General features: G+C 38.5%; 56 protein-coding genes (1 of these 56 running past the window's edge). 27 read left to right on the top strand and 29 right to left on the bottom strand.

Annotation, left to right across the window (positions count from 1 at the left end; all coding sequences use genetic code 11):
• On the top strand, positions 1-856 hold the 3' portion of the coding sequence (gene pdxA, locus ME1_RS06650) for a 4-hydroxythreonine-4-phosphate dehydrogenase PdxA (RefSeq protein ID WP_004864828.1). 158 nt of this gene lie to the left of the window's left edge; only the last 856 of its 1,014 coding nucleotides appear in the window; its start codon lies beyond the left edge, outside the window; its stop codon occupies positions 854-856.
• Positions 847-1,677, top strand: coding sequence for a 16S rRNA (adenine(1518)-N(6)/adenine(1519)-N(6))-dimethyltransferase RsmA (rsmA, locus tag ME1_RS06645; RefSeq protein ID WP_004864827.1), 831 nt, complete (start codon positions 847-849; stop codon positions 1,675-1,677). Before pdxA ends, rsmA begins: the two co-directional genes overlap by 10 nt.
• 43 nt (positions 1,678-1,720) lie before the next feature.
• Here the strand turns inward: rsmA and gmk are convergent, their stop codons facing one another.
• The 7 genes from gmk to ME1_RS06610 form a co-directional block, all read right to left on the bottom strand.
• Entirely contained in the window at positions 1,721-2,389 is a 669-nt protein-coding gene (gene gmk, locus ME1_RS06640; protein WP_004864825.1) for a guanylate kinase, read from the bottom strand.
• A 66-nt stretch (positions 2,390-2,455) separates the two neighbouring features.
• Positions 2,456-3,562 (bottom strand): endolytic transglycosylase MltG, encoded by a 1,107-nt coding sequence (mltG, locus tag ME1_RS06635; protein WP_004864823.1) that lies wholly within the window; start codon positions 3,560-3,562, stop codon positions 2,456-2,458.
• A gap of 111 nt (positions 3,563-3,673) precedes the next feature.
• Complete coding sequence (fabF, locus tag ME1_RS06630) at positions 3,674-4,936, bottom strand: beta-ketoacyl-ACP synthase II (RefSeq protein ID WP_004864821.1); 1,263 nt, start codon at positions 4,934-4,936, stop codon at positions 3,674-3,676.
• A 101-nt stretch (positions 4,937-5,037) separates the two neighbouring features.
• Entirely contained in the window at positions 5,038-5,274 is a 237-nt protein-coding gene (locus tag ME1_RS06625; RefSeq protein ID WP_004864818.1) for an acyl carrier protein, read from the bottom strand.
• 258 nt (positions 5,275-5,532) lie between these two features.
• Complete coding sequence (gene fabG / locus ME1_RS06620; protein ID WP_004864816.1) at positions 5,533-6,270, bottom strand: 3-oxoacyl-[acyl-carrier-protein] reductase; 738 nt, start codon at positions 6,268-6,270, stop codon at positions 5,533-5,535.
• Between the two features lie 18 nt (positions 6,271-6,288).
• Entirely contained in the window at positions 6,289-7,233 is a 945-nt protein-coding gene (gene fabD / locus ME1_RS06615) for an ACP S-malonyltransferase (protein WP_004864814.1), read from the bottom strand.
• Positions 7,234-7,309: 76 nt separating this feature from the next.
• Complete coding sequence (locus ME1_RS06610) at positions 7,310-7,897, bottom strand: undecaprenyl-diphosphatase (RefSeq protein WP_035008889.1); 588 nt, start codon at positions 7,895-7,897, stop codon at positions 7,310-7,312.
• 355 nt (positions 7,898-8,252) lie between these two features.
• Here ME1_RS06610 and rpsF point away from each other — a divergent pair, with 355 nt between their 5' ends.
• The 9 genes from rpsF to ME1_RS06565 all read left to right on the top strand — a co-directional run bounded on the left by rpsF (position 8,253) and on the right by ME1_RS06565 (position 17,204).
• The gene (gene rpsF, locus ME1_RS06605) at positions 8,253-8,651 is read left to right on the top strand and encodes a 30S ribosomal protein S6 (RefSeq protein WP_004864810.1); all 399 of its coding nucleotides are present in this window, start codon (positions 8,253-8,255) and stop codon (positions 8,649-8,651) included.
• On the top strand, positions 8,651-8,899 hold the full coding sequence (gene rpsR / locus ME1_RS06600) for a 30S ribosomal protein S18 (protein WP_004864808.1): 249 nt from the start codon (positions 8,651-8,653) through the stop codon (positions 8,897-8,899). The genes rpsF and rpsR overlap by 1 nt, the downstream gene beginning before the upstream one ends.
• 149 nt (positions 8,900-9,048) lie before the next feature.
• Entirely contained in the window at positions 9,049-10,029 is a 981-nt protein-coding gene (locus ME1_RS06595; RefSeq protein ID WP_004864806.1) for a hypothetical protein, read from the top strand.
• Positions 10,030-10,054: 25 nt separating this feature from the next.
• On the top strand, positions 10,055-10,651 hold the full coding sequence (gene rplI / locus ME1_RS06590) for a 50S ribosomal protein L9 (protein ID WP_004864805.1): 597 nt from the start codon (positions 10,055-10,057) through the stop codon (positions 10,649-10,651).
• A 639-nt stretch (positions 10,652-11,290) separates the two neighbouring features.
• On the top strand, positions 11,291-12,781 hold the full coding sequence (locus tag ME1_RS06585) for a replicative DNA helicase (protein ID WP_035008932.1): 1,491 nt from the start codon (positions 11,291-11,293) through the stop codon (positions 12,779-12,781).
• Between the two features lie 5 nt (positions 12,782-12,786).
• Positions 12,787-14,181 (top strand): DNA repair protein RadA, encoded by a 1,395-nt coding sequence (radA, locus tag ME1_RS06580; RefSeq protein WP_004864802.1) that lies wholly within the window; start codon positions 12,787-12,789, stop codon positions 14,179-14,181.
• A 122-nt stretch (positions 14,182-14,303) separates the two neighbouring features.
• A complete protein-coding gene (locus ME1_RS06575; RefSeq protein WP_004864800.1) occupies positions 14,304-14,873 on the top strand; it encodes a CvpA family protein in 570 nt (189 codons plus the stop codon).
• 85 nt (positions 14,874-14,958) lie between these two features.
• Positions 14,959-16,452: an amidophosphoribosyltransferase gene (purF, locus tag ME1_RS06570; protein ID WP_004864798.1), complete on the top strand. Its 1,494-nt coding sequence runs from the start codon at positions 14,959-14,961 to the stop codon at positions 16,450-16,452.
• A gap of 2 nt (positions 16,453-16,454) precedes the next feature.
• A complete protein-coding gene (locus ME1_RS06565) occupies positions 16,455-17,204 on the top strand; it encodes an SDR family NAD(P)-dependent oxidoreductase (protein WP_004864797.1) in 750 nt (249 codons plus the stop codon).
• An 82-nt stretch (positions 17,205-17,286) separates the two neighbouring features.
• Here ME1_RS06565 and pssA read toward each other — a convergent pair whose 3' ends face one another.
• The 5 genes from pssA to cysS all read right to left on the bottom strand — a co-directional run bounded on the left by pssA (position 17,287) and on the right by cysS (position 23,175).
• Positions 17,287-18,126, bottom strand: a complete 840-nt coding sequence (gene pssA / locus ME1_RS06560) for a CDP-diacylglycerol--serine O-phosphatidyltransferase (protein WP_004864794.1) — start codon at positions 18,124-18,126, stop codon at positions 17,287-17,289.
• 8 nt (positions 18,127-18,134) lie between these two features.
• Entirely contained in the window at positions 18,135-18,833 is a 699-nt protein-coding gene (locus ME1_RS06555) for a phosphatidylserine decarboxylase (protein ID WP_004864793.1), read from the bottom strand.
• Between the two features lie 115 nt (positions 18,834-18,948).
• On the bottom strand, positions 18,949-20,832 hold the full coding sequence (locus tag ME1_RS06550) for an ABCB family ABC transporter ATP-binding protein/permease (protein WP_004864790.1): 1,884 nt from the start codon (positions 20,830-20,832) through the stop codon (positions 18,949-18,951).
• A 120-nt stretch (positions 20,833-20,952) separates the two neighbouring features.
• The gene (locus tag ME1_RS06545; protein WP_004864788.1) at positions 20,953-21,624 is read right to left on the bottom strand and encodes a DUF421 domain-containing protein; all 672 of its coding nucleotides are present in this window, start codon (positions 21,622-21,624) and stop codon (positions 20,953-20,955) included.
• 42 nt (positions 21,625-21,666) lie between these two features.
• A complete protein-coding gene (gene cysS, locus ME1_RS06540; RefSeq protein WP_004864787.1) occupies positions 21,667-23,175 on the bottom strand; it encodes a cysteine--tRNA ligase in 1,509 nt (502 codons plus the stop codon).
• Positions 23,176-23,649: 474 nt separating this feature from the next.
• Between cysS and ME1_RS06535 the strand changes: the two genes are divergently transcribed.
• Positions 23,650-24,021 (top strand): TIGR02301 family protein, encoded by a 372-nt coding sequence (locus ME1_RS06535; protein ID WP_004864785.1) that lies wholly within the window; start codon positions 23,650-23,652, stop codon positions 24,019-24,021.
• Between the two features lie 207 nt (positions 24,022-24,228).
• Here the strand turns inward: ME1_RS06535 and ME1_RS06530 are convergent, their stop codons facing one another.
• Positions 24,229-25,557 (bottom strand): dihydroorotase, encoded by a 1,329-nt coding sequence (locus ME1_RS06530; RefSeq protein ID WP_004864784.1) that lies wholly within the window; start codon positions 25,555-25,557, stop codon positions 24,229-24,231.
• 65 nt (positions 25,558-25,622) lie between these two features.
• Between ME1_RS06530 and ygfZ the strand changes: the two genes are divergently transcribed.
• Positions 25,623-26,486 (top strand): CAF17-like 4Fe-4S cluster assembly/insertion protein YgfZ, encoded by an 864-nt coding sequence (gene ygfZ / locus ME1_RS06525; protein ID WP_004864781.1) that lies wholly within the window; start codon positions 25,623-25,625, stop codon positions 26,484-26,486.
• Between the two features lie 3 nt (positions 26,487-26,489).
• On the top strand, positions 26,490-27,110 hold the full coding sequence (locus tag ME1_RS06520) for a YfbR-like 5'-deoxynucleotidase (RefSeq protein ID WP_004864780.1): 621 nt from the start codon (positions 26,490-26,492) through the stop codon (positions 27,108-27,110).
• Between the two features lie 417 nt (positions 27,111-27,527).
• Here ME1_RS06520 and panB read toward each other — a convergent pair whose 3' ends face one another.
• The 11 genes from panB to rpoZ all read right to left on the bottom strand — a co-directional run bounded on the left by panB (position 27,528) and on the right by rpoZ (position 36,903).
• Complete coding sequence (gene panB, locus ME1_RS06515; protein ID WP_004864778.1) at positions 27,528-28,343, bottom strand: 3-methyl-2-oxobutanoate hydroxymethyltransferase; 816 nt, start codon at positions 28,341-28,343, stop codon at positions 27,528-27,530.
• A gap of 4 nt (positions 28,344-28,347) precedes the next feature.
• Complete coding sequence (gene panC, locus ME1_RS06510; RefSeq protein ID WP_035008885.1) at positions 28,348-29,208, bottom strand: pantoate--beta-alanine ligase; 861 nt, start codon at positions 29,206-29,208, stop codon at positions 28,348-28,350.
• 29 nt (positions 29,209-29,237) lie between these two features.
• The gene (recO, locus tag ME1_RS06505) at positions 29,238-29,975 is read right to left on the bottom strand and encodes a DNA repair protein RecO (RefSeq protein ID WP_004864774.1); all 738 of its coding nucleotides are present in this window, start codon (positions 29,973-29,975) and stop codon (positions 29,238-29,240) included.
• Between the two features lies 1 nt (position 29,976).
• Positions 29,977-30,882: a GTPase Era gene (gene era / locus ME1_RS06500; RefSeq protein WP_004864772.1), complete on the bottom strand. Its 906-nt coding sequence runs from the start codon at positions 30,880-30,882 to the stop codon at positions 29,977-29,979.
• Entirely contained in the window at positions 30,875-31,582 is a 708-nt protein-coding gene (rnc, locus tag ME1_RS06495; RefSeq protein ID WP_004864770.1) for a ribonuclease III, read from the bottom strand. The genes era and rnc overlap by 8 nt, the downstream gene beginning before the upstream one ends.
• Complete coding sequence (gene lepB, locus ME1_RS06490) at positions 31,563-32,375, bottom strand: signal peptidase I (RefSeq protein ID WP_004864768.1); 813 nt, start codon at positions 32,373-32,375, stop codon at positions 31,563-31,565. Before lepB ends, rnc begins: the two co-directional genes overlap by 20 nt.
• Before the next feature lie 86 nt (positions 32,376-32,461).
• Complete coding sequence (gene acpS, locus ME1_RS06485) at positions 32,462-32,863, bottom strand: holo-ACP synthase (protein ID WP_004864766.1); 402 nt, start codon at positions 32,861-32,863, stop codon at positions 32,462-32,464.
• Entirely contained in the window at positions 32,860-33,462 is a 603-nt protein-coding gene (locus tag ME1_RS06480; RefSeq protein ID WP_004864764.1) for a DUF2062 domain-containing protein, read from the bottom strand. Before ME1_RS06480 ends, acpS begins: the two co-directional genes overlap by 4 nt.
• 90 nt (positions 33,463-33,552) lie before the next feature.
• Positions 33,553-34,131, bottom strand: a complete 579-nt coding sequence (pyrE, locus tag ME1_RS06475; RefSeq protein WP_004864762.1) for an orotate phosphoribosyltransferase — start codon at positions 34,129-34,131, stop codon at positions 33,553-33,555.
• A 15-nt stretch (positions 34,132-34,146) separates the two neighbouring features.
• Positions 34,147-36,372 carry a RelA/SpoT family protein gene (locus ME1_RS06470; protein ID WP_004864759.1) on the bottom strand — a complete coding sequence of 742 codons (2,226 nt, stop codon included), beginning with the start codon at positions 36,370-36,372 and terminating at the stop codon, positions 34,147-34,149.
• A gap of 132 nt (positions 36,373-36,504) precedes the next feature.
• The gene (gene rpoZ / locus ME1_RS06465; protein ID WP_004864757.1) at positions 36,505-36,903 is read right to left on the bottom strand and encodes a DNA-directed RNA polymerase subunit omega; all 399 of its coding nucleotides are present in this window, start codon (positions 36,901-36,903) and stop codon (positions 36,505-36,507) included.
• A gap of 563 nt (positions 36,904-37,466) precedes the next feature.
• On the opposite strand from rpoZ, the gene ME1_RS06460 reads away from it, so the two are divergent.
• A complete protein-coding gene (locus ME1_RS06460) occupies positions 37,467-38,135 on the top strand; it encodes a uracil-DNA glycosylase (protein WP_035008884.1) in 669 nt (222 codons plus the stop codon).
• Positions 38,136-38,176: 41 nt separating this feature from the next.
• On the opposite strand, the gene smpB is transcribed toward ME1_RS06460, so the two are convergent.
• Together smpB and dapA are read right to left on the bottom strand one after the other, a co-directional pair.
• Complete coding sequence (gene smpB / locus ME1_RS06455) at positions 38,177-38,653, bottom strand: SsrA-binding protein SmpB (protein WP_004864754.1); 477 nt, start codon at positions 38,651-38,653, stop codon at positions 38,177-38,179.
• Positions 38,654-38,668: 15 nt separating this feature from the next.
• Positions 38,669-39,553 carry a 4-hydroxy-tetrahydrodipicolinate synthase gene (gene dapA / locus ME1_RS06450; protein ID WP_004864752.1) on the bottom strand — a complete coding sequence of 295 codons (885 nt, stop codon included), beginning with the start codon at positions 39,551-39,553 and terminating at the stop codon, positions 38,669-38,671.
• A 246-nt stretch (positions 39,554-39,799) separates the two neighbouring features.
• Between dapA and ME1_RS06445 the strand changes: the two genes are divergently transcribed.
• Positions 39,800-41,914 (top strand): lytic transglycosylase domain-containing protein, encoded by a 2,115-nt coding sequence (locus ME1_RS06445; RefSeq protein WP_004864751.1) that lies wholly within the window; start codon positions 39,800-39,802, stop codon positions 41,912-41,914.
• A gap of 107 nt (positions 41,915-42,021) precedes the next feature.
• Here the strand turns inward: ME1_RS06445 and ME1_RS06440 are convergent, their stop codons facing one another.
• Positions 42,022-42,804, bottom strand: coding sequence for an energy transducer TonB family protein (locus tag ME1_RS06440; protein WP_004864749.1), 783 nt, complete (start codon positions 42,802-42,804; stop codon positions 42,022-42,024).
• A 241-nt stretch (positions 42,805-43,045) separates the two neighbouring features.
• On the opposite strand from ME1_RS06440, the gene ME1_RS06435 reads away from it, so the two are divergent.
• The 5 genes from ME1_RS06435 to ME1_RS06415 all read left to right on the top strand — a co-directional run bounded on the left by ME1_RS06435 (position 43,046) and on the right by ME1_RS06415 (position 49,339).
• Positions 43,046-45,226 (top strand): TonB-dependent hemoglobin/transferrin/lactoferrin family receptor, encoded by a 2,181-nt coding sequence (locus ME1_RS06435; RefSeq protein ID WP_004864748.1) that lies wholly within the window; start codon positions 43,046-43,048, stop codon positions 45,224-45,226.
• 271 nt (positions 45,227-45,497) lie between these two features.
• Positions 45,498-46,544, top strand: coding sequence for a hemin-degrading factor (locus ME1_RS06430; protein WP_004864746.1), 1,047 nt, complete (start codon positions 45,498-45,500; stop codon positions 46,542-46,544).
• Between the two features lie 17 nt (positions 46,545-46,561).
• Entirely contained in the window at positions 46,562-47,461 is a 900-nt protein-coding gene (locus ME1_RS06425) for a heme/hemin ABC transporter substrate-binding protein (RefSeq protein WP_004864745.1), read from the top strand.
• Complete coding sequence (locus ME1_RS06420) at positions 47,451-48,548, top strand: FecCD family ABC transporter permease (RefSeq protein ID WP_196793137.1); 1,098 nt, start codon at positions 47,451-47,453, stop codon at positions 48,546-48,548. The genes ME1_RS06425 and ME1_RS06420 overlap by 11 nt, the downstream gene beginning before the upstream one ends.
• Complete coding sequence (locus ME1_RS06415; RefSeq protein WP_004864741.1) at positions 48,545-49,339, top strand: heme ABC transporter ATP-binding protein; 795 nt, start codon at positions 48,545-48,547, stop codon at positions 49,337-49,339. The genes ME1_RS06420 and ME1_RS06415 overlap by 4 nt, the downstream gene beginning before the upstream one ends.
• Positions 49,340-49,702: 363 nt before the next feature.
• Here ME1_RS06415 and ME1_RS06410 read toward each other — a convergent pair whose 3' ends face one another.
• Together ME1_RS06410 and ME1_RS07985 are read right to left on the bottom strand one after the other, a co-directional pair.
• Positions 49,703-50,683 carry a phage tail protein gene (locus tag ME1_RS06410; RefSeq protein ID WP_004864739.1) on the bottom strand — a complete coding sequence of 327 codons (981 nt, stop codon included), beginning with the start codon at positions 50,681-50,683 and terminating at the stop codon, positions 49,703-49,705.
• A 922-nt stretch (positions 50,684-51,605) separates the two neighbouring features.
• Complete coding sequence (locus ME1_RS07985; protein ID WP_004864737.1) at positions 51,606-51,764, bottom strand: hypothetical protein; 159 nt, start codon at positions 51,762-51,764, stop codon at positions 51,606-51,608.
• Between the two features lie 703 nt (positions 51,765-52,467).
• Between ME1_RS07985 and thiC the strand changes: the two genes are divergently transcribed.
• The 6 genes from thiC to ME1_RS06380 are packed head-to-tail and all read left to right on the top strand — an operon-like array spanning position 52,468 to position 57,580.
• Positions 52,468-54,303 (top strand): phosphomethylpyrimidine synthase ThiC, encoded by a 1,836-nt coding sequence (thiC, locus tag ME1_RS06405; protein ID WP_004864736.1) that lies wholly within the window; start codon positions 52,468-52,470, stop codon positions 54,301-54,303.
• On the top strand, positions 54,300-55,250 hold the full coding sequence (gene thiO / locus ME1_RS06400; protein WP_004864734.1) for a glycine oxidase ThiO: 951 nt from the start codon (positions 54,300-54,302) through the stop codon (positions 55,248-55,250). Before thiC ends, thiO begins: the two co-directional genes overlap by 4 nt.
• Before the next feature lie 3 nt (positions 55,251-55,253).
• Entirely contained in the window at positions 55,254-55,451 is a 198-nt protein-coding gene (thiS, locus tag ME1_RS06395) for a sulfur carrier protein ThiS (RefSeq protein WP_004864732.1), read from the top strand.
• A gap of 4 nt (positions 55,452-55,455) precedes the next feature.
• A complete protein-coding gene (locus ME1_RS06390) occupies positions 55,456-56,229 on the top strand; it encodes a thiazole synthase (protein ID WP_004864730.1) in 774 nt (257 codons plus the stop codon).
• Positions 56,226-56,831: a thiamine phosphate synthase gene (locus ME1_RS06385; protein WP_004864728.1), complete on the top strand. Its 606-nt coding sequence runs from the start codon at positions 56,226-56,228 to the stop codon at positions 56,829-56,831. Before ME1_RS06390 ends, ME1_RS06385 begins: the two co-directional genes overlap by 4 nt.
• Positions 56,822-57,580 carry a hydroxymethylpyrimidine/phosphomethylpyrimidine kinase gene (locus ME1_RS06380; protein ID WP_004864727.1) on the top strand — a complete coding sequence of 253 codons (759 nt, stop codon included), beginning with the start codon at positions 56,822-56,824 and terminating at the stop codon, positions 57,578-57,580. Before ME1_RS06385 ends, ME1_RS06380 begins: the two co-directional genes overlap by 10 nt.
• Positions 57,581-57,671 lie beyond the last annotated feature (91 nt).

The raw sequence follows: 57,671 nt of genomic DNA, 5'->3' as shown, positions 1-57,671 counted from the left end.
TGTTAAGGTAGAAACTGTTTCAACAAATAATCCTACCCAAAACTTCCAAACTGCTCTCCCTATCATACCGTTAAAAAACCGACAAAGCACTCAAATTGGCTTACCTTCACCCAATAATGCTGCTGGAATCATTGAAGCGATTAAACGTGGTGTCCGATTGATTGACAGTGGACATGCGTGTGCGCTCGTTACTTGTCCTATTGCAAAAAAAAACCTTTACGATGCTGGATTTAAATTTCCAGGTCATACAGAATTTTTAGCCGATTTAGCGCATAAAACTTCTAATAAATGCTATCATCCGGTTATGATGTTATCAGGACCTCGATTAAAAACAGTACCAATTACTGTTCATCTTCCCTTCAAGGAAGTTCCCACACAGCTTTCTCGTAATGTCATTATTCAAACAGCACTCATTACTGAACATGATTTAAGAACACGATTTAAAATAACTTCACCTCGTCTTGCTGTTGCTGGACTTAATCCTCACGCTGGAGAAGAAGGTGCAATGGGGAAAGAAGATATTGAAATTATCACTCCCGCTATTGAATATCTTAAAAAGAGAGGACTTAATATTGTAGGTCCATTGCCTGCTGATACAATGTTCCATGAATGTGCAAGAAAAACATATGATGTTGCTCTTTGTATGTATCATGATCAAGCCCTCATCCCTGTTAAGACATTAGACTTTGACACTACGGTCAATATTACTTTAGGACTACCTTTTATTCGTACTTCTCCAGATCATGGAACTGCTTTTGATATTGCTGATAAAGGAATTGCCTCTCCCGAAAGTTTTATTGCTGCCCTTAAACTCGCAAATCAACTTGCAGAAAATAGTTTGATACCATGCCAATAGATAATCTACCTCCTCTACGTGAGGTAATTGATATATATGGATTGCAAGCTCATAAATCCTTGGGCCAAAATTTTCTTTTTGATCTTAATTTAACATCTAAAATTGCTCGTCAAGCAGGAAATATAGAAGGAAAACCTGTTATTGAAGTGGGTCCAGGTCCTGGAGGTCTAACACGTGCCTTGCTTGCAAAAGGAGCTATTGTCACAGCAATAGAGCATGATGAGCGCTTTCTACCTGCTCTCTTAGAGATAGAAAAACACTATCCGCAAAAACTGAACCTTATTTGTAATGACGCATTAAAGCAAGATTTTTCGAAGCTTTTTGAAAAATCTTTAGAAAAACCACGCATTATTGCAAATCTTCCCTATAACATTGGAACACAACTTTTATTAAATTGGTTGTTGGCTGAACCATGGCCTCCTTTTTATGAATCCATGACATTAATGTTTCAACGAGAAGTTGCCAAACGTATTACAGCAAAACCTCAATCCACCCACTATGGACGCCTTAGTGTTTTAACAGGATGGCGTACCATTGCTAAAATTGCTTTTGATGTACCTCCTCAAGCCTTTATACCAGCACCCAAAATAATGTCTTCCGTTGTTCATATCATTCCACGAACACAACCTCTCACCTGTTCCGCACAAAAATTAAGCTTTGTTACAAAAACCGCTTTTGGACAAAGACGAAAAATGCTTCGTCAAAATCTTAAACCTCTCGGAGGTGAAATACTTTTAGAAAAAGCGGGAATTGATGGAACACGTCGCGCAGAAACGCTCTCAATTTCTGAATTTGTGACTTTAGCTAATTTACTGATCTAAAAAGCGTAACTTTTTCTCATTACTCTTTTTCAAAATAATGAGATCATTCATTAACCTTTTCAGCAATAAGCCCATCAATAAAAGATTCAAGAAAGGAGCATCGTTCGCGTTTTACTGTTTCTGCTAAATAAATCGATTTAATAAGAGACAGGGACTGATTTAAATCCTTGTTAATGACAACATAATCGTAAGAACGCCAATGCTGCATTTCCGTTCGTGCATTCCTCAATCGTAAATTAATAACATCTTGGCTATCTTCTGCTCGACGATGCAAACGCGAAATGAGCTCCTTCATTGATGGTGGAAGAATGAAAACAGATACGGTATCCTCTGGCATCTTTTTTTGAAGCTGTTCAGTGCCTTGATAATCAATATCGAATAACATATCTCGGCCAGCGCTCAATACGTTTTCAACACTTTCACGTAAAGTTCCGTAATAATTCCCGTGAACTTCTGCCCATTCAATAAATTCATCACCATCACGCTTGCGTTCAAACTCTTTCTTTGAAATGAAATGATAATGAAGACCATCTACCTCACTAGGACGCCTTTGCCGTGTTGTCATACTTATGGAGAGCTCTAATTGTCCATCTTTCAAAAGCAATTGAGAAAGGGTTGATTTACCAGCTCCTGAAGGTGAAGAGAGAATAAATAAAAAGCCACGGCGTTGACCTTTTTTTTTTTCCTTTAACTTATCCTCAAAGAATGTCATCACACTGCTCTACTTTTTCAACTGTTTTTCAAACTTCCATAATACGTTTTCTATAATCTTCAAAAGTTAATGTTTTGCCTTTAATGCACGCCATTTGCGGACATTTATATTATGTTCTTCTAAAGTTCTAGAAAAAACATGCCCTCCCGAACCATCAGCTACAAAATAGAGCACATCACTGCTGGGTGGATGTGCCACCGCTTTCAAAGAATCGCGACCTGGATTTGCAATCGCCGTTGGCGGCAAACCATCAATTTTATAAGTATTATATGGTGTTTCCTTCTCAAGATCTGAACGGTAAATTGCACGACCAGATGGCATTCCTTTTCCACCAAAGAGACCATAAATTACCGTTGGATCAGATTGAAGACGCATGTGTTTTGCAAGGCGATTATAAAAAACCGCTGCAACCTGCGGTCTTTCTGCTGCAATTCCTGTCTCTTTCTCAACAATCGATGCCAATATGACAAACTCATCAATAGATTTGATTGGTAAATCAGGTGAGCGTGTAGCCCATATAGCATGAATTAATTTTGTCTGTCCTTCACGCAATCTGTTTATGATTTCTTTACGTGTTGTTCCCCGAATAAAACGAACCGTATCCGTCATCAAACTGCCCTCTGGAGGCAAAACTTTTGGAAGATCCCCAATTAAAATTTCATGAGCAGCTAATCGATCAAAAACTTGTTGAACCGTCAAACCTTCTGGCACTGTAAACGTATATTCAATAGATTTTCCTCTCACAAGGATATCCATAATATCCCGCATCGAGGCATACGCTGGAATTAAATATTCACCAGCTTTAAGATGTGTCGTTTTTTGATGATAACCAACTCCATAAACAAAAACGTCAGATGAGCGAATAAGTCTACGTTTTTCAAGCAGTGAAGCAATTTCACGAATTCCTGTTCCCGGATAAATAAGAACAACTTGTTCTTCCCCCAACATCCCTTTTCCTTCAAAAATACTTTTTCCAATATAAAGAGGGATACTGATGCCTAAAATAACAATCACAAGCATCATGAGGAAAAAATGACCGAGAATGACCAACGGGTTGCGTACAATAAACGATTTCTTTCGTCTCTTCTGTGCCAACATATTATTATCTGTTAAATGATTCGATGAGGAATCATTTACGTCCTTGAATGGTTTTCCATTTTTCGCATCGGACACAATTATCAACCTCAACAATTTTTAAGTACTGTAACTTTTATTATAAAACTTTTATAAGTTTTATAATAAAATAGAACAATCAAAAACAGAAAAACAAATATAAAGTAATTATTACTTCTCAAAACGCCGCATGACTAAAGATGCATTCGTTCCGCCAAACCCAAAAGAATTAGAAAGAATCGTATCAATCTTTCGTTCACGTGGTTTATGTGGGACGAGGTCAATTTTCGTTTCAATGGATGGATTATCAAGATTAAGTGTTGCTGGAGCTATACTATCTCGTATAGCTAAAACACAAAAAATAGCTTCAGCAGCACCAGCTGCCCCAAGTAAGTGCCCCACTGATGACTTTGTTGATGACATCGATACCTTTGGCGAATAATGCCCTAAAACGCGTTCCACAGCTGCCAACTCTATGGTATCAGCCATCGTTGAAGTTCCGTGGGCATTAATATAATCAAGTTCGCTTACATCCACTTGTGCACGCCTAAGAGCAGCCATCATACTACGCTGCGCGCCTTCACCACTCTCTGAAGGGGCAGTAATATGATAAGCATCGCCAGATAAACCATAGCCAATAACCTCAGCATAAATACGTGCCCCCCGTTTTTTTGCATGTTCAAGCTCTTCTAAAACAACAATCGCAGCTCCTTCCCCCATCACAAAACCATCACGATCAATATCATAAGGACGTGATGCTCGTTCAGGATCATCATTGCGACAAGTAGAAAGAGCTCTACACGCAGAAAAACCAGCAAGAGAGATTCGATTTATCGGAGATTCAGTGCCCCCAGCCACCATTACATCTGCATCACCCAATGCAATCAAACGTGCTGCATCACCAATTGCATGTGCACCTGTCGAACAGGCTGTTACAACCGAATGATTAGGACCACGCAAACCATGCTTAATAGAGACATAACCAGAAGCAAGATTAATCAAACGTCCGGGAATAAAAAAAGGAGAAACACGCCTTGGCCCTTTATCACGAAGCGTATAACCAGCCTCGACAATACCTTCAATGCCACCAATACCCGAGCCAATTAATACACCTGTAGAAATCTGATCTTCATCACTTTTAGGAAACCACTCAGCATCTGAAAGTGCTTGGCCAGCAGCAGCCATTGCATAAACAATAAATGCATCAACCTTACGCTGTTCCTTGGGATCCATATACAAATCAGCATTATACGTACCATCTGTTCCATCCCCTAGGGGGATACGAGCAGCAATTTGGCATGGCAAATCAGACACATCAAATTCTGTAATGCGTCGAACACCACTTTTCCCTTCAAGAAGACGCTTCCAACTCCATTCGACATCACCAGCTAATGGAGATACCAATCCTAAACCAGTAACAACAACACGTCTCATAACCTCTAACCTTGAATTGAGATTCACCTCTCAAAGCTCTATTCCCCCAATAGCTCCCAAAAATAAAGGCAAAAGCGTGAAGTGCTTTTGCCTTTCAGGAATTACGCAGAAGCTTTATCGATAAACTTTACTGCATCACCAACTGTGAAAATCGTTTCAGCGGCCTCATCTGGGATTTCTACACCAAATTCTTCTTCAAAAGCCATAACGAGCTCAACCGTATCAAGGCTATCTGCTCCTAGATCATCGATAAAGCTCGCATTTTCTACTACCTTATCGGCATTAACTCCAAGATGCTCCACGATAATTTTCCTAACGCGCTCTACTGTATCACTCATGTTGAAATCCTCGAATTTATATTACTTTCCTATAATTTGGTTAACTATATCGCGTCATCTAATCAAGCAATAGATGCATTTACTCTCAAGATTTTAGCAACAATTTAAAACATCCTGTGGATATCCCCTACAAAATGAACCAATCTGACATTCCGACATAAATTGATTAACTGATTATATTAAGGAAACAGAATACATTTTTTCATTTTTTTGATACTACTAAAATAATAAAATTTATAAATCAATGTGAAAAAATACTTAAATCATTGCCATTCCACCATTGATGTGTAGTGTTTGACCTGTCACATACGCTGCTTCATCGCTTGCTAGATAAACAGCAGCAAAAGCTATTTCTTCTCCACTCCCCATACGCTTCATTGGAATTGCAGCCATAATAGTTTCCTTTTGCTTTTCATTAAGCTTATCAGTCATTGCTGACTTAATGAACCCTGGAGCAATACAATTGACCGTGATGTTTCGTGAAGCGATTTCTTGTGCCAATGCTTTCGAAAAACCTATCAAACCTGCCTTTGCAGCACAATAGTTCGTTTGTCCAGGATTTCCAACAACACCAACAATAGATGTTATGTTAATAATTCGTCCATAGCGACGTCGCATCATAGAATGTGTTAATTCACGTGTTAAAGTAGAAGCAGCTGTTAAATTGACCGCTAAAACATCATCCCAATCTTGATCCTGCATACGTATAAAAAGACCATCTCGGGTGATTCCTGCATTGTTCACGAGGATATCAACACCACCCATTTCTCTTTCGGCTGCTTCAGCCAATTGCTTAATAGATTTACGCTCAGAAAGATTAGCAGGAAATACAAAAACATCTTTCCCCAGATCTGTAGCCACTTCTTTAAGCTTGTCTTCACGTGTTCCATGAAGCCCAACAATGGCCCCTTGTGCATGAAAACAACGTGCTATTGCCTCACCAATCCCTCCCGATGCTCCCGTCACAAGAGCTTTACGACCTGTTAATTTAAACATTTTTTGACTCCTTATAGATTAAACGCCAAGCATCTGTAGTGCTGTCTCTATTTCCTCAGCCGTGCCAATTGTTAATGCCTTTACATCTTTATTAATACGACGCGTTAAACCTGTTAATACTTTTCCAGAACCAACTTCAAAAAGTGTATCAACACTATTCGCACTGATCCACTCTATCGTTTCACGCCATCTCACTCTCCCTGTTACTTGTTCAACAAGAAGCATAACAATACGCTCTGGATCACTTTCTGGTATAACAGAAACATTGGCAATGAGAGGAACAATAGGAGCCATCTTTTTAACAGCCAAAAGTGCTTTCTTCATGGCATCAGCAGCAGGCTGCATTAAGGATGAATGGAAAGGCGCCGAAACAGGAAGAAGAAGTGCACGTTTAGCACCTTTTTTTGACGCAAGCTCTACCGCTGCCTCAACCGCTTTCGCTCCACCTGAGATAACAATTTGCCCCCCCCCATTATCATTAGCAATCTGGCATACTCCTTTTCCAGAAACAATCTTACAAATTTCTTCTACATCTTGCTCATCCAATCCAATAAGTGCTGCCATAGAGCCATCACCAACAGCAACAGCAGCCTGCATGGCATTTCCACGAATACGTAAGAGCCTTGCTGTATCACGAAGACTAAATGTACCAGCAGCACAAAGCGCTGAATATTCTCCCAAAGAATGTCCTGCAACAAATTTTATCTTTGATTCTATATCAAGCCCCAATTGTTCCATCACACGAATAATAGCTATAGATACGCACATTAAGGCTGGTTGAGCATTTGCTGTTAACGTTAAAACATCTGCTGGCCCTTCAAAAATGATATTTGATAATTTCTCACCTAAAGCATCATCAACTTCTTCAAAAACCATCCGAGCTGCAACAAATTGCTCTGCAAGCGTTTTGCCCATACCAACAAGCTGACTTCCCTGCCCTGGAAAAATAAAAGCTGCCACCATTACCCGACTCCTAAATTATGCGGTTAAATTATTTGCCTTTGATCTTATTCATCATCACAAATCAAGATAAAGATCCTTATTTTGAACGGATATCTCTCTTAAAGTTATACTTTAATGGTGGAATTTGGTATAAAAACTTAGGAAAATACGGTGCCATAAACTGAATAACGCCCCAACTGATAAGGCAGCCTAAAATTGTACCTGCTAAAATATCAAAAGGATAATGTACACCAACGAAGATACGTCCCCAACAGACCAAACATAAAAACACTGCAGCAAACTTAGAAGCTGCTTTGTACCGATAAAAATAAAGACTTGCCATATAAGATGCAAGAGTCAAGGCATGATTACTCGGAAAAGAAGCGGTTGCACGATGCTTAATCAGTGGTGTTGTTAATCCTACAACAAACGGACGTGGATGAAAATAAATAAGAGAAATAAGATAACCTATGAAAAGAGCTGCACAAATGCTTACACAAATGCTTAGTGCTACACGTCTTTCTCTCTCTTCACCGAAAAACCACAACGCACAAAGATGTAATGGAATAATATAAATCAAAAACTTTGCACAAAAAATACTCCATAAAATCAAAACTGACCAAGATTGATGACTGCCAGCAAACATTTCAAAAAGTGCGACATCAATTCGGTTTAAAAAATCCATTCTTCTTTCTTTCATATTGATAGCTTGGCAACATCATCTCTTTTCTTTGTAAAAAGAGTGAAATCTATAAGAATATATCAAGATTCAATAAATTAATTTTTTTATATGCATAAACTTGCTATTTTTAAAGATAAGCTGTAAATGTCAAACTTTCGTTACCGGAACTTTGGCTGGAGGTTGAACGGAGGACTGGAAAGTAACCAGTAGGAAGCGCAATGTTTCCGACCTCCTGTGTCTCCGCTCTCGAATGTCTCGAATTGTAAACGCGTCCTTTCTTCTTTGGAATTCCAAAAAAGACAAGTCGCAGAGGCTTTGCGCTGAAGCCGGTAGAGTTTAATTGAAGAAAGGCAAAGCAATGGCTCTTTATGAACATATATTCCTTGCCCGACAGGACATTGCACCGCAACAAATTGATGAACTTTTGAATGTCTACAAAGGTGTCATTGAAGCGCACGGTGGAAGGGTTGGGCGTGTAGAAAATTGGGGGCTTCGTTCCCTCGCTTATCGTATTCGCAAAAATCGTAAAGCTTATTATGTACTGATTAACATCGACGCTCCAGCTGCAGCAATTGCTGAAGTTGAACGCCAAATGCGCATTAATGAAGATATTTTGCGTTATATGACCATTCGCGTAGAAAAACATGAAAAAGAGAAGTCTGCTATGCTCTCACGCATTGATCGTAATAGTCATGATGAAGAACGTCCGCGCTCTGTGCGCCGTCAACGTGAAGATGTCATGGAAGGAGTAGAATGATGAGTGATATGAATCAAACTGCAACACGCCGTCCTTTTCATCGTCGTCGCAAGACATGTCCTTTTTCAGGTGCTAATGCCCCCAGAATTGATTACAAAGATATCAAATTATTGCAGCGCTATATTTCGGAACGTGGGAAAATCGTTCCTTCAAGGATTACAGCCGTCAGTCAAAAAAAACAGCGCGAATTGGCTAATGCCATCAAACGTGCTCGTTTTCTAGGTTTGCTTCCATACGTTATAAGGTAAGTTATCAGTAAACTTTGCAGCTGGGGAATTTCCCCAGTCGCTTTTCTTATATGCTTCAGAAAAATAACTGATTGCTAGCTATACAGATAAATATTAAAAGTTGAGGCATTGGGATGCCCCTAACTGCAATTAAGGCAGGACAGCGATAAATGAAAAATGTTCGTTTTTACAAGATGACAACCGGTGTTTTAGCTGGCCTGTTTTCTGTTGTCATAGGAATGGCAATTATTAGCGTCGCGAATATCGCACCCTATTTTTCTTTTCTTCTTGGTTGCTTTCTTTCATTCCCAATTTTTATTGTTGCATTTGGACAAGGAACATTAGCTAGCCTTATCGCTCTTATAAGTGCTACTGTTGTTCTTGTCATAACTACTAATATCTATACTGCTCTTGGCTTTATGCTCTTGTTTTTCCTTCCTGCTGTTTATGCTTCTTGGCTTCTTGGACTTGCACGACCAGTGCAAAAAGAAAATTCACTGATATGGTATCCATTATCATCGGTTATTTTTCATTTAACCAATTTTATCGCTCTTATAGCAACCTTCATCGGACTCTATGTCCAAACCCGTCCATCCACACCCTTCATTGCAAAAAAAGTTACTGAAAATATCGTACAAGCTATGCAAAAGGCGCAGTCACTAAAAGAAGCTGATATACTCGCTTTTAGTGAGCTTTTAACAACCCATGCTGCAACTTTTACAGCTATTGCTCTGACAATTTATAGCTTGATTTTTCTTATTGGTAATCTTTATTTTTCGATGATAACAGCTCAACATATGAAGTGGCTGAAAAGACCTCGTGATGAATGGAGTAAAACTCTTCGTTTTCCTCTTTCTGGAATTATTATTTTCATTTTTATTTGCATAGCATCTATGATTGAATTGAGCGCTCCTGTTGATTTGGGCACGCGTACTTTTAGCTCTGCATATACTGTCGTCATATCAATCAGTGGACTAGCATACCTTCACAATATTACAAAAGGGATCAATGGTCGCGCTATTATACTCTCTCTTGTTTATATTGCTATTTTAACCGTCGTTTTTGCTCCACCTATTTCTTTCATGATGCTTTTAATGGGTATTTGGGCAGCTATTCAATACAATTTTCAATCACGCAAAAAACTTTACTAAATTTATTTGTTCGAAAGGAAAAACTATGGATATTATTCTACTTGAGCGTATTCCTCGTCTTGGTCAAATGGGTGATATTGTCTCGGTTAAAGATGGTTATGCACGTAACTTCCTCTTACCTCAAGGCAAAGCCTTACGCGCTAATGAAGCGAATAAAAGACATTTTGAAATACAACGTGCACAACTCGAAGCGCGTAATCTTGAACGCAAAAGCGAAGCACAAAAAATTGCTGAAAAACTTGATGGTCAATCGTTTATTGCTGTTCGTTCAGCTGGTGAAACGGGGCAACTTTATGGATCTGTATCAACACGTGATATTTCTGAAATCATAACAAATGAAGGATTCTCTATTGGACGCAATCAGATTGAGTTGAATCATCCAATAAAAACGATCGGTCTTCATACCATCACACTGAGCTTACACCCTGAAGTTCAAATTTCTGTGATCATTAATGTTGCACGTTCAGCCAGTGAAGCACAACGCCAAGCAGAAGGTGAAACTCTAACCTCTGCTGAAGCAATCTATGATATTCAAAAAGAATCATTAGAAGAAAATCAGGAAGAACCATCAACAGAAGGAATGAACGATAATGATGCAAACAATACTAACGAAGAAGCTTAACGGCCGTTTTTACTATCCGTCTTACATTTTTTCTTTTTCCGTCGTTTAATAACATTGATATGTTATAGGGCCTTTAGCCTAAAAGGCTAAAGGCCTTGTTGTGTTGTCGTAAAAACTGAATTCTTATGGAAAAGACCGTCTTCAGCGTAGTGTGTAGAGAAAATCACACACTTTATAAAACACAGTCAGAAAAAACATTGCCATATGTTGTTTTATTAAAATAAAAGCAACTTTTTAAGCCTCTGCTTTTTAAAAAGAGTGCACTTCGCATAAAGGGGGGAATTGGTTATATTGCCCATCTCATTTGAAATAATTCAAACATAAAGAAAAGTAATTTTACTTATAGCAGCATTAAAACTTTAGCAGCCCATAATATCAAAAATACTGCAGATAGTGCTTTGTACTTTTTAAAATACAAAAAGTGTAATTTGGAAAATTTTTGTATTTAAAATAAAATTAAAGGAATAGATTGTATATAAACTATACACAGATGATAAACTAGAAATTAAAGAGAACCTAAAAAATTAAAAATATGATTTTAACTTAAAATGAAGATTTGGTCCTCTACCCTTTTTATGTACAATGCTCGATCGATTTTCTAAAGTAGCTAAACGCAAAATTTTAGTGGAAAAAACTGTTATGGAAGAAACAAGCGTCGTTAATTTTAGCTCTTCACAAAAAGAAGATTCCCCTTCTTTCCAGCAACTTCCGCATAATATTGAAGCTGAACAAGCATTGCTTGGAGCACTCCTCATCAACAATGATGCTCATGATCGTGTTGCAGATTTTCTGAAACCAGATCATTTTTTTGAACCCTTACATCAAAAAATCTACGCTGTTTTGTCTCACCTTATTGAAAAAGGAAAAGTTGCAGATCCAGTGACCATCAAGCCCTTTATTCCAGCTGATGAAAAAATTGGAGATATCAATGTATACACTTATGTCGTTCGTTTAGCAAAAGAAGCTGTGACAATTATTAATACCGAAGATTATGGACGAGTCATCTATGATCTTTTTATCCGACGGTCCTTAATTAATCTTGGAACTCAAGTTGTTAATACAGCCTTTGATGCTCCCGTAGAGCTTACGCCATCCAAACAAATTGAAACTGTTGAACAACATTTATTTGAATTGGCAGAAAAAGGAAAATATGGGGGAGGATTTGAGAATTTTAATGAAGCTGTCAAAAAAGCTATCGACATGGCAAGTGCTGCTAAAAAGCGCTCCTCACAGTTATCAGGGATAGCTACACATATCAAAACACTTGATGAAAAAATGGGAGGATTACAAGCATCTGACCTCATTATCCTTGCTGGACGCCCTGGTATGGGGAAAACTTCACTTGCTACCAATATTGCTTTTAATATTGCCAATGCTTGGAATCGTGATTCTAAAACACAAGAAAATGAGGGAGGCATTGTTGGTTTCTTCTCGCTGGAAATGTCATCAGAACAGCTTGCAACCCGTATTATTTCCGAACAAACAGAGGTTTCTTCTTCCGATATCCGAAGAGGGAATATTTCAGAAGAACAATTTTCTAAAATCATCCGTGCAATGAATCACTTACAAAAAGCTCCGCTTTATATAGATCAGACTGGTGGTATATCAATCACACAACTGGCTGCCCGTGCACGTCGTCTCAAGAGGCAACATGGTTTGGATGTTTTGATCATTGATTATATCCAGCTCATGACAAGCAATTCAAGGCGTTCATCTGAAAATCGTGTTCAAGAGATTACAGAAATTACCACAGGACTAAAAGCATTAGCAAAAGAACTGAATATTCCCATCATTGCTCTCTCACAGCTTTCGCGCCAGGTCGAAAATCGAACAGATAAACGCCCACAACTTTCAGATTTACGTGAATCTGGTTCTATTGAGCAAGATGCCGACATCGTGCTTTTTGTCTATCGTGAAGAATATTATCTCAAAAATGAAGAACCAAAGATAGGCACTCTTGAATATGAAAAGTGGCAAAATACAATGGACAAAGCTTTTGGGAAAGCTGACGTTATTGTTGCAAAACAACGCCATGGACCAACAGGAACTGTTCATCTTGCCTTTCAGTCTGATTTCACACGTTTTAGCGATCTAGCAGACAGTGATTATCTTCCAGAACAAATTGGGTAAATCACATGGCACGCAGCCGCATTCAGTTTATCTGCCAAAATTGTGGAACCATCCATTCACGTTGGGCTGGAAAATGTAATTCTTGTGGAGAATGGAACTCCCTTATCGAAGAAAATGAAAATAGTGGCATTGGCGGTGGCCCTACGCAAAATATCCGTAAGGGGCGTATTGTCGCTCTAACGTCTCTTTCTGGAGATCTTAAAGATGCTCCACGTATCCATTCTGGCATTGCTGAGCTTGATCGTGTTACCGGTGGCGGCTTTGTCCGTGGATCAGCGCTCCTTGTTGGTGGAGACCCAGGAATTGGAAAATCAACATTGTTGACACAAACAGCAGCTGCTTTATCGCGAAAAGGACATAATGTTATCTATGTTTCAGGCGAAGAAGCAGTTGCACAAATCTGTTTACGTGCTCAAAGGCTTGATGCAGCCAATACAGAGGTAAAACTCGCTGCTGAAACAAATGTTGAAGATATTCTTGCCACCTTAAATGAGCATAAAAACCTTGATCTGGTTATTATTGATTCCATTCAAACCCTATGGTCAGATACTGCCGATTCATCACCAGGAACTGTCACACAAGTGCGCATCGGGGCTCAAGCAATGATCCGTTTTGCAAAAAAAACAGGAGCAGCTGTCGTTCTTGTCGGACATGTTACCAAAGATGGACAAATTGCTGGTCCCCGTGTTGTTGAACATATGGTTGATGCTGTTCTTTATTTTGAAGGTGAAGGCGGACATCATTATCGAATCCTTAGAACTGTAAAAAACCGCTTCGGACCAACTGATGAAATTGGTGTTTTTGAAATGTCTGATAAGGGATTAAGAGAAGTTATTAATCCATCCGAACTTTTTTTAGGTGAACGAAATGAAAAAGCACCAGGTGCGGCTGTTTTTGCAGGAATGGAAGGAACACGCCCCATATTAGTAGAAATTCAAGCGCTTGTTGCTCCCTCTTCCCTTGGAACACCACGACGAGCTGTTGTGGGATGGGATGGAAATCGCCTTTCAATGATTCTTGCTGTTCTAGAGGCTCATTGCGGTGTTCGCTTTGGACAACATGATGTCTATCTTAACGTTGCAGGTGGATATCGCATAACAGAGCCAGCAGCTGATTTAGCCGTTGCAGCAGCTTTGGTTTCTTCTCTCGCAAACATTCCTCTTCCAACGGATTATGTCTATTTTGGTGAAATTAGCCTTTCAGGAGCTACTCGCGCTGTTGCACATTCAGCACAACGCATCAATGAAGCAAAAAAACTTGGCTTTCAAGGCGCTTTTCAACCTATTACAACAAATGAAATGATGAAAACGCTCAATTTTCAACAAAAAACATTCTCTGACCTGCCTGAACTGGTTGCCGCTATTACTACTGGTAGAAAACTTCCGGCACCACACGCGTGATAATATAGAAAAAACTCTACAAAATATAAAAGATCCCTGCTATAAGAATAAAAATGGCATAACTAGAAATGTATGTATACTCATTTAAAAAAAACACAAATTTATGTATAAGGAACAAACAAATGATCATAACAGTCCTTGATGGAATTGTCGTAGCAATCATCCTGTTGTCCGCTTTTCTCGCTATGCTCCGAGGGTTTTCACGCGAGGTGCTATCATTGGTTTCTTGGGCAATAGCAGCTGTTGCTACACTGTTTTTATTCAAACCTTTCTTGCCCTTCTTTGAGCAATATCTTTCTAATAAAATGATTGCATTGATCACAACATTGGTCACGATTTTTATTGTTGTTCTTATTATTACTTCAATCATTACAATGAAAATCTCTGATTTTATTATTGATAGTCGAATTGGTATCCTTGACCGCACTATCGGTTTTGTTTTTGGAGCACTCCGAGGATTATTCATCATGGTCATTGGCATGCTCCTTATTAATGCGCTTATTAAACCTGAAAACCAAGCTAACTGGTTAAAAAATGCAACAACAAAACCTATCTTAGATTCATGGGGACAAAAAGTTTTAAAAATACTTCCTAAAAATCTCGATATTGTCCTCGAAAAAGCAGAAAAAATGTTTAAAAAAGACGATGCGCATACACAGGATAACCATTCTCATGAAAAAGCAATTCGATAAAATGGGGAATAATTTGTTATGGGAAAAAAATCACAATAACATATGAAGGATGAATAATCATTCTTCATATTACAACTGAAAGAATATGATGACAAAAAGCGACATTTCCTGTCAGAATTTTTCATTGGATGATGATACTCTTCATGAAGAATGTGGAGTTTTTGGTATTCTTGGTCATGAAGATGCAGCAACATTAACAGCTCTCGGGCTCCATGCTCTTCAACATCGTGGGCAAGAAGCGGCTGGAATTGTTTCTTACCATAATAAAATGTTTCATCAAGAAAAGCATCTAGGTCTTGTGGGTGATCACTATACAAACCCCGCAACGCTTGCCCGTTTACCAGGTAATCGTGCTATTGGACACACCCGTTACTCAACAACTGGAGAAATAGCATTACGAAACGTTCAGCCTCTTTTTGCCGAATTAAAAGCTGGAGGTATTGCTATTGCCCATAATGGCAATCTTACGAATGGTCTTACACTACGCCGCGAACTCATTGCTTCAGGTGCTATTTGTCAATCAACATCAGATTCAGAGGTTTTTCTTCATCTTATTGCCCGTTCACGTTATGAATCGTCATCTGATCGTTTTGTTGATGCTATTCGGAAAGTAGAAGGTGGATATGCCATGTTGGCACTCACTCGCACAAAGCTTATTGCTGCACGCGATCCAACAGGGATTCGACCTCTTGTAATGGGTGAACTTGATGGTAAACCAATCTTTTGTTCCGAAACCTGTGCCCTTGATATCATTGGAGCAAAATATGTTCGCGATGTCAAAAATGGAGAGATTATCATATGTGAAATACAAAAAAATGGGGAAATTACTAAAAAAATTATAGAATCAGAAAATCAAAAACCAGAAAAACTTTGCCTGTTTGAATATGTCTACTTTGCGCGTCCTGATTCAATTGTTGGAGGACGTAATGTTTATACGGTACGTAAAAATATGGGAATCCGTTTAGCGCAGGAAGCCCCCTGTGAAGGTGATGTTGTGGTTCCCGTTCCTGACGGAGGAACACCTGCTGCTATCGGCTATGCACAAGAAATTGGAATTCCCTTTGAGCTTGGTATTATTCGTAATCACTATGTTGGTCGCACTTTTATCGAGCCAACACAACAAATTCGTGCTTTTGGAGTTAAATTAAAACATTCTGCAAATCGTTCTGTCATCAAAGGAAAACGTGTCATTTTGGTTGATGACTCCATTGTGCGTGGCACAACATCTCTCAAAATTGTGCGTATGCTCCGTGATGCAGGCGCAAAAGAAGTTCATATGCGCGTTTCGAGCCCTATGATTTTTTATCCCGATTTTTATGGCATTGATACACCTGAAGTTGAAAGCTTGTTGGCTAACCAATATCCAGACTTAAAATCAATGTGCAATTTTGTTGGAGCTGACTCATTAGAATTTCTTTCAACGGATGGTCTCTATCTTGCTGTAGCAGGGGAAAAACGAAATAATGCTGATCCACAATTTACTGACCATTATTTTACCGGACAGTATCCTACACATCTGGTTGATCAAGAAAGTATCCCTAAAATTCATCAATCCTCTGTTCTTAAAACAAGAGATTAATGATGGCACAATTTGATTTTAGTCTCTCTGGTCGTGTTGCACTTGTTACCGGTGCCTCAAAGGGTATTGGCTACCATTTAGCGTTAGAGCTCGCAGAACGCGGTGCTCACATTATCGCCCTTGCACGAACAGTGAGTGGTCTTACTGAACTTGACAACAAAATCCGAGAAAAAGGTGCATGTGCAACACTCGTCCCACTTGATTTACATCATATGGAAAACATTGATACTCTGAGTGCTTCAATTGCTAAACGCTGGAAAAAACTTGATATTATGGTTGCAAACGCAGGAATTCTTGGAACACTCTCACCAGTAGCTCATATAGAAAATACGGTATTTGAAGATGTTTTTCAAATAAACTTCATCAGCCAATGGCGCTTAATGAAAGCCGTTGAACCTTTATTGCGTAAATCTGATGCTGGACGAGCAATTCTATTATCCTCAAGTGTTGCTCATGTTGCACGTGCTTTCTGGGGACCTTATGCAGCCTCTAAAGCTGCTTTAGAAATTATTGCTCGCTGCTGGGCAGAAGAACTTAAACAAACCCCTATAAAGATTAATTGTGTTGATCCCGGTGCAACACGCACTGCTATGCGCGCGCAAGCCATGCCTGGTGAAGATCCTCAAACACTCCCTACACCACAAGAAGTCGCAGCAAAGATAGCGCATTTATCCTCACCTGATTTAAAAGAAACAGGAAAACTCTTTAATGTCCGTAAAAATCGGTTTATGGATTATCATGTACCTGACTGATTGTAGAATAAAAATAGAAACAACCAACCTCAATGGAAATTTCTCTCTGCTTCTAATCTGCTTCCCCCCAATATATAAAGCTCTATAATTCTTTATGCGTTTCCGCAATGGTCTTTTTTTCCTCCAAAGTAGTGCGTTTATTATAAGCAACAAAACTACAGGGAAGAAAAATCATATAGCAAACAGCTGTGACCAATAAAGTATACCATGTGTAAGTTGCAAGAAAACCTACATAAATAACAATACCCAGCATGCACGGTACGACGATATCACGCCTCAAATTTTGATCAATTGTTTTTGCATTCCACACAGGCAAACGACTGACCAAAAGAAAAGCAATAATGACAGTATAAAGACTAAAAAATAATGCCCAACTCCAACTTGGTTCCAAACCAAGAGCTCCTAAATACATAGGTAATAAAAGCAGTAACGCCCCTGCTGGTGCAGGAACACCAACAAAATAATTCCCCTGCCATTTTGGTATATCCTTGTTATCCAACATCACATTAAAACGCGCTAATCGTAAACAACAAGCAACACAATAGACAAGTGCTGCTACCCAACCGACTTGGTGCGCTTGTGCTAACACAAAGGAATAAACAATAAGCGCAGGCGCAACACCAAAATTGATCACATCCGCAAGAGAATCCATCTGTGCTCCAAAAGATGAACTTCCATCCATCAAACGGGCGATACGACCATCTGCACCATCTAGAATTGCTGCCAAAAGCACCATCAAAATAGCAGCCTCATAGCGATGCTCAAAAGCTAAACGAATACTGCTCATCCCTGCGCAAATTGCCAAAATAGTGATAATATTTGGGATGACATACCGCATCGGTGTAGGTGAACGCCACCGATTTGCACTATCATCATGCTGTCCTTCAGGATTAAATGAAGAAAAGAGCGAAAAATTTTTCATTGTTCATCCTAACCGAATCTAAAACCAGTCGTCTCACTCTGATCGTCAAAAAAACCTAAAACTGTTTCTCCAGCAATTGCTGTTTGGCCAACCGCAACACGCAATTGCACTTCAGTTGGTATATAAATATCAAGGCGAGAACCAAAACGAATTAATCCAAATCGCTCTCCAGCAGTCACGGAATCATTTTCTTTTGACCAACAAACAATCCGGCGAGCAACCATCCCTGCTATCTGCACCATACCAATTTTACCATATTTGCTATCAATGACCATCCCATTACGCTCATTAAACTGACTAGCCTTGTCGAGCTCAGCATTAGTAAATCGGCCTGGACGATAAACTATAGATTCTACTGTACCGCTTATGGGAATACGATTAATATGGCATGAAAAAATATCCATAAACACGGAGACACGGATCATTTCTTCTTTACCTAATCCCAATTCTTCAGGAGGAATACATGGTTCAACGAAGGAGATACGTCCATCAGCAGGAGATATAACCAAATTTGAATTTAAAGGGACCACACGATCTGGATCACGGAAAAAATACATACACCATACAGTAAGAATAAGACCACACCAAAAAAACGGATTCCATATCCAACCAAGAATGAGCGAAATAATAAAAAACGCCACAATAAAGGGATAACCCTCTTTATGAATCGGCACAAAACTATTATGGATAGATTGTAGAATACTCATATCATTTCCTATTCATAGTCTAACTTAACAAGGTATAAACCTTTTTGTTCCTTTTTGCCCTTTTGTGTACTTAATCAACCACTCCATATAAAGTTATAGATAACATTTGCACAGCTTATTTTTTACGATTAACAACGCCTATCTCATCTTCTTCACGCATTTTACGTAATTTTTCCTCAGCTTGTGATGCTTCAAGCTGCTTATTCCACATTGAAGCATAGAGACCTTTCTTTTGTAAAAGTTGTGCATGCGTCCCATTTTCAATAATACGGCCATTTTTAAGAACCAAAATTTCATCAGCATTGATAACAGTAGAAAGACGATGAGCAATTATCAATGTTGTACGCCCACGGCTTACAATATCTAGTGCTTGTTGAATTTCCTGTTCTGTTGCCGTATCAAGAGCCGCTGTTGCTTCATCTAGAATAAGAAGAGGGGGAGCTTTTAACAATGTCCGCGCAATAGCTACACGTTGTTTTTCACCACCTGATAGCTTGAGCCCACGCTCACCAACCATAGACTGAAAGCCTTCCGGAAGCATCTCAATAAATTTTGATATCTGTGCCATTTCAGCAGCTTTGCGCATCTCTTCCTCTGTAGCAGTTGGACGCCCATAGCAAATATTATATGCAATTGTATCGTTAAATAACACCGTATCCTGCGGGACCATACCGATAGCTTCACGTAAACTTTTTTGTGTCACATCACGAATATCTTGTCCATCGATTGTGATGGAACCTGCTTCAACATCGTAAAAACGAAAAAGTAATCGAGAAATAGTCGATTTACCAGCACCTGATGGACCAACAATTGCAACTGTTTTTCCTCCAGGGACCTCAAAATTAATGTCTTTGAGAATCTGGCGAGCCGGATCATAGGAAAATTTTACCTGATGAAACTGAATGGTACCATCACGCACTACTAATGGTTTAGCATCTGATTTATCAACAATCTCCTGCTGAACATCTAAAAGATCAAACATGGCTTCAATATCAGTTAATCCTTGCCGCACATCACGATAAATCGAACCAATAAAATTCAGTGGAATAGAAAGCTGTATTAAAAGCGCATTAATAAAAACAAAATCCCCTAGAGTTTGTGTATTATTAAAAACTTCGTAAGCTGACATTAACATCAGAATAGTCATTCCAATACCAAAAATAAGAGCCTGACCAAAGTTAAGCCAGCTTAAGGATGTCCAAATTTTCGTTGCTGCTTTTTCATAATTTTCCATAGAAGAATCAAATCGACGCGCTTCTAGAGTTTCATTACAAAAATATTTGACTGTTTCAAAATTCAAAAGAGAATCAACAGCGCGCGTGTTGGCTTCAGTATCTGCCATATTCATTTTCTGCCGAATACGAATACGCCAATCACTTGCCTTAATTGTAAACCAAGTATACAGCCCTACCATGACGACAACTATGAACAAATAATGCCATCCATAGCTTATGTAAAATACAAATGCTGTCAAAACAAATTCTAAAACCGTTGGTACTGTGTTCAGAATTGAAAATCTAACAATAGCTTCAATTCCTTTTGTCCCACGCTCAATCACACGAGAAAGACCACCAGTCCGCCTTTCCAAATGAAATCGCAAAGACAATTCATGAATATGCATGAAAGTCTTATAGGCTAATTGGCGGATAGCATGTTGACCAACAGTTGCAAACAAAGAATCACGCAACTGATTTAATGCTGCTTGAACAACACGGGCGACGTTATATGCCAAGACGAGCATAAGAGGAATAATACAGCTTTGTGACGTCCACATGGAGAGCTTTAAGCTCACATCAAGAGTATCCGTAGCATATTTAAAGAAATACGGTACAGATATGAGAAATAGCTTGGCTAAAACAAGATAAAATATCGCCCATAAGACACGCATTTTCAGATCGCGCCGATCTGTTGGCCACATATAAGGCCATAAATTGTAGAGTGTACGCAAAGTCTGACCTGTATCTGACGACACGGTTTTTATCATTTCATTCTGTTTCATAAAGCACTTATTTCTTTATCATCTACTCCACAAGCACGATAATATCCCCCTCTGTAGCCACTACAGTTCCTTATCCTCTTGCTATACACTTCCTGTAAATATACATATTAGCACTTAAAGCTAAACTGTTTTTGATAAAGGGACAAGAAATAATCCGCCATAAGGTTTATTATTTTGGTCTGTATTCTCATACCATTCCGCTGCAAATAAATTTTCAGCCTTCACATGCTTCTTGTCCAATTCTGCTTGAAGCCATTTTTTTGATTTACCAATTTCTTTAAGCCCTTTCTTAAGAATTTCGCCATTTTGTACTACAATAATGGACTTCTTCCCTTCTTCCTTTTTAATAACAGAACAATCCCCATTGGTTTCCAAACGAACAAAAGCAGCTTCATGTAAACTACAGCCTTTAATACGCAACATCGTTATCAGTTCATTCACGCTGATGCCTAAATTTTTAATCTCATCCACTTGAAAGACGCCATCTAAAACCAATGCGATATTTTGCCCAGCAATGAGACGACGAAAAAAGACTGAATAGCGTGTCAAAAAATTAAGAGATGCAATCAGAGTTTGCCAAATAAATAAAACAAGCAATAATTGAACACTGCTAACCTCCGGACTATAAATAATGCCCCCAATGATACTCCCCATCACAAAATTGCTTACCAAATCAACTGGTGTCATTTGGCTAAGACTTCCACGCCCCGTTGTTCTTAAAATGAAGAGAAAAGCGATAAGGCCTACAACCAATTTAAGTGTGACATATCCGTAGTGATATAAAAATTCCATCAAACTGTCTCCCTTGTTATGGAAGCTGCCAAAATACTGGAATTATAAGCGCTTTATATCCCACACGGTTATACGCTCGCCAGTTTGTGGGTCTTTGCTGTCTTTTAAGATAACCCCCTCAGCTGCAAGCGCATCACGAATTGTATCCGCAGCTGCCCATTCTTTATTATGGATAAGCTGTAGCCTTTCGGCAATGCGTTGATCGATAAATTTTTCATCAAGGGAAGTTTTTTTCATAAATAATGGGCATTCTACATCTCTAACCCACTCTGGCCGCAATAACCCAAATAAACTCATCCCATTTGCGAGCGTTACAGCATCGCCTCTTTTATAAAATTGTCGTAAAAGAGCAAAGGCATTTGGCGTGTTTAGATCATCACTTAATGCATTTATCAAAGAGGCATCAAGAGCTTCATTCTTATCCGCATAAGCATTTTCACTACGAAGCAATTCATACCAACGATAGAGTTCATTACTAGAGTGTGCTAAACGCTGTGCTGTCCAATTTAATGGTTCACGATAGTGCGATTGTAACATCGAAAAACGCGCAGACAAACCAGCCCAATTCTGCTTCATTTCATTTGTTAAAATATCATTATGATCAAAAAAATTATTCTCTAAAACAGAACGAATAGTAATAAAATTACCGAGGCTTTTAGACATCTTTTTGCCTTCAACCTGCACAAAACCATTATGCATCCAAAGATTAGCCATTCGCTCAGTTCCAAAAGCCGAACAACTTTGTGCAATCTCATTTTCATGGTGCGGAAAAATCAAATCAATCCCACCACCATGAATATCAAAAATATTCGCTGTCGGATCATCACAGCTTAAACCACCGCCATAGGGTTCTAGCAACTTTGCCATCGACATTGCAGAACATTCAATATGCCACCCTGGACGACCTAAAACAGAAATTCCTGCCGGTGATGTCCAACCTGGCTCTCCCTCCATGGAGGGCTTCCATAAAACAAAATCCATCTCTTCCTTTTTATAAGCAGCAACATCGACACGTGCACCTGCCCTCATTTCCTCTAATGAGCGCTTTGCAAACGATCCATAAGAGGGATGTTTTTTTATGCTGCTTACAGAAAATAAGATATGATTTTCCGCTATATAAGCGTGTCCTTTTTCAAGCAACCGTTCAATCAAAGAGCGCATCTCTTCTAAATGATCTGTTGCACGTGGTTGGCTGGTTGGTAATAAACAACCAAGTGCTCGTGTGTCTTGTTGAAACTGCAAATAGGTACGCTCCGTCAATCGGCGAATAGCTTCGTTAAGTGCTAGTTCTGGATACTCGTAAGCTGCTCGTGTATTAATTTTGTCATCTACATCTGTAATATTACGTGCGTATATAACGTGATCTTTACCATAGATATGACGCAATAAACGAAATAACATGTCAAAAACAATGACTGGTCGTGCATTACCTATATGGGCGTAATCATAAACCGTTGGTCCACAAACATAAAGACGTACTCTCGTTGCATCTATCGGTGTAAAAAGTTCTTTTTTACGTGTTAGCGTGTTATAAAAACGCAACTCTCTCATTATTATACTCCGTTAGCGATATTACTCGCCGCTTTTCACAGTGAATTTTATTCAAAATCATTGCATTATGTGGTTTTAAGTTAAAACTTTCGTATATCTTATCTAAAATTCTCACAATGAGCCCATTGCATCGAGGCTGTACCCATCATTTGTCAAAAAATAATCCACTCTATTTGATTGGATTAAAGCATCCTATAAATAAAAACTCTATTTTTTCTTGATGAGAAAACTGCTCTAGAAAAAAATCTAGAACGCTCTATACAGCATAAAATCATACGAAAAACAGATTGCATACAAAAATCTGAAATTTTTAACGACACAAAGATTCGTCAAATTTTTCAATAACTTCATGATGCTTTCCTTACTTTCTTTATGCCCTAAATTTTATAATATGCCCCACTCTTGGTAATATGCATAAACCATTTTATCCGCGATTGTAATCTACAAAGTTTTATTAAAAAGGAGCAATAAAAAATGCGCAATAATCTGATAAAAACCGTTTTTTTTATATCTTTTTTAGCTTTAACACCAACCTTTGCACAACAATCACCACCTTATGAGACGAAATTACTACGACTAGCAGAAATTTTGGGATCCTTACATTCCCTACAAAATCTTTGTAGCACTCCAACAAACCAATGGTATAATTACATGAGTGCACTAATTGAGGCAGAACAACCCATGCCACAAAGACGTACTTATTTTTATGAAGCATTTAATGAAGCGTACCGTGCTTTTTCAGAAAATTATCATCATTGTACACAATCAGCAATTGAAGCAACTCAAAGATATATTAAAGAAGGAAAATCCTTATCTGAAAACCTTCTCATGCATTATAATAATTAATCTGTACAAAAAATTACTAAACTCTCAATAAACTACATCAATGACAGTACTCCGAAAAATAAATAGATTCATAAACCGTCTTTGATATAAATATGCAACTTTTTGAAAACAAACCTTCAATATATTTTTATTTCCCTATGACAAAACCACAATAAGCGTCTTTTCATAGAGGAAGTCATTTCCATAAACCCTAACCATTCTATCTGGTTACACCAGAGCTTCTATAAATTTAACAGGTTCACCTTGAGAAGGTGTAACAATTTCGCCTTCCCACATAACACGTATCCCCCGTATAATGGTTCCAACAGGCCAACCTTTAACCTTTTTACCATCATAGGGTGTCCAACCTACACGTGAACCAATCAAAGCATTCGTAATCACTTCTTCTCGCTTAAGATCAACAATGGTCAAATCAGCATCATATCCAACAGCAAGACGCCCTTTACAGCTTATACCAAAAACGCGGCTAGGACCATGTGACGTGAGATCAACAAAACGTTCAAGGGATATCTTTCCCGCATTGACATGTGTTAGCATAATTGCTGCTGTTGTTTGTACTCCTGTCATCCCTGAAGGTGAAGCAGGATAAGGTTTGCGCTTTTCTTCAAGCGTATGAGGAGCATGATCAGAACCTAACACATCAACAATACCCTGCTGAACACCATACCAGAGAGATTCACAGTGCCGACTTTCACGGATTGGTGGATTCATTTGAATTAATGTACCAAATCGCTGATAATCATCAGAGGTTAAAGTCAAATGATGCTGCGTTACTTCAATTGTTGCAATATCTTTATGTTCCTTTAAAAACTCAATTTCTTCTGCTGTAGAAAGATGTAACACATGGATGCGCGACTTTGTTTCATGCGCAATTTTCACTAAACGTTGTGTACATTTTAATGCTGCAACCTCATCACGCCAAACCGGATGCGATGATGCATCCCCTTCAACACGCAACATTTTACGCTCTCTAAGCCTTGTCTCATCTTCAGAATGAAAAGCTGCACGACGGCGTGTATTCTGCAAAATAAGACGCACACTTTCATCATCATCCACCAAAAGATTACCGGTAGAAGATCCCATAAAGACTTTTATTCCAGCAGCACCTGGAAGTCTTTCTAACTCAGCTAATTCATGTGCGTTTTCACGTGTTCCTCCAACCCAAAATGCAAAATCACAATGCATCCGATGAAATCCGCGTCTTACCTTATCAGACAATGCTTCTTCTGAGGTCGTCAATGGGGTAGTGTTAGGCATTTCAAAGACTGCTGTAACTCCCCCTAACACCGCAGAATAAGAGCCACTTTCTAAATCTTCTTTATGTTCATTGCCAGGCTCACGAAAATGAACTTGGCTATCGATAATACCCGGCAAAATATGCAGCCCTGTACAATCAACGATCTCCCCAGCAGAGGCATATGCAAGATCACCAATTTCAGCAATACGGCCATTCGTAATACCAATATCACGCTTGCTACTTCCATCATGATTTACAAGCGTTGCACCTTTAAAAATTGTATCAAATGTTTTAAACATAGCCATACTCCTTACATATCCCCTCTTTGATCGATTATGTAACTTTGAGTAGAAAAGCAAGAACCATGATTGAAAAACAAAATATCATTCGCTTAAAAAAACGTAGCATTATTAAAGTTACAGGTGAAGAAGCAACAGATTTTCTGCAATCTCTTATCACTACAGACGTAAAAAAAATCGGCTTACAAGAAATTTTCCCTGGAGCGCTCTTATCTCCACAAGGAAAAGTTATTGCTGATTTTCTTATCGGGAAAATAAAAGACGGCTATCTGATCGATATTTTTGCCTCTTTAGCTGATATCCTCCAAAAGCGCCTTCTCCTTTACAAATTGCGCAGAAAAGTGGAAATTACACAACCATTACAAGAAGTTGTTACGGTTTTTTTGAAAAATGAAGAAACTCTTTCAGATTATGATTCAAGTTTTATTGATAAGCGCTTTCCACCAAAAGAAAAAATAATACGAATCTATGGAAATACACCCTTTTTTTCTTCAGAAGATCACCATAATTGGGATCGATTGCGTATCCGTTATGCAATCGCTGAAAGTGGTCAGGACTATGAAATAGGAAAAGTCTTTCCTCATGATATTAATTATGATCAAATTGGTGGGTTGGCGTTTAATAAAGGTTGCTATATAGGGCAAGAAGTGGTTTCACGAATGCATCACCGTCGCGCAGCACGTCGTCGCATTTTAACAGTCAAAAGTCAGCACGAATTAACCTCAGGTTCCAACGTTGAAGCAGAAACAAAAATACTTGGTTACTTGGGAACATGTGTTGCAAACGAAGCTTTAGCTTTAATGCGTCTTGACCATGTCAAAGATGCTATGAACAGAGCTATTGCGTTGACAGTAAAAAATGCTCCCGTCACCATAAGCATTGCTGAAAATATGAATTTTACTTTTCCTGAAAACTCTGTGGAAACTTAACTCATGGCTAAAGCTGAATTATCAAAAAATGGAGAAGCACGTGCTTGGCAAAGAATGCTTTCTGGCCGACGACTTGATCTGCTAAACCCTTCTCCTTTTGATGTTGAAATAGAAGATATTGCCCATGGGCTCGCCCGCGTTGCCCGTTGGAATGGCCAAACGCGAGGAGAGTATGCCTATTCTGTTGCACAGCATTCACTTTTGGTAGAGCAAATATTTCAGAAGCTTTTTCCACAATCACATAGCAATGAGTGCCTATATGCTCTTCTTCATGATGCACCAGAATATGTCATCGGTGATATGATTTCACCCTTTAAAGCTGTCATCGGAAAACAATATGAGCTTATCGAAAAACGTATACAAGATGCTATCCATATGCGCTTTTCTCTCCCCGTTGATCCCTCTCAAAAGCTCTTAAAAAAAATCAAGCAAGCCGACCGTATTGCTGCATTTTATGAAGCTATTACACTCGCTGGCTTCAATACAGAAGAAGCTCTTCGCTATTTTGGACCTCCCAATAATATTTTACCTGACGATCTCGATTTGCAACCTACTTCTACACAACAAATTGAAAACGCCTTTTTAATCCGTTTTCGTAACCTTGATGCCCAAAGATCACCCTAACATTCTCTTTGCATCGTTCTCTCTTTATCGTTTTAGCTAAAAAATACATATATGAGATTATCGCCTTCTTCCCTTAATACCTATTTGAATGTTATTATAAAAAGAATACCCTCTCTCCCATCCATAATCTTATAGATATTGAATACTCTAAAATCTCTGCTATATAACAGCCTGTAGCTTTAAACCAACAAAAAGCGAAGAGTGTTGAATCAAAAGATTTTCTATACAATACACTCTTGATAAGTACCCCGTAAATTTATGCGTTTATTGGTTTCTGATAATATCAGTGTAATAGCATACAAAAAAATTATTGTTCAAATTGAATGCGAACAAAAGATATATGAAAGAATACACGTTCATTTTGCAAGGTTTTAACAACAAATGTTCTCTTGTAAAACCTTTGTATGAAAGTGGATTTTATTTAAGTTTATAAACTTCCGCATCCGCTGGGAAAATACGTGATTTGACATCTTCTGCGTAATTTTTAATTGCCGTCTCCATTGCTTGCTCAAGAGCACCATAACGACGTACGAATTTAGGTGCCCAAGTGCCATACCCCAACATATCTTCCATCACCAATATCTGCCCATCACATTGACTAGATGCTCCAATGCCAATCGTAGGGATAGAAAGCATCTCTGTGAGCTTTACCGCTAACGGTTCCACAACCCCCTCCACAACAACAGCAAAGGCACCTGCTTTTTCAACCGCTGCTGCGTCTTCTTCAATCTGTTGCCAATTCCTTTCATCACGTCCTTGCGTCTTAAAACCACCAAAACGATTTACAGCTTGCGGTGTAAGACCAATATGGCTCATAACGGGAATACCGCGTTTACACAAAAAATCAATCGTTTCTGCTATATAAACCCCTCCTTCAAGCTTAATTGCACCACACCCCGTTTCTGCAAGGATACGCGACGCATTAGAAAAAGCTTGTTCTGGACTTTCTTCATAAGAACCAAAAGGCATATCAACAACCACTAATGCCCTCTGAGACCCACGCATAACTGCCTGCCCATGCAAAATCATCATATCCATACTAACAGGGAGTGTTGTCTCAAACCCATGCACAACCATACCAACGCTATCACCAACCAAAAGCAAATCGCAATACGGATCAGCAATTCGCGCACTATAAGCTTGATAAGCTGTTAAAGACACAATCGGTTCTTGTCCTTTTCTTGACCTTATTTCAGAAGCCGTTATACGCTTCATGGTTTTGTGTGCACTCATCTTTTCAGCCTTTCTCTTGCAAGATATATTGATCAAGAAGCCTAACCTCACCAAAACGGACAGTGAGTAATAAAACCGCAGGTTTTTCCAACTTCCCCTTAACTACCGATAAAGTTTCCATATCCCGTAAATCTACTGATTCAATAATCGCTCGCGATTCCTGCTGTAAAATATTGCGAACAGTTTTACATAATTTATCAACCGACCGTTCACCTTGGCAATAAAGCATTTCCGCAGCTTTACCGCTTTCAGGAATAATTTTTGCAGCTTGGCGATCTTCTAGCGTTAAAAGCTGATTACGTGAAGAACTGGCCACTCCATCTGCTTCACGTAAAATAGGGACTCCAACAATTTCAACAGGAAAAGCTAAATCCTTAACCATACGACGAATGATCAAAATTTGTTGAAAATCTTTTTCCCCAAAAAAAGCCTTATCTGGCTGAACAATATTAAAAAGCTTAGCAACGACACTCGTCACACCACAAAAATGTCCTGGACGTAATTTTCCCATTAAAATACGTGATAATTTTTCTACTTTCACAATTGTGTCATTTCCCTGTGGCCACATTTCTTCCACAGAAGGAGCAAAAACATATTCAACACCTGCTTTTTTCAACAAAGCACAATCACCCATCAAATCTCTTGGATATTGATCAAAACCCTCATTGAGGCCAAATTGCTTTGGATTGACAAAAATAGAAACCAATATGCGATCACACATAGCCCTTGCTTTCTGCACTAATGCAAGATGACCATCATGCAATGCTCCCATGGTTGGCACAAAACCAATAGATAATCCTAAACGTCTTTCTTCTGCAAGAGATTGGCGTACCTTGGCAATTGTTTTCAAGATTTCCATCTTCATCTTCTCTTCATTTTATTAAATCAGCACATTCATGTTTGCATGCGAAATCGCCGTTCAAACAATTGTATTAAATTCATGCGTACCGATGGTTGCTTTATATCTCGTGGTTCCCAAACATGACGCATTAAAAAAAAACCCGTTAAAATAAAACCATTTAATATGTCATTAAAATCAACAGGACGAGCTGTTCTTTGCACAAGAAACTGTGGTAGAATTAAAAGTTTCTCTTTCCAAGGATAACCTGCTTCTTCACATACAGCACGTCCTGATTTTGGTGATACATAACAGAGCCTTTCCTGACGACCTGTTACAGCACAACGAGATAAATCGAGGCCAAAGCCAAGTTCTTCAAGAAGCCGCATTTCAAAACGCACAAGTAATTCAGCGTTTACAAACGTTTCTTCAAAATTTTGTATAAAAAGATGTAAAATATCATATAAAATGGGATGCGGATCACGCTCAGGAAGAAGGCGCAAATGAAAAGCTATTAACTGCAAAGTATAAAGTGCATCCGGTAAGACTATTAATCGTGCAGCATGGAAGTCAAGCACTTCAAGCCGAAAAAGCCCCAAATGTTCATCTAAACGCGCCCACCATTCGGCTTCAACACAATTTCCAGGTTGCAGAAGAGCCGCCATACGACGAGATTGCCCTCCTTTTACCACCCCCATATAGCGGCCATGCAGACGTGTCATAATTTCAAGAATAACACTGGTTTCACCATATTGGCGTGTACCAAGGATAATGGCCTGCTCTTTCCATTTCATTTTATTTTAAAAAATCTAATCCCATTTCGCGGTAACGTTCCGGATCAGTATCCCAATTATCACGCACTTTTACAAAGAGAAAAAGATGAACCTTTTGGTCCATAATTTCCATTAGTTCCTTACGTGCTGCCTGACCAATTGTTTTAATTGTATTGCCTTTTGTTCCTAAAACAATTTTTTTCTGACTCTCACGCTCTACATAAATGACTTGATTAATTTTAACTGAACCATCCGAACGCTCTTCCCAATTTTCTGTTTCAACAGTTGAGGAATAAGGCAGTTCATCATGGAGGCGGAGAAAAAGTTTTTCACGTGTAATTTCAGCAGCGAGATGACGCATGGGCATATCTGAAATTTGATCCTCTGGATAATACCATGGCCCCTCCTGCATCATTGCACTTAACGCATGAAGCAAATCTTTACAACCAGAACCGTTCAGAGCCGAAATCATAAATGTCTGCACAAACGGCACACGCTCATTAATTTGAGTGGTTAATGCTAAAAGGGAGGACTTAACAACTGTATCAACCTTATTAAGAACAAGAATCTTATCCTGCTTAATATTTTTTACAATATCTAACATCGTATAGACATCATCCGAAAGACCACTTTGAGCATCAATCAAAACTAAAAGAATATCAGCACTCTTAGCGCTTCCCCAAGCAGCAGATACCATTGCACGTTCTAATCGCTTGTAAGGATGAAAAACACCTGGTGTGTCAATCAACACAATTTGCGTATTATCATGAATAACAATACCACGGATCAAAGTGCGTGTTGTTTGTACTTTATGCGTTACGATTGAAACCTTCGTTCCAACCAACTGATTAACTAATGTTGACTTGCCAGCATTAGGCATCCCAATAAGCACAACAAAGCCAGAACGCGTTTTAATAACGTCATCCATGATCACTTTTTCCTATTGCTTTCCATATACCCTCTCGTCGTAAAATTTTCTCAGCTGCCATTCTTTCAGCATATCTTTTAGAACTGCCCTGCCCAATCTCTGGAGCAAAACCAGAAATGCTTACCTCTACCATAAAAACAGGATCATGATCTGGACCAGAACGTTTTATAACCCGATAATATGGTTGTGCATTGCTCTGTATATGAGCCCATTCCTGTAACGCCGTCTTTGCATCACGTCGACCCGCATCCATTTGTTTTGCCCGATCTTTCCAATATCTTTGAATAAAAGGCCGAACACTCTTCAACCCTCCCTCTAGATACATCACAGCAATTAAAGCTTCTACCACATCAGCATGCATATTGATGAGTCGACGCCCCTCGAAGTTTTTCATTTCAAAACCAACATGAACCATATCAGGCAAACCCATTTCTCGCGCAATATCGGCACATGTCTGCGCATTCACCAGACCATTTAAACGTACCGATAATTCACCTTCACTTGCCTGTGGAAAAAATTGATACAGCATTTCTGCAATCAAAAGTCCTAGAACCCGATCACCTAAAAATTCCAGTCTTTCATAATTCCCTTGTTCTGAATCTTGTACACTTGAATGTGTTAATGCTCTTCTTAATTTCTCTTCATTTCTAAAACGATGCCCCGTCAGTTTTTCAAGCTGCTCAATTACTGGACGTTTCATTATTGATTCCTTGCTCAACAAGCGGCAAATCATGAACAGTGTTGATAAAAGAAAACAAACGACTCCAACGCACATCAAATGGCCAGCGCCAAATCTGCCAAGCACTTGAACCATTACTAATAGAGAAAAAAATCACGCCTGCTCGACCAATAAGATTTTCTTCTGGAACATACCCTACATCCAGACGGCTATCATCTGAATTATCGCGGTTATCACCCATCATAAAATAATGCCCTAGTGGAACTTCAAAGACTTTTGTGTCATCAACTTGCGGAATAAAAGCTAAATCAAGTGTATCGTAGCGAACACCATTAGGCATTGTCTCGCGATATACATCAACAGGGTAATTAACCTCTGTTATATCAGAATTATCAATCTTCCCCATAAAATGACGTGGAACAGCCTTATCATTAATATAAAGAACACCTTGACGAACTTGTATACGATCACCTGGTAGCCCAACAACACGTTTTATATAATCAATATCCGGATTGCTCGGTAAACGAAAAACTACAACATCTCCACGTTGAGGTTGAGATGCCCAAATACGTCCCGAAAAAAGAGGAGGAGAAAAGGGTATGGAAAAACGAGAATATCCATATGCATATTTGGAAACAAACAGATAATCTCCTACAAGTAAAGTAGGACGCATTGAACCAGAAGGAATACTAAAAGGTTGGAAAAAAAGTGTACGAATAAGTGCTGCTAAAAACAGAGCTTGAATCAAAACCAAAATAAATTCAACGATTCCGCCTTTTTCTTTCTTTTGATGCATTTTTTCTTTCTGAACCATTACAGACTACCTTCCCATGACAGATATAATTCGTTTTTTATCATAATGTCCAAATAACAAAAGCACAATCTCCCACAATATCTATTCTATCCACGCGGAAATGCTTCGATAATAACAAATGCCTGCGCCCAAGGAAAATCATCTGTTAAGCTCAAATGGATGACAGCCTCATAATGTGGGGGCAATAACTTTTGTAACTGCATTTGCGCACGATTTGTGAGTTTCATGATTGGTTTGCCAGACGGTAAATTGACTACTCCCATGTCTTTCCAACCCACACCACAAGCAATTCCAGTCCCTAAAGCCTTAGCACATGCTTCTTTGGCTGCAAATCTTTTGGCATAAGAAGAAGATCTTTTGGAAAGATTTTCAGATTTAGTCTGCTCAATATCCGTAAAAATACGTTGAATAAAACGATCCCCATAACGAATCAACATTCTCTCGATGCGTCTTATATCAATGAGATCATTTCCAAAACCAATGATCATAAGATATTACCTGAATTTCTTTGCCATAAACGCTTTTTTTTTATAATCTTTTGATATCGCTTTTGTTGAAAACGAGCAATTGCTCTGTAAACACCTATATAAGATAAGCTGCCAAAAATAAGACCTAAAAGGGTACCACCTAAAATCATCGGTCTCATGATTGAGTCCCATGTACCCTTAAAAAGCGGAGATATATTTGACAGTGTCAAATCCTCAAACAAAATACGAATTTGAGAAAGAGAAATCTCATTTACATTGCTAAAAAGTGATAAACAGAAATAGCCTATCTTATAATCGGCCATAACAATCAGCAAAAATGTAAGTGGATTAGAAAAAACCGTTCCGATAATCGCCGCAGCAAAATTTCCACGTAAAATCCAAGAAAAAAATATTGCCAAAATAACATGCATCCCAAAAAAAGGCGAACAAGCTAAAAAAATGCCAATAGAAAACCCCAACGCAACTTTATGTGGTGTTGCTGAGATACGCAAAATACGTTTACGTATGTAGCAAAATGAGCGAGAGAATGAACGACGCGGCCATAGCCAAAGTCGAACACGCTTTACAAAATCTACTGGTTCTCTACGACGAAAAAGCATTTGACTCTCTATATACATCTCGTGACAATGAAATAATCCATATGATTCAAATTAATTTCTCCAAGATTTTGTAAAAAAATAGAAAGACAATTAAATATTTCGACTCCCTGGCTTGATCGCTGGCAGCATAGCAAGATCAGCAGGAAGTGCGTCACTATCATAAGATGCTATCTCGTATTCAGCAAGCGCAATCAACGGAACTCCAACATCAACCTTACCGCCAGAACGATCAAGGATACATGCACTCGCCAACACATCTGCTCCTGCCGCAAGCAAAGCCTCAACCGTCTCACGAATGGAAAGGCCTGTTGTTACAATATCTTCAACAATCACAACACGTGCACCCTGCTTGATTTCGAAACGACGCAATTCAAAGATGCCATTTACACGCTCTACCCACAAAGAGGGAATACCAAGGTGACGCGAAGTTTCGTACGAAGGAATAAGCCCACCAATTGCAGGACCAACAACATAATCAATTTTTCCTTCAACAGATTTTTTAATTTTTTCAGCCAACCCACGACATAACTTCTCCGTCAAATCAGCATGCATAAATACTTTCGCCTTTTGCATATAAGTAGCGCTATGGCGGCCTGATGTTAAAATAAAATGCCCTTCCAAAATAGCATCTGCTTGTTTAAAAATATCAATCACATCTTGTGTATTCATCGTCAAATCTCTTTTTTACCCATGAACTCGCTGTACTGCACTAACCGAACCTGCCTCTTTTAACTGAGAAAAAATACGATTCAAATGTTTTAAATCCCAAACTTCTAGATCAATCACAATTTCTGTAAAATCTGGCGCTGTACGAATAAAAGATAAATTTTGAATATTGGCATCATTGGCAGAAATCACTTGTGTAATTTCTGCCAATGAGCCAGGACTATTAACAGCCAAAATATTAATTCGAGCAGGAAAACGTTCGCTCATTTGAGCATCAATATCCCAGCGAACATCAATCCATCGTTCTGGCTGATCATCATAGGCCATTAAAGCCGAAGACTGTATCGGATAAATAATGATTCCCGCTCCTGGTTGCATAATGCCAACAATCCGATCTCCCGGTACTGCTCCTTCAGGCGAAAACCGTACAGGAATATCTCCACGGGTTCCTCGGATAGGTAATGCTTTGGATTGATGCTTCTGCGCAGTTACATCCTTTTCATTTTCTGGAACTTTAAAAATCATCCCTTGAGCATTTTCAATGTTAAACCAACCTTCTTCCCCAGGCTTAAAAGATGATTTTTGGACAACACGGTGATCTTGATAATCAGGATAAACCGCCTTAACAACATCCGTGGAAAGGAGTTCCCCACGTCCAACAGCAGCCAATACATCTTCCACATCTTTACGTGCCAAACGTGGCAAAACTTGCTTAAGAGCATCTTTTGAAAATTGCTTTCCCATATACTCAAACGAACGCTCAAGAATACGATATCCTAAGCCAGAATATTGCTTACGTACCGCCGCACGGGTCGCTCGACGAATGGCTGAGCGCGCTTTACCTGTCACAACAAGAAATTCCCATGCTGCTGGCGGAATTTGAGCTTGTGAACGTATAATATCAACTTCATCACCATTTTTTAATTTGGTCATTAAAGGCATAATACGACCATTAATTTTTACCCCTACACAAGAATTACCAATGTCCGTATGAACGGCATAAGCAAAATCAATAGGAGTCGCGCCTTTTGGAAAGGCAATCAATCGGCCTTTTGGAGTAAAACAAAAAACTTGATCTTGAAAAAGCTCAAGTTTTGTATGTTCTAAAAACTCTTCTGGATTATCCCCATCTGATAAAGACTGAATCGTTTGACGCAACCATGCATAAGCATTGGTTTCGTTTGATAACTTCAAAGTCGAATAATTGGAACCACGATCTTTATAAATAGAATGTGCTGCAACACCATATTCAGCAATTTCATCCATAGCAGCAGTTCTAATCTGCAGTTCTACACGTTGCCTCGAAGGTCCTACAATCGTCGTATGAATGGAACGATAATCATTTTGCTTTGGTATAGAAATATAATCTTTAAAGCGACCAGGTACCATTGGCCAAGTCGTATGAATAATACCAAGAGCACGATAACAATCATTCACTGTTTCAACAATAACGCGAAATCCAAAAATATCAGATAATTGTTCAAACGATAATGCCTTACTTTCCATTTTGCGAAAAACTGAATAAGATTTTTTCTGACGGCTTTTAACATCTGCTTTAATACCATGTTCAAAAAAAAGTTTTGTCAGTTCATTTTCAATCCTAGAAAGCAAATCACGGTTACGCTTCGATAATTCAGAAAGTCGATTGGTTATCGTATGATAACCTTCTGGATTTAAATAAAAGAAAGAGAGATCTTCTAATTCTTCGCGCATATCTTGCATCCCCATACGACCTGCAAGTGGCGCATAAATATCCATTGTTTCCTCAGCAATTCGCCGACGCTTATCATCACGCATAACACCAAGAGTACGCATATTATGAAGACGATCAGCAAGTTTGACTAAAAGAACACGAACATCATCAGAAATAGCAATAAGAAGTTTACGAAGATTCTCTGCCTGTACTGCTTTCTTCGATACAAGATCAAGTTTATTAAGTTTTGTGAGCCCCTCAACCAACTTACCGATTTCAGATCCGAAAAGCTGGTCAATTTCTGCTCGTGTAGCACTTGTATCTTCAATTGTATCATGCAAAAGAGCAACAGCAATTGTCGCTTCATCCAACCGCATATCTGTCAAAATAGAAGCAACTTCTAAAGGATGAGAAAAATAAAGATCTCCGGAAGCACGCTTTTGATGACCATGCTTTTGCATTGCATAATTATAGGCTCTATTTAACAGAGCCTCATCCACGTCAGACTTGTAACGTTGAACACGCCCAACAAGCTCACACTGACGCATCATACGAGCATATCCTTTATCTTTTCACGACTTAACCCTTATTGAACGTGAACAGTTTATCAATTAAAAAGATAAGAAAAACAACCACTAACACATAACAACATATATTTTCTCCTGAAATATAAATCTCTGCAGTTAATAATCGTCACTTTTCTCCGGAACGACTAAACCTTCAATACCAGCTAAAAGCTCTTCTTCTGACATATAATCAAATGAACACCCCTCTTCTTCTGACGAGACTCCAAAAACATTCTCAGATTCACCTGAATGAGAAATAAATTCACTTGCCATTTCCGGTTCATCCACTTCCACATGCTTTTGCAATGAATGAATAAGATCTTCTTTCAAATCAGCCGGTGATAATGTTTCTTCAGCTATTTCACGCAAAGCAACAACTGGATTTTTATCATTATCACGATCAACCGTGATCTGCGCTCCCTGTGAAATCTGACGCGCTCGATGCCCAGCTAAAAGAACCAACTCAAAGCGGTTATCGACTTTATCAATACAATCTTCTACCGTTACGCGGGCCATTTATATCTCTTTCTTAAAGCTTAAAAAATTTTATAATAGGTATTGGAGTATATACAATAATCAAAATAAAACACAAGAAAAACAACACAAGCCTTATTTTTTTCTCAGAAAGCTTATTAAAAAACCTTGGAATCTTCATAAAGGCGCAGAACCTATTGAAATTTGTTCCAAGTGCTCTTCTAAAATAAAAACTTTTAAAGTATCGGTTTCCAACACAAAACTATATTCACTTGATAAATTGACTCTCTACTCTAGAAAAATCGTCTTTTGAAATTATAGCAATCATTCCAATTTATTATTTTTTTTGCAATAATGACAATCTCATACGCAGTATTTATGATAACAAGTTTTATTCCATAACGTCTCTCTTCATTCTTCTCTTAATTCACCGAATAAACTCCTAAAAGATTTACACCTTTATGAAAAAGAATTGGCAATCATTTTATGTTAAACTCTGTTATCAAATAGCTCATTTGTATTTATCATGGTTGTTTACAAAAATATAATTCGTCATACACCTCATAAACAACTCAAAAGAATTTTTATAAAAATAATTAATGCCTATGAATAGCCAATTAACATCTCTTTGCCCAGAACCACCGCAAAACTGCAATTTATGCCCACGATTACATAAGTTTATCTCTGACTGGCGTATAAAAGAACCGAGTTGGTATAATGCACCGGTACGCCCATTCTTTCCCTATAAAGGTGCAACTGCAACACGGCTTCTCATTGTTGGTCTTGCTCCTGGGTTACGCGGAGCAAACCGAACTGGACGCCCATTCACTGGTGATTATGCTGGGCACTTACTTTATTCCACTCTAAAAAAGTTTGGTTTTGCCCAAGGTACCTTCGAAGAAAGAGCTGACGACTCTCTTGAATTGATTGATGTCGCAATTGTCAACTCGGTTCGTTGTGTTCCACCAGAAAACAAACCCACTAGTGCAGAAATCAATACTTGCCGATATTTCTTTTCCCCTCTTTTAACAAATCTTCCCAAACTTAAAGCTGTTATCACCCTCGGAACTATTGCACATCATTCAACTTTACGTGCCCTCAACGCAAAAATCCTAGCCCATCCTTTCGGACATGGAAAAATAAATGATATCGGAAGATTGCGCATCTTTTCAAGTTATCACTGCTCACGCTATAATACCAACACTGGCCGCTTAACAGATGTTATGTTCCATGAGATTTTTGAAGCAGCAAAAACATATCTAGATCAATGCTAAAACCTCTCAGAGCTCTGATAAAAATATACAAACCAATCTTATCATCCATATTTTTTTAAAAGCCTTGCTTTTTCGCGTCCCCAATCACGTTTCTTTTCTGTTTCGCGTTTATCATGAAGCTTTTTCCCGCGTGCTAGAGCAATTTCCAACTTAGCACATCCTCTTTCATTAAAATAAAGTTTAAGGGGAACAAGTGTCATTCCCTCACGAGAAGTGGCATTAAAAAATCGTGCCATTTCACGTTTCGAAATTAATAATTTACGCAAACGACGCGGCTCATGATTAAAACGATTAGCTTGCGTATATTCAGGAATATAACTATTCACAAGCCATAATTCCCCATTTTCAAAACTGGCATAACTTTCAGCAATATTGGCCTGATTGGAACGCAATGATTTCACTTCCGCACCATGAAGTACCAAACCCGCCTCAAGATTATCAAGAATTTCATAATTAAAACGGGCTTTACGATTGTCAGCAATTATTTTTCGTACTGGCACATTCTTCTTTTTGTTCATGGCTACTCTATCATTTTATTCTTTAAGCAGACCCGCATGGCACAGAGCCGCATCAATCATCTTTTTTGTTGTATCTTTTAGTGGAACAATTGGAGAACGGACAATATCGTTACAAAACCCTAATTTTGCAGCAGCATACTTAATACCTGCAGGACTGGGTTCAATAAATACTGCACGATTGAGAGGCATCAGGCGGTCATTTAATTTGAGGGCTGTTTTATAATCACCACACAAACAAGCAGCATGAAGCTGTGCACAGAGTTTGGGAGCAACATTGGAGGAAACCGAAATACACCCTACACCTCCATGTGCATTAAAACCTAATGCTGTACAATCATCACCAGAAAGCTGCACAAAATCCTTGCCACACTTTTCACGTTGTTCACTCACACGCTCAATTTTGCTCGTCGCATCCTTAATACCAATGATATTTTTAAAATCCCGACAAAGATCTCTCATAGTTTCCACAGCCATATCGATCACAGAACGGCCAGGAATATTATAAATTATAATAGGGATAGAAATAGCTTTCGCAATGGAAGAAAAGTGCGTGTATAAACCAGACTGATTAGGTCTATTATAATAGGGAGTGACTACTAGAACTGCATCTGCACCTGCCTTTTGCGCATGTTGCGCAAGCTCTACAGCCTCACTTGTACTATTGGATCCGGCTCCAGCAACAACAGGAACACGCTTAGCAACCTGCCCCACACATAACTCTATAACCTTCTTATGCTCTTCATGGCTTAAAGTTGGTGATTCACCTGTTGTTCCAACAGGGCTTACACCGTTAATACCTTCTGCAATCTGCCACTCAACAAAATTGCAAAATGCCTTCTCATCAATAGCGCCTTCATCATTAAACGGTGTGATAAGTGCGGTCACAGCTCCCTTGAGCATGATAAACTCCCTGTAATGTTCTCTTTATTTTTATGGCCTTTATAGATTAGCAATAATAGAGCATAATCCTGCTCTATTATTGAAGCAAGATGAATTTCACGTTAGTTCTCATAAGATTTAGCATATGTCTCCTTCAATTCCGCATATTTCTTTAAAGTATCAGCCTACATTAACCCGTTTTTCACGCTTGTGTTCTAAAAATTCTTGAGTGTTTTCAAAAAAGCAAGGTCTCAAGGTTTTTTCTCTATGCGCCCACTTTCTGTCCCTTTTTTTGTGCAAACCTTTACTGTACTTATACTGGCAACAACAATTTCATTTTCAAGTGCATGTGCACAAACACGTCTTTTGCCTGGGAAAGCACCAATTCCTCTGGCGCGTCCTATTCCTTTTGTCATAAAAAAAGAAGCTCAGAAACCTCTTAAACAATTTCATACGTCAACCCATACCTCCCCTACACCGCTCAATAATAATGCTCCTCTTAAACAACTTAAAGCTGGTTTAGATGCACTTTTTAATAATAACATTGCAAAAACAATAAGCCTTCGCAATTCAATGGAAAAAAATAGCCTTGATTATCATATTTTGACATGGGCAATCGGTATATCAAGCCAAGCCAATATCCCAAGTTCTGAAATATTCAATGCAATCCACGAGCTAAAAGGATGGCCCAGCATAAATACTATGCAATATAATGCGGAACGTGCTTTTATCAATGAAACCAATTCCGCACATGTAATCATCCAAAAGTTTGCTCATCATCCCCCCTTAACCGCACAAGGTATGGCTCTTTTTGCTAAAGCACTTATCGCAACTAGACAAACCGCCCGTGCTCGACAAATTATTGCACCGTGGTGGCATAAAACAAAGCTCAATATAAAAGAAGAAGAACTTATTCTTAAAAATGCACGTGCTGCATTAAAACCTATAGATCATCTAAAACGCATGCAATTCATGCTTTATGCACACCAATTTGATTCAGCAGAGCGCGTTGCAAAACTGGCTTATGCTCAATCTCTTTTTAATGCTTTTGTCGCCGTTGAAAAAAATGATCCTAGAGCCGCACAAAAATTACGAGCTGTGGAGCGAACATGGCAAAAAGATCCTCTCTTACAATTTTCTCGAATTCGTTATCTTCGGCGAACTGGACAATATAATGCTGCCGCAACACTTCTTATGAGAACGCCAAGAGATATATTAAAACTTATAGACCCTCATGCATTGTGGAAAGAGCAACGTGCCCTTTCTCGTGAAATGCTTGATTTAAACAAACCTAAAATTGCTTATCAACTCGTTTCCACACACATTGGTATGCCATCTTTATTGGCAGTCGATGCTGAATTTCATGCGGGATGGTATGCACTACGGTTTCTTCATGACCCTAAATTGGCAATGCACCATTTTTCGCGTATTCCCCAATTATCTTCTGCGCCTCTTTCTGCATCCCGTGGATATTATTGGATGGGACGAGCAGCAGAAACTCTAAGTGAACATAAAAGTGCCCAAAATTATTTTCATCGTGCTGCTCATTTTGGTGCAACTTATTATGGTCAATTAGCAGCTGCACGGCTTAACAAAAAAAAACTCGACTTTCTTTTTCCTAAACCAACAGCCCTTGAACGGCAACGTTTTAGCGCACGCAATGCTATTAAAGCAATTCAACGTCTTGAAGCAGCCGGTTATGCTCAGCTAGCTAAAATTTTTTATAGAGAACTCGGAAAAAAAATAGAAAGCCCTGGTGAATTAGCTCTGTTGGCTGTGATGGCAGAAAAAAATGGAGACTATTATACTAGTCTCAAAATCGGAAAAAATGCTGTTTTTCAAGGTAAAAATGTTGGTGCCCTTTCCCATCCTATAGGTGCTATACCAAGCACTGCCAATGTATCTGCTGCAGGACAAGCGTTTGTTTATGCTATCGCGCGTCAAGAAAGTGAATTTAACCCAACAGCTATATCAAAAGCAGGTGCACGAGGCATCCTCCAACTTCTGCCTACGACAGCAAAAACACTTGCAAAGAAATATTCAATCACATGGTCACCCCAAAAACTGAGCAGTGATGCCAGCTATAATGCTACATTAGGTGCCTATTTTCTAAGCGAACAATTGGAACGTTTTAATGGATCCTATATCTTGACTCTTATTGGCTATAACGCAGGCTCGCGTCGTGTTAATGAATGGATAAAACGTTATGGAGATCCTCGAGGGCAATCTCTTGATAAAGTCATTGATTGGATTGAACGCATTCCCTATACAGAAACACGGAATTACGTGATGCGTGTTATGGAGAATTACGGAGTTTACAAAGCAAGACTTACTGGAAAAACAGATATAAAAGCAGATCTTATTTACGGTCGATGGAAGTAATATAACCGTGATCTACAGTCGTTCATTCTCATTTCTCAACTTACAAACGACAACATTATAGTAACAAATATAAAATGTATGAAAATCAATCACAGAACCGGTGAAAATCAGCTAAATATCAGTGATACTCTAATAATTTTGTTCACTTTTGATGGTGGTGGTGGTGGAAAAGAACCTATACGGTAAAGCGCTGCCATAGCTAATCGATCAAGTTCCGGATTACCAGCAGAGACTACAACACGGCTAGAAAAAATACTCCCCTGCTCATGCACCCTAAATTCTAACTTGACTGTTCCTTTTGCAGGACTGTTACGCTGTCCTACAACATATTTTTTTTGCATTTCTAATTGCGTCTGTACCTTTGCTAACCATTCCACTAACAACGCATCCTCACGTGCTGCCGCATCGCCACCCTGATGGGTGATAGACGAACGTGCCCTCTTTGCGATAGACTGCTTTACCATAGCCTTTGGTATCGGTATAGGTTTTTTATCGATCACTTTACGCTCTACTTCTTGAGGAAAAGGTTTCTCCAAAGACTTGAGAAATGCAAAATCATCTTTTTCTTCGGTATGCTGAGGCTCTTCCGGTTGAACCTCATCCATGGTGTCCAAGTTCTCCGACTCCTGTTCTGATAGATCAGACTGCAACTCTTCTGACTCTGTATCCATATTCGATAGATCTCTATCAATATCCGGAAAATCTACGTCGACATCCGGATGTGCAGCTTCTTGCACAACAGTCAGCATAACAATAGGTGAAAGCGTACCTTTATTTACACCAGTACTCTGAAAATAAAACTGTGCTCCCAATACTATATGCAAAGAAAAAGCGCAAATAAACGCACCAATCCAAAGAGTTAATAACCGCCTCGTATTTGTAAAAATCATAGTCTTTCTGCCGCTATTCTAAGCTTAACATCGGTATCCAAATGTATTAAAACAAGCTATTTTGAAAATGCAACTTTTTTCTTGACTGCTTTTGTCATGTTTAATATGGTTTTCCTGTGGTTTTTTGCTAAAATCAAATCACTTTTGCTTGGCTGGCTTATTTGTAATGGTTAAGTCAAGCGTTTTTTATGCGAAGTTTTGAGCTAGCGAGGGGATGTTTAAGAAAAGGTTATGATGTGTTATGCGAATAAGACGAAAAAATATCCATAAAAGCTGCCTGATTTTAAGTGCATTATCAGTCTGTATCCCTTCATTTGTTTTTGCGCAAAATAAGGAGAGCGGTGCTATAACTGAGCTTAAACCAATTGTTATTAAAGGGAAAAAAATAGAGGGGGCCTCAGGTTCAGTAACCATTCTAACTGATCGTAAAACCGCTAAGGATATTGATGAACAACAAATAAGTGATGCCCATGAAATTAGTCGTCTTGATCCATCCATAGCTTACAACTCTGAGAAGAATAGTTTTGTAGTTCGTGGTTTAAATGCAGACCGGGTTCTCACAACGATGGATGGTATTGTCCTTCCATGGCTTAATGATATATTGCGTGGAAACAGTGGAAATACGACATTTGACTTTAGCGCTCTTTCCACATTCGATATTATTCAAGGATCAGATTCTAGTCTTTATGGATCCGGTGCACTGGGGGGAGTCGTTGCTTTACGTACCCTTAATCCTGAAGACCTTATCACTGAAGAAAAAAATTGGGGGAGCCTTATAAAAGGTGGTTATCACTCTGTTAATAATAGTTGGCGTATAGATCAGGCTTTTGCAGTGCGTGCCCGACAAACATTTTTGCTTTTTCAAGGATCTCATACACAAGGGCAAGAGCGCAAGAATATGGGTACCATAGAAGGGTATCATGGAGAACGTACACGTAAAAATCCCGCTCATTTTGACCAAAATAATTTGCTTTTTAAAGTTCATCAATATTTCAATGATAACCACCGACTTGGTTTTACAGCAGAGCGCTTTGGTTATAGCAAGAACACGCATTTATTAAATGCGAGCGAAAGATATTCTCCAGGTTCTGTTTATGATCAAGATAATAAACGCCGTGAACGTCTTTCTCTCTCTTATGATTACAGCGGTAACGGGGATACATTTCTTGATGCATTCCACGGGAAACTTTACTGGCTAAAGCAATCAAATAATGATATTATGAGCGGATTTCGTGTTAGGGCGCCAAAAGGAGATTATTTGAGAGATAACCTTGTGCGCAACACCAATTATGGTTTAAATGCGCATGCTCTCAAAAAAGTGAATATTGGCACTGTAAGCCATACGTTAAAGCTTGCCACTAATGCTTCATCCTCTCAATTTCATCATTATTTGTTAGGAAGAGATAATTGTCATGTCAAAGAATATGCACGGGGATGTCTCTTTGTGCCTGCTAATCGATCAGATTCACCAGATACGAAGAGCTATAATTTTGGTTTCGCTTTTGAAAATGAAATTGGCTTTTCTCATAACCGTTTCCGCATAACACCTGGAGTTCGTTACGATTGGTATGAGCATATCCCTCAAAAAACCTCTGCTTATGAAAAAGCTCTGATTTCTGATAAATTCCCTCCTGAAAGAAATGGCTCACATTTCTCTCCTAAGTTACGCATGGAATGGGATGTTCGTAATCAAGTAACGCTCTATGCACAATGGGCGCAAGCTTTTCGTGCACCAAGCAGTTCAGAACTTTATGTCTCTTATATCAAGCCCTCCGCTTATTATGTGAAAGGAAATCCTGATCTTAAAGCAGAAATAAGCAATGGGTATGATATTGGTATAAGATATGGAGATAAGAGCTTCGGTGGTTTGCTTAGTGCCTTTGTCAATCAATATAAAAATTTCATAGATACTGTAGATAAAGGACCATCAGAAGAATTCCGATTTGCGCGTCGGCATTACATGAATCGTTCGAATGTCCGTATTTCTGGTGTTGAAGCAAAAATACATTTGGCCCTTAATGGTGGATTCCGTAGCAATTTTGCCCTTGTCTACTCTCAAGGAAAAGATCTTGATAAAAATGAATATCTCAGCTCAATCCCACCTTTAAAAACGGTTGTTGGACTAGGATACGCAAAAGAGTTTTGGGGAGCAGACGTCATACTTACTTCATCTATGAAACGTGATAAAGCTACTCAAGAATCTAGTTACCCAAACGTTCCTGGGTATAACATTGTTGATATATCAGGGTGGTGGAAACCCTTTGGTGAAAAAGGGCTTGTTGTAAGAGCTGGTGTTTATAATCTGTTCAATACAAAACATTGGAATGTAACTGATCTTCCTTCAAGTAAAAGTGCAACACCAGATGATTATTATAGCCAACCTGGTCGTAACTTTAAGGTATCGTTCGTGCAAAAGTTTTAGTCACTTCTGTTAACTCTTAGATCAATAGAAAATTGTATCAACAAAAGGATGAATTATTGTGTTTCTGTTCTCATTTTTCTTTCAATCACAAAGATGTGAAAGAAAAACTTTAATTCTTCCTAATTTATCAATTTTTGATTGCTCTGCTGTTGATTATTAGGGGCTTATTTTGTGAAGGGTTGAGCCATTCGTTGAGAATGACTCAACCTATTGCCTTTGTAATGATAAAATTTTGAAAGTTAACTCTCTAAAATTAACATAAGGAAAGTTCATGTCATCATATACAGCCGAAATGATTATTCGTTTGCGTGAAGAAAAAAAAGAGATGCGGAATCGTGATTTTGCAGTCTCTATTGGTATATCTGAAGCAGAATTTGTTGCGGCATATTGTGCAATTGGAAAAGCAAAAAGATTACATGCTAATGTTGCAACTCTTCTAGAAAGTGCTCCTCAGCTTGGAACAGTTATGGCATTAACACGTAATGAATATGCTGTTCATGAAATAACAGGACGTTTTGGAGAGATTGTTCAAAGCCAACATGTTCCAATCACTCTCGGTGAAATTGACTTACGCATTTTTCCAAAACAATGGAAATTTGGTTTCGAATATGACATGATTGTTCTCGGAAAACCTACAAAAAGTCTACAATTTTTTGATCAAAGCGGCGTTTCTATTTTTAAGCTCTATCCTACCGATACGACAAATATGGAAGAGTGGAGTAAACTTGTTGAGAAGTTGCTTCATGAGGATCAATCCCCTGTTCTTGATATTCTTCTTGCTCCAAGCTCAGTTCAATGTGATATAGCAAAGCTAGATGTTGAACATTTCCGAGATCGTTGGCGGAAAATGACTGATGTACATCAACTTCATGAAATTATTTCTGAACTAAAAATGAATCGGCATGACGCTGTAAAATATGCCGGTAGTGAATTTTCTGACGCGTTAAGTGAGGACTCTATTGAAATAATGCTAAACCAAGCTGCACAACAAGAAATTCCAATTATGTGCTTTATTGGCAATAGAGGGTGTATCCAAATTTTCAGTGGGAAAATAAAGAACATTAAAACAATGGGACCGTGGATTAATATTCTTGATCATAAATTCGACATGCATTTATTACTTTCTGGAGTCGATAGAGTATGGCATGTTCGCAAACCTACAAATGATGGTTATGTCAGCTCACTTGAAGTTTTTGATAAAAATAATGAGATGATTGTTCAATTCTTTGGCATGCGAAAGGAAGGCCAAAAAGAACGTGAAGATTGGCGCTCTTTATTGAATAGTTTACCTTCATATAGAGAAACAGCAATTGCTTAGATAAGGTAAAGTTGGGCATGCTTACACTTTTTTTGCGTAGAATACTAAATTTTTTTCTTATTTTCATACTGCTCTCTCTTCCCTTCTTTTCTCAGCCAGTATACGCTGAACCTACAACACACTTTTCTGAAAATGCCCGTATTGTTTCCATTGGTGGCTCTCTTACAGAAATTGTTTATGCATTGGGAGCCCAAGATCAACTTGTCGCCCGTGATAGTACAAGTGTTTATCCGCAAGAAGCGCTCAAACTTCCTGTCCTTGGATATATGCGTGCTCTTTCACCTGAAGGTGTTTTATCACTTGCTCCAGAAGGTATATTGCTGGTTGAAGGAAGTGGCCCCCCTTCAACAATTGAAATTCTTAAAAAAACATCGATTCCTATAGTGATCGTGCCAGAAAATTATTCCCGAGAAAATGTTATAGAAAAGATTCGTCTCGTTGGTAAAGCCCTTCATCGTGAAGCAGAAGCGGCTGCACTCATTAAAAAAATAAGTTGTGACTTTGTAGACAATGATGCTCTTTTGGAAAAAGTAACAAAACAAAAGCGTGTCCTTTTTATTTTCTCCGTACAAAATGGGCGTGTTATGGCATCTGGAACAGGTACAGCTGCAGATGGTATGATAAAACTTTCAGGTGGTATCAATGCCATCTCTGATTATAAAGGGTATAAGTTGCTGAATGGTGAAGCATTATTAAAATCAAACCCTGATGTTATTTTGCTTGTGAAACATGGGGGGAAATCCACTAACCTTGAAAAGATTTTAGCTATTCCAGCAATCCAAGCAACAAATGCAGCCAAAAATCATGCTATTAAACAGATGGATATTATGTATCTTTTAGGATTTGGTCCACGCACTGCAGATGCATCAAGAGAACTTATTCATATGCTTTATGGTGAAAACAAAAATGGTAAATAGCACATCTATAATGTATACACCTGAAACAAATGAGAATAAAAAAATAGATCGTGCGAATTTCAGAAAGATTGTACTCTTAGGTCTCTTCATATTTCTCATCTTCAGCATTTTTGCTGGAATTTTGAATGGAGCTTCAGACGTTTCTTTCTTTGATTTTCTTCATGGAATGCTTACGCAAGACTTTTCAGTGAGTCGTAAGACGCGTGATTATCTCATATTTATCGATATTAGGCTTCCCCGTGTCATTTTGGGGTTATTGATTGGCTCAGCTCTCGCTGTTTCCGGTGTTCTCATGCAAGGGTTGTTCCGTAATCCTCTTGCTGATCCTGGAATTATAGGCGTTTCAGCAGGTGCAGGTCTTGGTGCTGTTTTAGCAATTGTTATTGGTATTGCCTTTCCTGCTTCATTGGCACCTTTTCTAGAGCCTTACAACGTGATCATAGGCGCCTTTTTGGGTGGACTATTCTCAACAATTGTTCTTTATACAATAGCAACGCACCATAGTTTTACCTCTATTGCAACAATGCTTCTTGCAGGTATTGCTCTTGGTGCTTTAAGCAGTGCTGTTGTTGGAACACTCATTTTTATTGCAAATGACCAACAACTGCGTGATATTACTTTTTGGAATCTTGGTTCTCTTGCAGGTGCCACATGGTTAAAAGTTTGGCTTGTTTTTCCTTTTATCTGTGTTGGTCTTCTTTTTTCGCCTCTTTTATCACGAGCACTTAATGCTCTTGCTCTTGGAGAAGCCGTTGCCGGCCATATTGGTTTTCATATTCAACGGATTAAAAATATCGCTATTCTCCTTGTTGCCCTTATGTGTGGGAGTGCAGTTGCTATCAGTGGAGGAATTGGTTTTATTGGTATTGTTGTTCCTCATATTTTGCGTCAGCTCATTGGTCCAGATCATCGTTATCTCATTCCTTGCTCTGCTCTTTTAGGGGCGGCATTACTTATTTTTGCTGACACCTTTGCACGCTTAGTTGTTGCCCCAGCAGAATTACCAATTGGAATCGTTACAGCGCTTTTTGGTGCGCCTTTTTTCCTGTGGATCCTTATACACAAAAGAGGAACAAACTTTTCATGATTAAGGCAACAAATATTTGTGTTCAACGCGGGAAAAAACAAATTCTTAACCATATAGACTTACATGCGAATTGTGGTGACTTTACCATTATTATCGGTCCTAATGGATCTGGGAAAAGCACTTTCATCAAAGCGCTGAGTGGGGAGCTTTCCTACAGTGGGAAAATAACTTTAAATGGTTATGATGTTCGTCAGACAAAAACTTGTGAAATGGCAAAAATGCGTGCAGTGCTTCCACAATCAACGATGCTAGCATTTCCATTCTTAGTCCATGAAGTTGTAGAACTTGGTCTTTCTGTAAATAAACTTACCATTTCCAAAATTGAATTGCAAAATCTTACCCAAAGAGCCTTGGAACGCGTCGGCCTTGCTGACTATGGAAAGCGATATTACCATAATTTATCAGGAGGAGAACAAGCTAGGGTGCAACTTGCTCGTGTACTTTGCCAAGTCTGGGAACCCGTTTACAATGGAGTTCCTCGTTGGATGATCTTAGATGAACCTATTGCTAGCCTTGATATTCAGCATCAGCTTGTTGTTATGGACCTTGCCAAAAATTTTGCCCGTTGTGGCGGTGGTGTTCTTGCTGTTCTCCATGATCTCAATCTTGCATCACATTATGCAGATAAAATGATACTGCTAAAGCAAGGAAAGATTCATTGCGAGGGAAATGCTTCTACCGTTTTGACAACACAAAATCTCCGTGATGTTTATCATTGTCCCTTAATTGTTTCTGAATTACCTAAAGCAGATATTCCATTTATACTCCCTCAAACAGCATCCTGCCTATAAAATAATGTTTTTTTCAAAAATCTGTTTATTTAAATCAAAGAGTTAAAATCAAACTGCACAGCAAAATGAAATATTTTCAGACAATTTAATGATAAACTTTAAATGACTTTTATGCATTTCCTCTATACAATTATGGATTTACAAAGAAAAAGTAATTGATATTTTTTCTCGTTAATGAATTATATTCTCAGCTCTACAGCTATTTAAAATTACTCCCTAGTCACTTAAAGAGCGTTTTAAAACTCTTAAGTAACTTATTTATACTACCTGAACTTCTTATTACTTGTATAAAAAGTAACGCGAAATTGCTCCGCGTTAACAACTTCACTAAAAGCAAACAAATTATTGATTACTCAATAATCCTCATGATTTTATAGCATAAACAACTGTTGTATTAACAGGTCGTGTTTCTCTCTCACCTGTTGGTGAAATGGTGACCTTGTGTGTGTGTGCACCAGCCGATTGTGTTGTCCCTGTAATGGTTTGGTAGTGATAACTTGGGTTCCGTCTGCCAATATCATTGGCACTCCATCCCACTCCATCATATTGAAAATTGTGTGTATGCTCTCCTGCCCTTTCAATGGTGCAAACATGCTCGTGTGACTTTATGCAATCTTGCTGCTCTTTTGCAAACTGTCTATTTGAATCCAGACCACGACCATTATCAAAGCCGCGTAAAAACATCCCTCTAAAATCAGGAACTTTAAAGGTTGTATTACTGTCTTTTCCCCATTTATCACCTATTGCCTTGAATAACTGCGGATAATCTTTGCGTTTATAAACAGCGCCATCGCATAAAAGCCAGCCGTTCGGCATTTCTTGCATAGCAAATGTAGCAATAAACCCGCAAGGAAAGGGTTCTACCTTTGGTGGTGGAAGAGGTGTAGGATTTAAGAGAAACCAACCATCATAATCTTCTATTGAAACATTGCTATTATATACTATCTCATAAATACCATCTGTTTGTAGCTCTCCGCCTTCTAATGGTATAATACCCGCATTGGTTGCCTTATAGATTGGCTTCTCCCCTATGCTATTAACGGTTATTGTCGTCCTGCCAATGTTCACGCCACGAGACTTAAAACGTATGATGATATCATTTTTATATTTTTCTATAAGTGAAGCTGTCTTTAACGTGATAAATGTTGTTTTATCTTCTACATTCACCATAAAACTTGAATCAATAGAACCACCACTGTCTGCAAGATATTCACGCACACGCTGCATCATCGCCCGCGCACTATCATTGACAGAACTAGGTGGCTGCCCCTCTGCCCAATTAATAATACTATCTGAATTGGCATTTTCATCAGCCTTTAACGACCAGTCGTAAATATTAGACATTTTAATCCCCCCATTATTTTCAATCACTCTTCTCGAAACTTCGTTTTTTTATTTCTGTCCACATAAAGCAAGCATTCCTTACCGAGCCCCATCAATTAATGGTGATAAGTCTGCAAATATGTGTCAAAGTGCAAAAAACGCTATCCTTCGTCGATACAGAATTTCTGCTGTACCAATCTGTACTTGCGATTTGTTTTTCTTTTTATTCCTCCCAAATAAAATGAATTCAATCCACTATATCTTTTTAATAAAATCGTATTAAGGCTTTTCGCTTGCTATATAATCACCCTATTTGGTATCATTTGCCTCCTATTGCCTCGTTGTCATTATCCGGTTAAGCTTTAAAATTTTCAGTCTGTTGTAAAAATCTAAAATATCAGTCACAAAATCTCTTGCTGTGGATTTGCTATAACTGCGGTTGGATATAATTACCCATAAGTTAAACATGAAACGAATTGACGCACTTAAAAAGCTTAATAAAGCCTACTGTACTTTCCAGCACTCTCAACACTTTTTAAAAGTCATTTAATTTACAATATGTTAGTCTATACGGATTGTTTTGCATATTATGCATAAGAAATTACGCAAATGACTACGATCTCTTGATTTGTAGTTGCAAAATTTTTCAAGTTATTTTGCTTTATCCTCATTTAAAATAGGCTATGATTTTTGTTAAAACTGCCTCTCACCGGATAAATATCAACGCTTTTATTGAACGCCTGCTATTTTGAAATAGTACCACAAAGGATACTGAAAAAGCCATAAACAATCCCACGCTTCAACTTAATAATCTCAGAATGATATTATAAATATAAAAGATGCATCATACACTCTCATCAAACTTGAAGAATGCAACTAATTTCTTACGTGAATTGAAAAATATAACCACGCCCCTTCCCCTAGAAACGCGCGCCTTAGTCCCTCAAAAACTAACTTTTGTAATCGTCCCCCCTCTAACAGCTAGAATAACTGCATTTCTTTGCATTTTATTATATACAGATTTTTTTTGCAAGAGTAATAAACTCCAAGGAATATCAGTAAAACGCTGAAGAAACTTACCCGTCCCTGTAATTATTGGCATTCTCCCTCCTCATTGCAATATCAGAGTTAGTATTCGCCGAACTGTTTTGCTGATCGATTCTGTCTTTCCTAAAAGCATGAGGGATATACTAAGCTCACGACTAAGTATAAAAAATAAGCACGCAAATTTAAAAAACATGCAGTAAGAAATAATATTTGCTCTCATTTCAGGAGAAAAACTATCACACCTCAAAAAAAATTTCTAACTAGAAAACATCAGTACTCATACAAAGAGTACTGATGTTTAAAGACTGACTATTAAATCAGAAAGCTACATGAAATGTAAAAAATAAAACTTAAGAAAAGCAATAAGCATAAGCCCTCTCATTTTGGCAATAAATTTTTTCTCTTACTGCTTCTTTATAAAAAACTTTCGTATTATAGCTTTCCACTTCATAATTTCTGTTTTCATTTCCAAAAACACATAAAAATCGTTCAAAACATATCTTTACGATTGACAATATAGATATTTAAGCCAACCATAGTTATGCTAACAAAAATGCTTTAAGTGGGGGTAGCGCAAATATTATGGAAAATATTGCATCAATTTTTTCAATAAAGCTTTTTGATTTTCATCTGGTGTGCCTTGATATAGCGATATTATACACATTCCTTAACGCAAGCACAGCTGATTAATAATTTGAATATTTCCCCTTTAATATCGCAATCTGTTTTTGAACTATGTGTTTACAAGGAAAAAATTTATGCAGAAAGATATTCCATCCATCAGTTGCAGCCCCTTTCCCGCCTCACGCAAAATTTACCAACAAAGTCCTCTTTTTTCTGATGTACGTGTCTCACTGCGTGAAATTTCATTGACCGATGGCAGTGGTGAAAAACCTTTAAATATTTATGATACTTCCGGTCCATATACCGATGAAAATATGATCATTGATATTACAAAAGGCTTACCAGCAATTCGCTCATCTTGGCTCTCTAAACGCGCTGATACCGAATCTTATCCTGCACGATTAATTAAACCCGAAGATAATGGGGGAACCTACGATACTCCCCCTGTATCAACCTTTGAACAAAAACGGCCTATTTTGCGAGCAAAAAAGGGCAAAGCAATTACACAAATGGCTTATGCACGTGCTGGCATTATTACTGAAGAAATGGAATATGTGGCTATACGAGAAAATGAAGGTCTTGTAATACAAGAGCAACAAAAAGTACAACCGAATGAAATTTTTAATGGATCACTACCGGAAATTTATACTGCCGAATTTGTTCGCAATGAAATTGCCTGTGGACGCGCTATTATTCCTCACAATATCAATCATCCAGAATGCGAACCAATGATTATTGGACGCAATTTTCGTGTTAAAATTAATGCAAATATTGGTAATTCAGCAGTTACTTCATCCATGGCAGAAGAAGTTGATAAAATGGTTTGGGCTATTCGTTGGGGAGCAGATACAGTTATGGATCTCTCAACAGGACGGAATATTCACAATATCCGTGAGTGGATTATTAGAAATTCGCCAGTTCCAATTGGAACTGTTCCTCTTTATCAAGCACTCGAAAAAGTACAAGGTATTGCCGAAAATTTAACATGGGATATTTTCCGTGATACACTTATTGAACAAGCAGAACAGGGTGTTGATTATTTTACCATTCATGCAGGATTAAGATTACCTTTTATCCCTCTAACCGTTGATCGGGTAACAGGTATTGTTTCACGTGGTGGCTCAATCATGGCAAAATGGTGTCTCCATCATCATAAAGAAAGTTTTCTCTATGAACATTTTGATGAAATTTGTGATATTGCACGCACGTATGATATCTCTCTTTCATTAGGAGATGGTTTGCGCCCAGGCTCTATTGCCGACGCTAATGATGAAGCCCAATTTGCCGAACTTAAGACTTTGGGAGAATTGACAAAAATTGCTTGGGAAAAAGATGTACAGGTTATGATTGAAGGACCTGGGCATGTTCCAATGAACAAAATTAAAGAAAATATGGAGCAACAATTAGAGCTCTGTCATGAGGCACCCTTTTATACTTTGGGACCGCTCACTACTGACATTGCTCCTGGTTATGATCATATTACATCCGCAATTGGTGCCGCTATGATTGGATGGTTTGGAACAGCCATGTTGTGTTATGTAACGCCTAAAGAGCACCTAGGACTCCCCGATAAAAATGATGTTAAAACTGGCGTGATCACTTATAAAATCGCGGCCCATGCTGCTGATCTTGCCAAAGGTTTGCCCAGAGCACAATTGCGCGATAATGCCCTTTCACGTGCTCGCTTTGACTTTAGGTGGCATGATCAATTCAATATTTCTCTTGATCCAGAAACAGCCTGTGCTTTCCATGATGAAACAATGCCTAAAGAAGCGCATAAATTAGTGCATTTTTGTTCCATGTGTGGGCCCAAATTTTGTTCCATGCGTATTTCCCATGATATCCGTGATGCTGCAGCAATAAGAAAAACAAAAGAGGAAGGTATGACTGTTATGTCCGAGAAATATCAAAAGAATGGTGATCTTTATGTAGATGCCATTCCTGCTCAAAATAAGAGAGCCAACAGGTGAAAAATATTCTTATCAAAGGTGCAGGTATAGGGGGCTTAACAGTTGCCTTTATGTTACAACAAAAAGGTATTTCTGTTACCCTATCGGCTCCCCCTCATTCTCCTATAGGAACTGCCAGTTGGTATGCAGGAGGAATGCTTGCGCCTTACTGTGAAAGAGAAAATGCTGAACAAATTGTTGAAGATCTTGGTGTACAAGCCATACAATGGTGGCGCAAAACACTTCCAAATCTTGTCATAGAAAAAGGGACTATAGTTGTTGCCCCTATGCGCGATAGGGTAGAACTTGAGCGATTTTCAATGCGCACCCATAATCACAAAACGATCAGCGGTGCAGAAATAGCGCATCTTGAACCGGATCTTGCAGAACGTTTTAACTATGCTCTCTTTTATGAAAAAGAAGCACATATTGATCCTCGTAAAGCACTTATGACTTTAAAAGAAAAGCTTATAAAAAACGGAGCATGTTTTGTCGATGTAGAAACATCTGAAACAAATTTTGATATTGTTATTGATGCAACTGGAATAGCGCGTTTAGGAAAAGATAAAAATATACGGGGTGTACGCGGTGAAATGCTTCTTGTCCGCAGTACAGATATTAACATTTCTCGTCCAATTCGCCTTCTCCATCCACGGTTTCCTCTCTACATTGTACCTCGACAAAATAATATTTTTATGATTGGTGCAACAATGATTGAGAGTGACTTTGATGGCGCTATCTCTGTGAGATCAATGATGGAATTACTCAATGCGGCTTATACCTTGCATCCAGCTTTTGCTGAAGCAGAAATTATTGAATCCGGTGTTGGTATACGACCATCCTATCCTGATAACTTCCCTTCTGTGTACAAACATGGTAATCATATTTCGATTAATGGATTTTATAGACATGGTTTCCTTTTATCTCCAGAGATGGCAAAACGAGCGATAAAATTGGCATTGGAGTAAAATATGCAAATATTTGTCAATGGTGAAACAATCCACACAGAAGTTATGACTCTCAGTCTATTACTTGAAGAATTGGGATATGAGGGAAATTGGCTTGCAACCGCTGTGAACGCCGAAGTTATTCCTGTCAATGCACGAAGCCAATTTGTCTTGCATGAAGGAGATAAAATTGAAATTTTAAGCCCAATGCAAGGAGGCTAAAACTATGCTGAATCTTTATGGACGTAAATTCTCTTCTCGTCTTATGTTAGGTACAGCGCAATATCCCTCACCAGCAATCCTTCGTGATGCTATTCATAAATCAAATACAGAAATTGTAACCGTATCGTTACGCCGTGAAACAGCAGGTGGGAAACAAGGTGGACAATTTTGGCAATTTCTTAAAGAACTTGGTGTAACAGTACTTCCCAATACCGCTGGTTGTTACACCGTTAAAGAAGCTGTGACCACTGCCCACTTAGCTCGCGATCTCTTTAAAACATCTTGGATTAAACTCGAAATTATCGGTAATCCAGACACCTTACAGCCAAATGTTTTTTCCTTAATTGAAGCTGCGCAAATCTTAAATAATGAAGGTTTTAAAATTTTTGCCTATACAACAGATGATCTCATTGTTGCTGAAAAGCTCTTGGACGTTGGATGCCATGTCATTATGCCTTGGTGTGCTCCTATTGGCTCTGCCAAAGGTCCTCATAATACTGATGGATTGCGTTCTATCCGTGCTTACCTTCCTGATGTTACTCTTGTTATTGATGCCGGCATTGGGCGTCCATCGCATGCTGCTATTGCTATGGAACTTGGTTATGATGCTGTCCTTCTTAACACCGCTGTTGCCAAAGCAGGTGATCCTGTTTTAATGGCTGAAGCATTTTCTAAAGCTGTTCAAGCAGGACATATGGGATATAAAGCAGGAATTCTCGAAGCACGTAATATAGCAGTTCCTTCAACACCAGTCATTGGAAAAGCAGTATTTTCATGAAACTGGATCCTTTTTACCTCATTGTTGACAATGCTGATTGGGTTGAACGTTTGGTTCCTCTTGGAATTAAACTCATACAATTGCGTATGAAAAATGAAAATCCCAAAACGATTAGTCAACATATTAAGCGCGCAAAAAATGTATGCGATAAATTCGGAGCACAATTAATTATTAATGATCATTGGACAATAGCAATTGATGAAAAATGCAATTTTATTCATCTCGGACAAGAAGATTTAAGCAATGCTGATCTTCCTGCAATCCGTAGAAACAATATAAAGCTTGGTCTCAGCACACACGATGAACATGAGCTAGAGTTCGCAATATCTGCTAATCCTGAATATATCGCCCTTGGTCCTATTTATCCTACAATCTTAAAAGAAATGAAATGGAACCCACAAGGACTCGATAAAATTAAGCAATGGAGAAAACGGATTGGTACTTTACCTTTGGTAGGAATCGGTGGCTTAACACCAGAACGTGCAATTGGTGTTTTAAAAGCAGGTGCCAATAGTGCTGCTGTTGTAACCGATATTCTCCTCCATAAAAAACCTGAACAGCGTGTCCAACAATGGATAGAGATGACACGAGTATGGCGTTAATTCCTTCGATTCTTATTGTTGCAGGAACAGATCCAACAGGAGGGGCTGGTATTGTTCGCGATATAGAGACGGCCGCACATTTTCAAATACAAGCAAATCTAGCTATCACCTGTGTTAATGTACAAGATGATAATCACGTTGCTGAAATCGTTCCAATGAGTGAAAAACTTGTTGCCGCACAAATGCGCAGTGCCTTAGAAGCCAATCCAATAAGGGCAATAAAAATCGGTATGACAGGAACACAAGCAATTATAGGAGGCATTTGTAATGTCCTCAAAGACTATCCCCATATTCCAGTTATTCTTGATCCTGTACTTGTCGCCTCATCAGGGGGGAAATTAACAACAGAAGGAATCATAGAAATTATGATTCATAAACTTCTCCCTCATGTTGATCTTTTAACACCGAATAGAGAAGAACTCGCTCTTCTCAGCAAAAGCCCATTGGCATCTCATGATAAGCAAGCAATACAACAAGCAAAAAAACTTCTGTCATTTGGTCCACACTCTCTCTTGATAAAAGGTGGACATGCAGAGGGTCCTCTAGCAACTGATAGCCTCATTAATAAAACTGAAATTATCAATATTTCCACCCCACGCTTAATGAAAACAATGCGTGGAACAGGTTGCATCCTTTCAAGCGCTATTGCAGCACATTTGGCATTAAATGAATCTATGACACAAGCCATAAAAAAGGCAAAAGCATATATGCACACATTGCTTTTAAATCACAATCAAAAATGTCATTAAAAGTTTAAAGTTGTGCCATAATCTGATTAAATATTCTTGCTGTATTTTATATGGAATATTCTATTCTAAATTCAATGTACATGTATAGATA

The organism is Bartonella vinsonii subsp. arupensis OK-94-513, from assembly GCF_000278235.1.
GTDB lineage: Bacteria > Pseudomonadota > Alphaproteobacteria > Rhizobiales > Rhizobiaceae > Bartonella > Bartonella arupensis.
The sequence above is the reverse complement of the archived record's forward strand: the minus strand, read 5'-3'. Positions and strand labels throughout refer to the sequence as shown.

Excerpts from the sequence above, each read along its gene's own strand:
- rsmA (WP_004864827.1), top strand. The coding sequence starts at position 847 with ATGCCAATAGATAATCTACCTCCTCTACGTGAGGTAATTGATATATAT.
- gmk (WP_004864825.1), bottom strand. The coding sequence starts at position 2,389 with ATGACATTCTTTGAGGATAAGTTAAAGGAAAAAAAAAAAGGTCAACGC.
- fabF (WP_004864821.1), bottom strand. The coding sequence starts at position 4,936 with ATGAGACGTGTTGTTGTTACTGGTTTAGGATTGGTATCTCCATTAGCT.
- ME1_RS06625 (WP_004864818.1), bottom strand. The coding sequence starts at position 5,274 with ATGAGTGATACAGTAGAGCGCGTTAGGAAAATTATCGTGGAGCATCTT.
- fabG (WP_004864816.1), bottom strand. The coding sequence starts at position 6,270 with ATGTTTAAATTAACAGGTCGTAAAGCTCTTGTGACGGGAGCATCGGGA.
- fabD (WP_004864814.1), bottom strand. The coding sequence starts at position 7,233 with ATGGTGGCAGCTTTTATTTTTCCAGGGCAGGGAAGTCAGCTTGTTGGT.
- ME1_RS06610 (WP_035008889.1), bottom strand. The coding sequence starts at position 7,897 with ATGGATTTTTTAAACCGAATTGATGTCGCACTTTTTGAAATGTTTGCT.
- rpsF (WP_004864810.1), top strand. The coding sequence starts at position 8,253 with ATGGCTCTTTATGAACATATATTCCTTGCCCGACAGGACATTGCACCG.
- rpsR (WP_004864808.1), top strand. The coding sequence starts at position 8,651 with ATGAGTGATATGAATCAAACTGCAACACGCCGTCCTTTTCATCGTCGT.
- ME1_RS06595 (WP_004864806.1), top strand. The coding sequence starts at position 9,049 with ATGAAAAATGTTCGTTTTTACAAGATGACAACCGGTGTTTTAGCTGGC.
- rplI (WP_004864805.1), top strand. The coding sequence starts at position 10,055 with ATGGATATTATTCTACTTGAGCGTATTCCTCGTCTTGGTCAAATGGGT.
- ME1_RS06585 (WP_035008932.1), top strand. The coding sequence starts at position 11,291 with ATGGAAGAAACAAGCGTCGTTAATTTTAGCTCTTCACAAAAAGAAGAT.
- radA (WP_004864802.1), top strand. The coding sequence starts at position 12,787 with ATGGCACGCAGCCGCATTCAGTTTATCTGCCAAAATTGTGGAACCATC.
- ME1_RS06575 (WP_004864800.1), top strand. The coding sequence starts at position 14,304 with ATGATCATAACAGTCCTTGATGGAATTGTCGTAGCAATCATCCTGTTG.
- purF (WP_004864798.1), top strand. The coding sequence starts at position 14,959 with ATGATGACAAAAAGCGACATTTCCTGTCAGAATTTTTCATTGGATGAT.
- ME1_RS06565 (WP_004864797.1), top strand. The coding sequence starts at position 16,455 with ATGGCACAATTTGATTTTAGTCTCTCTGGTCGTGTTGCACTTGTTACC.
- pssA (WP_004864794.1), bottom strand. The coding sequence starts at position 18,126 with ATGAAAAATTTTTCGCTCTTTTCTTCATTTAATCCTGAAGGACAGCAT.
- ME1_RS06555 (WP_004864793.1), bottom strand. The coding sequence starts at position 18,833 with ATGAGTATTCTACAATCTATCCATAATAGTTTTGTGCCGATTCATAAA.
- ME1_RS06550 (WP_004864790.1), bottom strand. The coding sequence starts at position 20,832 with ATGAAACAGAATGAAATGATAAAAACCGTGTCGTCAGATACAGGTCAG.
- ME1_RS06545 (WP_004864788.1), bottom strand. The coding sequence starts at position 21,624 with ATGGAATTTTTATATCACTACGGATATGTCACACTTAAATTGGTTGTA.
- cysS (WP_004864787.1), bottom strand. The coding sequence starts at position 23,175 with ATGAGAGAGTTGCGTTTTTATAACACGCTAACACGTAAAAAAGAACTT.
- ME1_RS06535 (WP_004864785.1), top strand. The coding sequence starts at position 23,650 with ATGCGCAATAATCTGATAAAAACCGTTTTTTTTATATCTTTTTTAGCT.
- ME1_RS06530 (WP_004864784.1), bottom strand. The coding sequence starts at position 25,557 with ATGTTTAAAACATTTGATACAATTTTTAAAGGTGCAACGCTTGTAAAT.
- ygfZ (WP_004864781.1), top strand. The coding sequence starts at position 25,623 with ATGATTGAAAAACAAAATATCATTCGCTTAAAAAAACGTAGCATTATT.
- ME1_RS06520 (WP_004864780.1), top strand. The coding sequence starts at position 26,490 with ATGGCTAAAGCTGAATTATCAAAAAATGGAGAAGCACGTGCTTGGCAA.
- panB (WP_004864778.1), bottom strand. The coding sequence starts at position 28,343 with ATGAGTGCACACAAAACCATGAAGCGTATAACGGCTTCTGAAATAAGG.
- panC (WP_035008885.1), bottom strand. The coding sequence starts at position 29,208 with ATGAAGATGGAAATCTTGAAAACAATTGCCAAGGTACGCCAATCTCTT.
- recO (WP_004864774.1), bottom strand. The coding sequence starts at position 29,975 with ATGAAATGGAAAGAGCAGGCCATTATCCTTGGTACACGCCAATATGGT.
- era (WP_004864772.1), bottom strand. The coding sequence starts at position 30,882 with ATGGATGACGTTATTAAAACGCGTTCTGGCTTTGTTGTGCTTATTGGG.
- rnc (WP_004864770.1), bottom strand. The coding sequence starts at position 31,582 with ATGAAACGTCCAGTAATTGAGCAGCTTGAAAAACTGACGGGGCATCGT.
- lepB (WP_004864768.1), bottom strand. The coding sequence starts at position 32,375 with ATGGTTCAGAAAGAAAAAATGCATCAAAAGAAAGAAAAAGGCGGAATC.
- acpS (WP_004864766.1), bottom strand. The coding sequence starts at position 32,863 with ATGATCATTGGTTTTGGAAATGATCTCATTGATATAAGACGCATCGAG.
- ME1_RS06480 (WP_004864764.1), bottom strand. The coding sequence starts at position 33,462 with ATGCTTTTTCGTCGTAGAGAACCAGTAGATTTTGTAAAGCGTGTTCGA.
- pyrE (WP_004864762.1), bottom strand. The coding sequence starts at position 34,131 with ATGAATACACAAGATGTGATTGATATTTTTAAACAAGCAGATGCTATT.
- ME1_RS06470 (WP_004864759.1), bottom strand. The coding sequence starts at position 36,372 with ATGATGCGTCAGTGTGAGCTTGTTGGGCGTGTTCAACGTTACAAGTCT.
- rpoZ (WP_004864757.1), bottom strand. The coding sequence starts at position 36,903 with ATGGCCCGCGTAACGGTAGAAGATTGTATTGATAAAGTCGATAACCGC.
- ME1_RS06460 (WP_035008884.1), top strand. The coding sequence starts at position 37,467 with ATGAATAGCCAATTAACATCTCTTTGCCCAGAACCACCGCAAAACTGC.
- smpB (WP_004864754.1), bottom strand. The coding sequence starts at position 38,653 with ATGAACAAAAAGAAGAATGTGCCAGTACGAAAAATAATTGCTGACAAT.
- dapA (WP_004864752.1), bottom strand. The coding sequence starts at position 39,553 with ATGCTCAAGGGAGCTGTGACCGCACTTATCACACCGTTTAATGATGAA.
- ME1_RS06445 (WP_004864751.1), top strand. The coding sequence starts at position 39,800 with ATGCGCCCACTTTCTGTCCCTTTTTTTGTGCAAACCTTTACTGTACTT.
- ME1_RS06440 (WP_004864749.1), bottom strand. The coding sequence starts at position 42,804 with ATGATTTTTACAAATACGAGGCGGTTATTAACTCTTTGGATTGGTGCG.
- ME1_RS06435 (WP_004864748.1), top strand. The coding sequence starts at position 43,046 with ATGCGAATAAGACGAAAAAATATCCATAAAAGCTGCCTGATTTTAAGT.
- ME1_RS06430 (WP_004864746.1), top strand. The coding sequence starts at position 45,498 with ATGTCATCATATACAGCCGAAATGATTATTCGTTTGCGTGAAGAAAAA.
- ME1_RS06425 (WP_004864745.1), top strand. The coding sequence starts at position 46,562 with ATGCTTACACTTTTTTTGCGTAGAATACTAAATTTTTTTCTTATTTTC.
- ME1_RS06420 (WP_196793137.1), top strand. The coding sequence starts at position 47,451 with ATGGTAAATAGCACATCTATAATGTATACACCTGAAACAAATGAGAAT.
- ME1_RS06415 (WP_004864741.1), top strand. The coding sequence starts at position 48,545 with ATGATTAAGGCAACAAATATTTGTGTTCAACGCGGGAAAAAACAAATT.
- ME1_RS06410 (WP_004864739.1), bottom strand. The coding sequence starts at position 50,683 with ATGTCTAATATTTACGACTGGTCGTTAAAGGCTGATGAAAATGCCAAT.
- ME1_RS07985 (WP_004864737.1), bottom strand. The coding sequence starts at position 51,764 with ATGCCAATAATTACAGGGACGGGTAAGTTTCTTCAGCGTTTTACTGAT.
- thiC (WP_004864736.1), top strand. The coding sequence starts at position 52,468 with ATGCAGAAAGATATTCCATCCATCAGTTGCAGCCCCTTTCCCGCCTCA.
- thiS (WP_004864732.1), top strand. The coding sequence starts at position 55,254 with ATGCAAATATTTGTCAATGGTGAAACAATCCACACAGAAGTTATGACT.
- ME1_RS06390 (WP_004864730.1), top strand. The coding sequence starts at position 55,456 with ATGCTGAATCTTTATGGACGTAAATTCTCTTCTCGTCTTATGTTAGGT.
- ME1_RS06385 (WP_004864728.1), top strand. The coding sequence starts at position 56,226 with ATGAAACTGGATCCTTTTTACCTCATTGTTGACAATGCTGATTGGGTT.
- ME1_RS06380 (WP_004864727.1), top strand. The coding sequence starts at position 56,822 with ATGGCGTTAATTCCTTCGATTCTTATTGTTGCAGGAACAGATCCAACA.